Origin of the sequence: Phyllobacterium sp. CCNWLW183, from assembly GCF_037203775.1 — a bacterium.
Lineage (GTDB): Bacteria > Pseudomonadota > Alphaproteobacteria > Rhizobiales > Rhizobiaceae > Phyllobacterium > Phyllobacterium ifriqiyense.
Genome location: NZ_JBBCBN010000002.1, coordinates 339,258 through 396,100 on the forward strand (window position 1 = coordinate 339,258; position 56,843 = coordinate 396,100).

The 56,843-nt window shown below is 52.5% G+C and carries 60 protein-coding genes and 1 tRNA gene (2 of these 61 cut by a window edge); 26 read left to right on the forward strand and 35 right to left on the reverse strand.

Annotated elements, in window-relative coordinates; translation table 11 throughout:
- The 6 genes from V9K95_RS07435 to uxaC all read right to left on the reverse strand — a co-directional run.
- Nucleotides 1–171: the beginning of an ABC transporter permease gene (locus V9K95_RS07435; protein WP_307281657.1), read on the reverse strand. The gene continues 675 nt to the left of window position 1, outside the view; 171 of the gene's 846 nt are visible here — the first part of the coding sequence; it begins with the start codon at nt 169–171; its stop codon lies off the left edge, out of view.
- 2 nt (nt 172–173) lie between these two features.
- A complete protein-coding gene (locus V9K95_RS07440; RefSeq protein ID WP_435530098.1) occupies nt 174–1,079 on the reverse strand; it encodes an ABC transporter permease in 906 nt (301 codons plus the stop codon).
- Between the two features lie 5 nt (nt 1,080–1,084).
- Complete coding sequence (locus V9K95_RS07445) at nt 1,085–2,152, reverse strand: ABC transporter ATP-binding protein (RefSeq protein ID WP_115054564.1); 1,068 nt, start codon at nt 2,150–2,152, stop codon at nt 1,085–1,087.
- Between the two features lie 61 nt (nt 2,153–2,213).
- Nucleotides 2,214–3,392: an ABC transporter substrate-binding protein gene (locus V9K95_RS07450; RefSeq protein WP_336440492.1), complete on the reverse strand. Its 1,179-nt coding sequence runs from the start codon at nt 3,390–3,392 to the stop codon at nt 2,214–2,216.
- 117 nt (nt 3,393–3,509) lie between these two features.
- Complete coding sequence (locus V9K95_RS07455; protein ID WP_336440294.1) at nt 3,510–4,988, reverse strand: mannitol dehydrogenase family protein; 1,479 nt, start codon at nt 4,986–4,988, stop codon at nt 3,510–3,512.
- 16 nt (nt 4,989–5,004) lie between these two features.
- Nucleotides 5,005–6,402, reverse strand: a complete 1,398-nt coding sequence (uxaC, locus tag V9K95_RS07460) for a glucuronate isomerase (protein WP_336440293.1) — start codon at nt 6,400–6,402, stop codon at nt 5,005–5,007.
- A gap of 195 nt (nt 6,403–6,597) precedes the next feature.
- Here uxaC and V9K95_RS07465 point away from each other — a divergent pair, with 195 nt between their 5' ends.
- The 6 genes from V9K95_RS07465 (at nt 6,598) to V9K95_RS07490 (ending at nt 12,621) form a co-directional block, all read left to right on the forward strand.
- Nucleotides 6,598–7,368 carry a GntR family transcriptional regulator gene (locus tag V9K95_RS07465; RefSeq protein ID WP_115054567.1) on the forward strand — a complete coding sequence of 257 codons (771 nt, stop codon included), beginning with the start codon at nt 6,598–6,600 and terminating at the stop codon, nt 7,366–7,368.
- Between the two features lie 36 nt (nt 7,369–7,404).
- On the forward strand, nt 7,405–8,595 hold the full coding sequence (gene uxuA, locus V9K95_RS07470) for a mannonate dehydratase (protein ID WP_336440292.1): 1,191 nt from the start codon (nt 7,405–7,407) through the stop codon (nt 8,593–8,595).
- Between the two features lie 427 nt (nt 8,596–9,022).
- On the forward strand, nt 9,023–9,376 hold the full coding sequence (locus V9K95_RS07475; protein WP_307281671.1) for a septal ring lytic transglycosylase RlpA family protein: 354 nt from the start codon (nt 9,023–9,025) through the stop codon (nt 9,374–9,376).
- A gap of 87 nt (nt 9,377–9,463) precedes the next feature.
- Nucleotides 9,464–10,405, forward strand: a complete 942-nt coding sequence (gene gshB, locus V9K95_RS07480; RefSeq protein ID WP_115054570.1) for a glutathione synthase — start codon at nt 9,464–9,466, stop codon at nt 10,403–10,405.
- A 106-nt stretch (nt 10,406–10,511) separates the two neighbouring features.
- Nucleotides 10,512–12,062, forward strand: a complete 1,551-nt coding sequence (locus V9K95_RS07485; protein ID WP_336440291.1) for a YifB family Mg chelatase-like AAA ATPase — start codon at nt 10,512–10,514, stop codon at nt 12,060–12,062.
- Between the two features lie 262 nt (nt 12,063–12,324).
- On the forward strand, nt 12,325–12,621 hold the full coding sequence (locus V9K95_RS07490; RefSeq protein ID WP_336440290.1) for a hypothetical protein: 297 nt from the start codon (nt 12,325–12,327) through the stop codon (nt 12,619–12,621).
- Nucleotides 12,622–12,670: 49 nt separating this feature from the next.
- Here V9K95_RS07490 and V9K95_RS07495 read toward each other — a convergent pair whose 3' ends face one another.
- Complete coding sequence (locus V9K95_RS07495; RefSeq protein WP_435530097.1) at nt 12,671–13,285, reverse strand: transglutaminase-like cysteine peptidase; 615 nt, start codon at nt 13,283–13,285, stop codon at nt 12,671–12,673.
- On the opposite strand from V9K95_RS07495, the gene V9K95_RS07500 reads away from it, so the two are divergent.
- Complete coding sequence (locus V9K95_RS07500; RefSeq protein WP_336440506.1) at nt 13,185–13,514, forward strand: hypothetical protein; 330 nt, start codon at nt 13,185–13,187, stop codon at nt 13,512–13,514. The two genes, V9K95_RS07495 and V9K95_RS07500, sit on opposite strands and share 101 nt — an antisense overlap.
- Nucleotides 13,515–13,706: 192 nt before the next feature.
- On the opposite strand, the gene V9K95_RS07505 is transcribed toward V9K95_RS07500, so the two are convergent.
- The 3 genes from V9K95_RS07505 to V9K95_RS07515 all read right to left on the reverse strand — a co-directional run bounded on the left by V9K95_RS07505 (nt 13,707) and on the right by V9K95_RS07515 (nt 15,762).
- Nucleotides 13,707–14,036, reverse strand: a complete 330-nt coding sequence (locus tag V9K95_RS07505) for a PepSY domain-containing protein (RefSeq protein WP_115054573.1) — start codon at nt 14,034–14,036, stop codon at nt 13,707–13,709.
- Between the two features lie 115 nt (nt 14,037–14,151).
- Nucleotides 14,152–14,766 (reverse strand): dihydrofolate reductase family protein, encoded by a 615-nt coding sequence (locus tag V9K95_RS07510; RefSeq protein WP_336440289.1) that lies wholly within the window; start codon nt 14,764–14,766, stop codon nt 14,152–14,154.
- A gap of 105 nt (nt 14,767–14,871) precedes the next feature.
- Entirely contained in the window at nt 14,872–15,762 is an 891-nt protein-coding gene (locus V9K95_RS07515; RefSeq protein WP_115054575.1) for a helix-turn-helix domain-containing protein, read from the reverse strand.
- Between the two features lie 86 nt (nt 15,763–15,848).
- Between V9K95_RS07515 and V9K95_RS07520 the strand changes: the two genes are divergently transcribed.
- From V9K95_RS07520 to V9K95_RS07545, 6 genes are all read left to right on the forward strand, one after another.
- Nucleotides 15,849–17,129: an ABC transporter substrate-binding protein gene (locus V9K95_RS07520; RefSeq protein WP_336440288.1), complete on the forward strand. Its 1,281-nt coding sequence runs from the start codon at nt 15,849–15,851 to the stop codon at nt 17,127–17,129.
- A 72-nt stretch (nt 17,130–17,201) separates the two neighbouring features.
- Nucleotides 17,202–18,062 carry a carbohydrate ABC transporter permease gene (locus V9K95_RS07525; RefSeq protein WP_336440287.1) on the forward strand — a complete coding sequence of 287 codons (861 nt, stop codon included), beginning with the start codon at nt 17,202–17,204 and terminating at the stop codon, nt 18,060–18,062.
- Nucleotides 18,059–18,895, forward strand: a complete 837-nt coding sequence (locus V9K95_RS07530; protein ID WP_336440286.1) for a carbohydrate ABC transporter permease — start codon at nt 18,059–18,061, stop codon at nt 18,893–18,895. Before V9K95_RS07525 ends, V9K95_RS07530 begins: the two co-directional genes overlap by 4 nt.
- A gap of 14 nt (nt 18,896–18,909) precedes the next feature.
- Entirely contained in the window at nt 18,910–19,998 is a 1,089-nt protein-coding gene (locus tag V9K95_RS07535; RefSeq protein ID WP_336440285.1) for an ABC transporter ATP-binding protein, read from the forward strand.
- A 145-nt stretch (nt 19,999–20,143) separates the two neighbouring features.
- Nucleotides 20,144–22,150, forward strand: a complete 2,007-nt coding sequence (locus V9K95_RS07540; RefSeq protein ID WP_336440284.1) for an aldo/keto reductase — start codon at nt 20,144–20,146, stop codon at nt 22,148–22,150.
- 385 nt (nt 22,151–22,535) lie between these two features.
- On the forward strand, nt 22,536–23,801 hold the full coding sequence (locus tag V9K95_RS07545) for a hypothetical protein (RefSeq protein WP_336440283.1): 1,266 nt from the start codon (nt 22,536–22,538) through the stop codon (nt 23,799–23,801).
- Here V9K95_RS07545 and V9K95_RS07550 read toward each other — a convergent pair.
- The 5 genes from V9K95_RS07550 to V9K95_RS07570 all read right to left on the reverse strand — a co-directional run bounded on the left by V9K95_RS07550 (nt 23,798) and on the right by V9K95_RS07570 (nt 26,838).
- Complete coding sequence (locus tag V9K95_RS07550; protein ID WP_336440282.1) at nt 23,798–24,532, reverse strand: DNA-methyltransferase; 735 nt, start codon at nt 24,530–24,532, stop codon at nt 23,798–23,800. The two genes, V9K95_RS07545 and V9K95_RS07550, sit on opposite strands and share 4 nt — an antisense overlap.
- A 35-nt stretch (nt 24,533–24,567) precedes the next feature.
- Complete coding sequence (locus V9K95_RS07555; protein ID WP_336440281.1) at nt 24,568–25,503, reverse strand: DNA methyltransferase; 936 nt, start codon at nt 25,501–25,503, stop codon at nt 24,568–24,570.
- Nucleotides 25,504–25,636: 133 nt separating this feature from the next.
- On the reverse strand, nt 25,637–26,203 hold the full coding sequence (locus V9K95_RS07560; RefSeq protein WP_336440280.1) for a hypothetical protein: 567 nt from the start codon (nt 26,201–26,203) through the stop codon (nt 25,637–25,639).
- A gap of 57 nt (nt 26,204–26,260) precedes the next feature.
- The gene (locus V9K95_RS07565) at nt 26,261–26,515 is read right to left on the reverse strand and encodes a hypothetical protein (RefSeq protein ID WP_336440279.1); all 255 of its coding nucleotides are present in this window, start codon (nt 26,513–26,515) and stop codon (nt 26,261–26,263) included.
- Nucleotides 26,516–26,616: 101 nt separating this feature from the next.
- Nucleotides 26,617–26,838, reverse strand: coding sequence for a hypothetical protein (locus tag V9K95_RS07570; protein ID WP_336440278.1), 222 nt, complete (start codon nt 26,836–26,838; stop codon nt 26,617–26,619).
- A 189-nt stretch (nt 26,839–27,027) separates the two neighbouring features.
- Between V9K95_RS07570 and V9K95_RS07575 the strand changes: the two genes are divergently transcribed.
- The gene (locus V9K95_RS07575; protein ID WP_336440277.1) at nt 27,028–27,696 is read left to right on the forward strand and encodes a hypothetical protein; all 669 of its coding nucleotides are present in this window, start codon (nt 27,028–27,030) and stop codon (nt 27,694–27,696) included.
- A 53-nt stretch (nt 27,697–27,749) separates the two neighbouring features.
- On the opposite strand, the gene V9K95_RS07580 is transcribed toward V9K95_RS07575, so the two are convergent.
- Entirely contained in the window at nt 27,750–28,058 is a 309-nt protein-coding gene (locus V9K95_RS07580) for a MarR family transcriptional regulator (protein WP_336440276.1), read from the reverse strand.
- A gap of 500 nt (nt 28,059–28,558) precedes the next feature.
- Here V9K95_RS07580 and V9K95_RS07585 point away from each other — a divergent pair, with 500 nt between their 5' ends.
- From V9K95_RS07585 to V9K95_RS07595, 3 genes are all read left to right on the forward strand, one after another.
- Nucleotides 28,559–29,101: a hypothetical protein gene (locus V9K95_RS07585; RefSeq protein ID WP_336440275.1), complete on the forward strand. Its 543-nt coding sequence runs from the start codon at nt 28,559–28,561 to the stop codon at nt 29,099–29,101.
- Nucleotides 29,102–29,197: 96 nt separating this feature from the next.
- Complete coding sequence (locus tag V9K95_RS07590; RefSeq protein ID WP_336440274.1) at nt 29,198–29,839, forward strand: hypothetical protein; 642 nt, start codon at nt 29,198–29,200, stop codon at nt 29,837–29,839.
- Between the two features lie 754 nt (nt 29,840–30,593).
- Nucleotides 30,594–30,854: a hypothetical protein gene (locus V9K95_RS07595; RefSeq protein WP_336440272.1), complete on the forward strand. Its 261-nt coding sequence runs from the start codon at nt 30,594–30,596 to the stop codon at nt 30,852–30,854.
- A 78-nt stretch (nt 30,855–30,932) separates the two neighbouring features.
- Here the strand turns inward: V9K95_RS07595 and V9K95_RS07600 are convergent, their stop codons facing one another.
- The 16 genes from V9K95_RS07600 to mepA form a co-directional block, all read right to left on the reverse strand.
- The gene (locus V9K95_RS07600; RefSeq protein ID WP_336440271.1) at nt 30,933–31,811 is read right to left on the reverse strand and encodes a hypothetical protein; all 879 of its coding nucleotides are present in this window, start codon (nt 31,809–31,811) and stop codon (nt 30,933–30,935) included.
- Nucleotides 31,812–31,818: 7 nt separating this feature from the next.
- Nucleotides 31,819–32,274 (reverse strand): hypothetical protein, encoded by a 456-nt coding sequence (locus V9K95_RS07605; RefSeq protein ID WP_336440270.1) that lies wholly within the window; start codon nt 32,272–32,274, stop codon nt 31,819–31,821.
- Nucleotides 32,275–32,495: 221 nt separating this feature from the next.
- Nucleotides 32,496–32,669, reverse strand: coding sequence for a hypothetical protein (locus V9K95_RS07610; protein WP_336440269.1), 174 nt, complete (start codon nt 32,667–32,669; stop codon nt 32,496–32,498).
- A gap of 2 nt (nt 32,670–32,671) precedes the next feature.
- Nucleotides 32,672–33,574: a hypothetical protein gene (locus V9K95_RS07615; protein WP_336440268.1), complete on the reverse strand. Its 903-nt coding sequence runs from the start codon at nt 33,572–33,574 to the stop codon at nt 32,672–32,674.
- A gap of 81 nt (nt 33,575–33,655) precedes the next feature.
- Entirely contained in the window at nt 33,656–33,982 is a 327-nt protein-coding gene (locus V9K95_RS07620) for a hypothetical protein (RefSeq protein WP_336440267.1), read from the reverse strand.
- A gap of 123 nt (nt 33,983–34,105) precedes the next feature.
- Nucleotides 34,106–35,257, reverse strand: coding sequence for a hypothetical protein (locus V9K95_RS07625; protein WP_336440266.1), 1,152 nt, complete (start codon nt 35,255–35,257; stop codon nt 34,106–34,108).
- Nucleotides 35,254–35,550, reverse strand: a complete 297-nt coding sequence (locus V9K95_RS07630) for a hypothetical protein (protein WP_336440265.1) — start codon at nt 35,548–35,550, stop codon at nt 35,254–35,256. Before V9K95_RS07630 ends, V9K95_RS07625 begins: the two co-directional genes overlap by 4 nt.
- Nucleotides 35,551–35,793, reverse strand: a complete 243-nt coding sequence (locus V9K95_RS07635) for a helix-turn-helix domain-containing protein (protein ID WP_336440264.1) — start codon at nt 35,791–35,793, stop codon at nt 35,551–35,553.
- A 294-nt stretch (nt 35,794–36,087) separates the two neighbouring features.
- Entirely contained in the window at nt 36,088–37,278 is a 1,191-nt protein-coding gene (locus V9K95_RS07640; protein WP_336440263.1) for a tyrosine-type recombinase/integrase, read from the reverse strand.
- Between the two features lie 191 nt (nt 37,279–37,469).
- A tRNA-Leu gene (locus V9K95_RS07645) sits at nt 37,470–37,554 on the reverse strand.
- A 178-nt stretch (nt 37,555–37,732) separates the two neighbouring features.
- Nucleotides 37,733–38,353: a 2,3-bisphosphoglycerate-dependent phosphoglycerate mutase gene (locus tag V9K95_RS07650; protein WP_115054581.1), complete on the reverse strand. Its 621-nt coding sequence runs from the start codon at nt 38,351–38,353 to the stop codon at nt 37,733–37,735.
- Between the two features lie 26 nt (nt 38,354–38,379).
- The gene (gene dapB, locus V9K95_RS07655) at nt 38,380–39,216 is read right to left on the reverse strand and encodes a 4-hydroxy-tetrahydrodipicolinate reductase (RefSeq protein WP_115054582.1); all 837 of its coding nucleotides are present in this window, start codon (nt 39,214–39,216) and stop codon (nt 38,380–38,382) included.
- Nucleotides 39,213–41,045, reverse strand: coding sequence for an ABC transporter ATP-binding protein (locus tag V9K95_RS07660; protein ID WP_336440262.1), 1,833 nt, complete (start codon nt 41,043–41,045; stop codon nt 39,213–39,215). Before V9K95_RS07660 ends, dapB begins: the two co-directional genes overlap by 4 nt.
- A 178-nt stretch (nt 41,046–41,223) precedes the next feature.
- On the reverse strand, nt 41,224–42,252 hold the full coding sequence (locus V9K95_RS07665; protein ID WP_115054583.1) for a glucokinase: 1,029 nt from the start codon (nt 42,250–42,252) through the stop codon (nt 41,224–41,226).
- 15 nt (nt 42,253–42,267) lie between these two features.
- A complete protein-coding gene (locus V9K95_RS07670; RefSeq protein WP_307281711.1) occupies nt 42,268–42,720 on the reverse strand; it encodes a methylglyoxal synthase in 453 nt (150 codons plus the stop codon).
- 89 nt (nt 42,721–42,809) lie between these two features.
- Nucleotides 42,810–43,802, reverse strand: coding sequence for a penicillin-insensitive murein endopeptidase (gene mepA, locus V9K95_RS07675; RefSeq protein ID WP_336440261.1), 993 nt, complete (start codon nt 43,800–43,802; stop codon nt 42,810–42,812).
- A 121-nt stretch (nt 43,803–43,923) separates the two neighbouring features.
- Here mepA and V9K95_RS07680 point away from each other — a divergent pair, with 121 nt between their 5' ends.
- Nucleotides 43,924–44,967, forward strand: a complete 1,044-nt coding sequence (locus V9K95_RS07680; RefSeq protein WP_336440260.1) for a zinc-dependent alcohol dehydrogenase family protein — start codon at nt 43,924–43,926, stop codon at nt 44,965–44,967.
- A 9-nt stretch (nt 44,968–44,976) separates the two neighbouring features.
- Here V9K95_RS07680 and V9K95_RS07685 read toward each other — a convergent pair whose 3' ends face one another.
- From V9K95_RS07685 to V9K95_RS07695, 3 genes are read right to left on the reverse strand one after another with little or no spacing between them, the layout of a single operon-like run.
- On the reverse strand, nt 44,977–45,846 hold the full coding sequence (locus V9K95_RS07685) for an SDR family NAD(P)-dependent oxidoreductase (RefSeq protein WP_307286307.1): 870 nt from the start codon (nt 45,844–45,846) through the stop codon (nt 44,977–44,979).
- On the reverse strand, nt 45,843–46,994 hold the full coding sequence (gene queG, locus V9K95_RS07690; protein ID WP_336440259.1) for a tRNA epoxyqueuosine(34) reductase QueG: 1,152 nt from the start codon (nt 46,992–46,994) through the stop codon (nt 45,843–45,845). The genes V9K95_RS07685 and queG overlap by 4 nt, the downstream gene beginning before the upstream one ends.
- Nucleotides 46,995–47,030: 36 nt before the next feature.
- The gene (locus V9K95_RS07695) at nt 47,031–47,723 is read right to left on the reverse strand and encodes a glutathione S-transferase family protein (protein ID WP_115054588.1); all 693 of its coding nucleotides are present in this window, start codon (nt 47,721–47,723) and stop codon (nt 47,031–47,033) included.
- A gap of 261 nt (nt 47,724–47,984) precedes the next feature.
- Here V9K95_RS07695 and V9K95_RS07700 point away from each other — a divergent pair, with 261 nt between their 5' ends.
- The 8 genes from V9K95_RS07700 to V9K95_RS07735 all read left to right on the forward strand — a co-directional run.
- Nucleotides 47,985–48,791: an undecaprenyl-diphosphate phosphatase gene (locus tag V9K95_RS07700; RefSeq protein WP_307281727.1), complete on the forward strand. Its 807-nt coding sequence runs from the start codon at nt 47,985–47,987 to the stop codon at nt 48,789–48,791.
- Between the two features lie 241 nt (nt 48,792–49,032).
- The gene (locus tag V9K95_RS07705; RefSeq protein WP_336440258.1) at nt 49,033–50,061 is read left to right on the forward strand and encodes a substrate-binding domain-containing protein; all 1,029 of its coding nucleotides are present in this window, start codon (nt 49,033–49,035) and stop codon (nt 50,059–50,061) included.
- A gap of 72 nt (nt 50,062–50,133) precedes the next feature.
- Entirely contained in the window at nt 50,134–51,672 is a 1,539-nt protein-coding gene (locus tag V9K95_RS07710; RefSeq protein ID WP_336440257.1) for a sugar ABC transporter ATP-binding protein, read from the forward strand.
- A 22-nt stretch (nt 51,673–51,694) separates the two neighbouring features.
- Complete coding sequence (locus V9K95_RS07715; RefSeq protein WP_336440256.1) at nt 51,695–52,684, forward strand: ABC transporter permease; 990 nt, start codon at nt 51,695–51,697, stop codon at nt 52,682–52,684.
- A 1-nt stretch (nt 52,685) separates the two neighbouring features.
- A complete protein-coding gene (locus tag V9K95_RS07720) occupies nt 52,686–53,696 on the forward strand; it encodes a sugar-binding transcriptional regulator (protein WP_336440255.1) in 1,011 nt (336 codons plus the stop codon).
- Nucleotides 53,693–54,688, forward strand: a complete 996-nt coding sequence (locus V9K95_RS07725) for an aldo/keto reductase (protein WP_336440254.1) — start codon at nt 53,693–53,695, stop codon at nt 54,686–54,688. The genes V9K95_RS07720 and V9K95_RS07725 overlap by 4 nt, the downstream gene beginning before the upstream one ends.
- 11 nt (nt 54,689–54,699) lie before the next feature.
- Nucleotides 54,700–56,508, forward strand: coding sequence for a glycerol-3-phosphate dehydrogenase/oxidase (locus V9K95_RS07730; RefSeq protein ID WP_336440253.1), 1,809 nt, complete (start codon nt 54,700–54,702; stop codon nt 56,506–56,508).
- A protein-coding gene (locus V9K95_RS07735; RefSeq protein ID WP_115054595.1) for a class I fructose-bisphosphate aldolase crosses the window boundary here: on the forward strand, nt 56,420–56,843 show its 5' portion. 419 nt of this gene lie beyond the right edge of the window; 424 of the gene's 843 nt are visible here — the first part of the coding sequence; the start codon lies at nt 56,420–56,422; the stop codon falls past the right edge of the window. The genes V9K95_RS07730 and V9K95_RS07735 overlap by 89 nt, the downstream gene beginning before the upstream one ends.

The following is a 56,843-nucleotide window of genomic DNA, read 5'->3' on the forward strand; positions in this document are numbered from 1 at the left end:
ATACCATTTTGTCGTCCATCCGGCGGGTAGCCAAGTGCCAAGCCAACGGGTGCCGAAAGAGGATATGACGACTGTTGCGATCATCGCCAGAAGATTGATGATGAAGAAGGCGACCACCACCCATACGGCAGTGATCCAGAGCTTTGCTCCAATGGTCGTATCGCGGATCATCGTCAGCCCTTTCCGCCAGCGGTCGAGCCGCGATAGAACAAGTTACGAATAGAGAGCAGTGACACCACAATCAGTAACTGGACGGCTGCCATGATCATGGCGATGGCCGATGCCATTGAATAGTCATACTGCTCGAAAGCTGCCTGATAGGCTGCAATGGAAATAACGCGGGTGGGTCCTGCCGGCGCGCCAAGCAGAACGGCTGAAGGAAAGACTGCGAAGGCCTGCACAAAGGACAGACAGAACGCAATGGTGAGGCCGGGCACAAGCAAAGGCCACATCACATAACGAAAACGCTGCCAACTTTTTGCGCCATGCGTGGCGGCAGCCTGCTCCAATGCCGGGTCGATGCCTGAAACATAGGACAGGGTCAGCAGGAAGGTGAATGGAAAGCCGGTAATGATCAGCGATGCGAAAACGCCCCAATAATTATTGGTGAGCTTTACCGGACTGTCGATCATGCCGATCATCATCAATGTACGGCTGAACCAACCTTGCGGACCAAGGTAGTTCAACAATCCTTCTGCTACTAGCACCGTGCCAAGCGTAACTGGCAAAACCAGTATCGTCGTCAACAAACGCTGGTGGGTCATCAGACGAACACGGAAGGCTACCGGCAGGGCTATGGCAATGCTTATCAGGGTAACCGGCACCGCAAGCCAAAGCGTCGTCAGGATCGTGTCATAGAGAAACGGGTCGGAGAAGAACTTCTGATAATTGGCAAACATGCCTCCCTCTTTGGGTTCAAAGGAGAGGATAAGACCGTAAATGAACGGGTAGATAAAAACCGCCAGCAGGAAAATAACCGCTGGCAAGACAAGCAATGTCACACCGTCAATCCCGCGCAGGGCGAGCCGCTGGCGCAAAGATAAATGGTTGACCGAAGGCGTTGAGGTCACACTGGTCATGGCTGTCACGCCGCAAAAGCCAGCGCACGCGCCGGATCGACTGAAAGCCAGATAGCGCTGCCCAGTGCAGCCGTCTGAGGTGCATGAAATACAAGCTCAAGCCCTTCAGCAGTGCGAGCGGTCCCAACGAATTCACGACCGCGATATTCGATGGTTTCGACGACAGCTTCGACAGTCGTTCCGGATTTCGTCCCCGCGACAACATCATCGGCACGAGCTGCCACAACTGCAGTGTCACCAACCTTCAACGTGTCTCGGGCAATTCCGGATAGCGTTGAAGCGCCAACGGCAATGCTGGTCTTATCTCCGTCAACCGCAATGACTTTCCCGGTCAGGCGATTGCGATATCCCATGAATTCAGCCACATCCAAATGGTCGGGACGCTCATAGAGATCGCTCGGCACGCCAACCTGACGGATTTCGCCATCCCGCAGCACGACAACCCGATCAGCAAGCGACAAAGCTTCATCCTGATCATGCGTTACATAGATGGTTGTCGCACCAAGCTGGTTGTGAATACGGCGGATTTCGGCGCGCATTTCAAGGCGCAGCTTCGCATCGAGATTTGAAAGCGGCTCGTCCATCAGCACCAAAGGCGGTTCGATGACAATGGCACGGGCAATGGCGACACGCTGCTGTTGACCGCCGGAAAGCTGGCCTGGCAATTTATGTCCCTGTCCTTGCAACCGCACCAGGTTCAAGGCTTCTTCGATGCGCTTTTCAGCCTCAGCCTTGGGCACGCGGCGCATCTTTAATCCAAAGCCGATATTCTGTCTGACGGTCATATGCGGAAAAAGCGCATAGTTCTGAAACACCATACCAAAGCCGCGATCTTCGGGCTTCAACGTGTCAATGCGCTTGTCGTCAATGAAGATACCTCCACCCGTAGTGGACAGAAGACCGGCGATGCAGTTCAGCGCCGTGGATTTACCACAGCCGGAAGGGCCGAGCAAAGCGATGAATTCTCCTTTTCGGATCGAAAGAGAAACATCTTTAAGCGCATTGTGCGAACCGAAGGCACGGCTCATCCGATCGAGACGGATTTCCTTGAACGGGGATGACGCAAGCAGCATCGATTACCTCATAATTATAAGCCATCCGGTCTCACCGGATGGCTCCATGTTCGTCTAGGGATCAGGACTTTTTGGCTGCGACTTCTTCATCCCAGCGGCGGAAAGCCACGACCATGGATGATGGCTCGAGGGGAATTTCGACCGGGTTATTGGCGATCCAGTCAGCATATTCGGCACGACCGAATTCAGCGATGGCATCCTGACTTTCCTGGGGGGCCATCGTAATGGGAACATCCTTCACCGCAGGACCCGGATAGAAGTAACCTTGATCATAAGTATATGCCTGCTGCTCCGGTGTAAGCAGGAAGCTCATCAGATCAAGCAGAACAGCAAGCTTCTCATCAGCGATACCTTTTGGCACGCACATGTAATGCGCGTCAGCGACCCAATGGAAACCTTTCAACGGTGCAACAGCGGCTTCCTTCGGGACAACGCCCAGCACACGTGGATTGATATCCCAACCGGTGGTGGAAACGGTCATGTCGCGCGTTCCTTCGCCGAGTTCCTTCATCAAGGCGCCCGTGCCGGTCGGGTAGTATTCAATATATTTGTGCAATTCCTTAAGATAGACCCAGGTCTTGTCCCAGCCTTTGACCGGATCTCGCGGGTCGATATCACCCAGCAAATAGGGCAGACCCATCAAAAATGTACGGCCCGGGCCGGAGTTTGCGGGGCGCGCATAGAGGAACTTGTTTGGATTTTCCTTTGCCCACGCAAGCAGTTCCTCGGCGGTCGTTGGAACTTTTTTCACACGCTCCGGCATATATTCGAGGAGCGGCCCAGAGGGATAATAGGTTACGATTACGCCGTGATCCTTGCCCAAGGCAAGCATGCGGTGCGCAGGCTCGAGATAGATTTTAGCAAGATCGGGCAAGGAAGCCGAATGATCAGGCAAAAGCTTGACCCACAAATCCTGGTCAAGACCCGCCGAAAGCGCATCTGTGCCCGTCAATACAAGATCGATATCGAGCCTGTTTGCGGCCTGCTGCGCCTTGATTTTTCCGGGAAGTTCCGGTGCCGGCGCTTTCGTGAAGGTGATCTTAGAAACGAGTTCCGGTTTTGCCTTGGCGTAGTTTTCGATCGCCGTTTGCGTCAGTGCAAGGTTGCCCGCCACGTCAGCAATATTCAATGTGATGGGTGAACTCGGCAAAGCCAGTTTGGATTGAGCAAAAAGACGTGTTGCCGGCAAGGTGGCAACCGCCGCCAATCCGGCAATAGCGTGCCTGCGTGTAATGCGGATCATGACTTCCTCCCTGTTTAATTCTCTCGCCCTATTTTCGGGCACGACCAGCTTCCCGACTGGTCAGTATTGTCTAATATATTAATCTATCAGATGGAGATAGCAAGGGCCTTCATCTTAGACTATCTGTGTAACGGTTCTTGCTGCTCCAAGTCGCATCAACTTCGCAAGTTGGGTCTTTACCAATTGAACGAATGCTTCATTTTCTGGCAAATCCCGTCCAAATATTTGGTCCATTCCGATAAATGCGGTCACCAACTCCTCGGCATTGTTCTTGTTCGCTGCGCGCTTCTTGAGTTCAGCTGCAAGCGGATCGCGAACGTCGATAGCGTCTCCTTTTTCGTCTGCGCCAGTCACGTATCGCATCCAGGCTGCTACTCCGAGCGCCAGACGATCAAACGGCAAGCCGTTGTCGATACATTTGCGGATAGTATTCAAAAGGCGTTGGGGCAGTTTCTGTGAGCCGTCCATGGCAATCTGCCACGTACGATGCCTAAGAGCAGGATTACAGAAGCGTTCACGCAATTGCGCCTTGTAAGCCTCCAGATCGAAACCCGGAAGCGGTGGAAGCGTAGGGGAAATTTCCTCATCCATCATCGCTTTGATGAGTTCGCTGAAACCTGGAGCTTTCATAACGTCCGAGACCGTTTCATGGCCCGCCAGATAGCCAAGATATGCCAATGTGGAGTGGCTGCCATTCAGGAGCCGAAGCTTCATCAGTTCAAAAGCATCAACATCTTCCACGAAGGTTGCGCCGAAATTTTCCCAAGCTGGTCGGCCAGCCGGAAAATGATCTTCTATAACCCACTGCGTGAAGGGTTCGGTCATAATCGGCCAGGCATCAACCAGCCCTGTTGCGCTCAAAGTCGTTGCGCGGTCAGCTTCAGTGGTCGCTGGAACAATTCGATCAACCATCGTTGATGGAAAGGCGATTTTCTCCTTGATGTAATTTGCAAGTTCGGAATCGCGCAGTTCAGCAAAGCGTGTCACGACACGTCGCAACGTCTCGCCATTTGCGGGAAGATTGTCACACGATAGAAGCGTAAAAGGTTCGATCTTATTGGCGCGCCGACGAGAAATAGCTTCAACGATGAAGCCTATCGCCGATTTCGGAGCAGCGGGGTTCGCAAGATCGTGAACAATGTCGGGATGAGCTTCGTCGAGCGCTGCGGAAGCCGGTGAATAGCAATAGCCCTTTTCGGTCACGGTAAGCGAGACAATCCGAACCGCCGCATTCGTCATGGCGTCGAGAACGGCAGCCGGATTTTCCGGGGCGATCATAAGCCCGCCAATGCTTCCGATCACACGGAAGCTGTCTTCATCTCCACTGCGTGTTGCAACGGTATAAAGCCCGTCCTGTGGCTCCAAAGCATCACGTGTATCACCACTGCGCAAAGACACGCCGAGGATACCCCAGCTATTATCGCCGCTGGCCAATACGCTATCCGTATAAACTGCCTGATGCGCGCGATGAAAAGCTCCAATGCCAAGATGAACTATGCCGATTTTTGTCTGGCTTCGATCATATCCAGGGCGCGTCACCTCCTTTGACAGATGTGAAAGCGTAGCGTTGGAAAGACGTGCTGGTTTAGTCATTTTTGTATTCTTTCAGTCAAAGCTTGTAGGCTTGTTTTGCCAGGCGGTAGGCCAAGTCATGGGCGACTTCATGCGCCTCGTCTTCGTCCAGTCGATGATCGGCAACAAGCCGGGCAAGAAATGAACAATCGACACGACGCGCCATATCGTGCCGCGCCGGGATGGAGAGATAAGCTCGCGTGTCATCGTTAAAGCCGACCGTATTGTAGAAACCAGCGGTTTCAGTCGTCAATTCACGAAACCTGCGCATCCCTTCAGGACTATCATGAAACCACCATGCAGGTCCGAGCCGCAGGGCAGGGTAATGACCTGCCAAAGGTGCAAGTTCCCGGCTGTAACTTGTCTCATCCAGCGTAAACAGAATGAGTGTCAGGCGGCTATCATTGCCGAATGCGTCTAATAGCGGCTTCAATTCCTCCACATAGCCTGTTGATCGCGGAATGTCGGCACCCTTATCCATGCCAAAGCGCTCGAACACCGATGCATTATGGTTTCGGAAGGAACCCGGGTGTATCTGCATGACCAGCCCGTCTTCGGTGCTCATGCGCGCCATTTCGGTCAACATTTGAGCTCGGAAAAGATCCGCATCGGCCACTGAGGCGTTCTTCAATACACGCTCAAACAATGCCGAAGCTTCCGAAGCCGAAAGATTGGCGGTACGCGCGTTCGGATGGCCATGATCTGATGATGTAGCGCCACGCTTCTTGAAGTAGGCTCGCCTTATGCGATGAGCTTCAAGATAACCCTGGTAATCAAGCTTCGTGCCAGCCAAAGCGGTGAAGCTCTCAACATTGCTCCGGAAATCCGGACGCGATGCGTCAATCACGGCATCGGGGCGATAGGCTGGCACCACGCGGCCATCCCAGCCGGATTTTAGTATCGCATCATGTGCGGCCAGATCGTCTGTAGCGGCATCCGTGGTGGAGATGGCTTCAATCCCGAACTGATTGTAGAGGGCCCGGGGACGCATGGATGGATCAACCAACCGACCGGCGATTTTGTCATAGAGCGCGTCTGCATTTTTCTCCGTAAGGCGCTCTTCAATCCCAAATACGGTTTCGAGTGCTTGCTCGAACCAAAGTCGTGATGGAGTGCCTCGAAACAGATAAAAATGTTTCGCAAACAAGCGCCATATCTTGCGCCCGTCGGTCTCGACCGGCCCGCCATCCTGTCTTGGCACACCAAGATCCTCAAGCTGGATACCTTGCGAGTAAAGCATGCGGAAAATATAATGGTCGGGCTTTACAAAAAGGCTGGCAGGATCGGGAAAAGCCTCATCCTTGGCATACCATGATGGATCCGTATGGCCGTGTGGTGAGATGATAGGTAGACGCTCCACTGCGTCGAACAAGCGTCTCGCAATCAAACGCGCGTCAGATTCAATTGGGAATAGTCTGTCTGGGTGGAGTGCCATGGATGTTCCTCGCCGCCGTTCAATTGATGTGAACGATGATCTTGGCGAAGAGTAAATAATAATATATTAGTATGTCAACAGCGTGCGATTGCGTTTATATCGCCGGATAACGATGCCATTGGACTATGAATTTATACGGAATTCCATCATTCAATGAGACTGACGGTCTGTGATAGGTGGAAATGGAGTGCTGAAATGACAGCAGAGAATGTCGGGGGGAAGACTGCGGAGCTAGCATCGCCAGCGCCGGAATCCAAGCCTGATCGCGCCGTTCAAGCTGCGCGATCCAGTTCGAGAGGCGCTCCTGCAGGGCGTATGACCACCGCGATGGCTATTTATCGCGAACTTCATGCAGCCATTGTCGCCATGGAGATGACGCCTGGCACAGCACTTAACGAGAAAGTTTTGACGGAGCGTTTCGGTGTGAGCCGCACGCCTGTCCGCGAAGCATTGATCCGCCTCGTTGAAGACGGACTTGTCGACGTGTTTCCGCAATCGGGAACTTTCGTTGCCCGTATTCCTGTAGCATTGATACCGCAAGCGGTGATCATCCGGCAGGCGCTTGAAGGCGCTACGGTCGAACGCGCGGCGGCGGTTGCGACGGCGAAGGATGTTGAATGGCTGGACGAGATACTCGCCCGCCAGCATTTCTTTGCCGATAGGCAGAATATGAGTGCATTCCACGAAGCTGATGAGGCCTTTCATGAGGCCATCGCGGGAATTTCCGGACATCCTGGCATCTGGCACTATTTAAAACCCGTGAAAGTGCAGATTGACCGGGCACGGCGTATGACGCTTCCGGGTCTGGGCCGCATGAACCATGTTCTTTCCGAACACAAGATCATTCGCGACGCGATTGAAAGCCATGACGTTCCCGCCGCTTGCGCGGCAATGAAGCAGCATTTGAATGCCGTCATTCCCGACATTGAAACATTGAGAAAAACCCACCCTGGATCATTTGTCTGATCCGCGGTTGGAATACGAAAATTTGACGGAGGAATAATGCGTCAGGCATGGAGATGGTTTGGACCCAAGGCCGGGGTTTCGCTTGATAATGTGCGTCAGGCAGGCGCGACCGATATTGTATCTGCCCTGCATGAAGTGCCAATCGGCGAGGCTTGGACGACAGATCAGGTTCGCGCTCGTAAATCATTAATTGAATCGACTCCATCGGATCGTACACCGCTCACATGGTCCGTGGTGGAAAGCATTCCAATTCCTGATGCCGTAAAGCGTCTTGGTGGCGCGGCAAAACACGAAATTGCCGCGTGGATCGCCAGCATGGAGGCGCTTAGCGCCAATGACATCAAGGTCATTTGCTACAACTTCATGCCCGTCGTCGATTGGTGCCGTACAGATCTTGATTATGTAACGCCTACGGGCTCGACGGCCATGCGTTTCGACCATAACAGCTTCGCCGTATTCGATCTGCATATCCTGCAGCGTAACGGCGCTGAAAAAGACTATTCTGCTGCCGATCGTGAAATCGCCAGCGATCTTTACGAAGCCATGGGCGCACAGGAGATTGCTGACCTCACCCGCAATATTGCGAGTGCGCTTCCAGGGTCGACTACTGAACCGCTTACTATTCCGGCCTTCCGCGACAAGCTTGAAGCCTATTCCGGCATTGATGCACCGCGTTTGCGCAAGCATCTGATCGAATTTCTTGAAGCTGTGACGCCTGTGGCCGACGATCTTGGCGTGAAGCTTACCTTGCATCCGGATGATCCGCCCCGTTCGCTCTTTGGCTTGCCGCGTATTGCTTCGACAGAAGCCGATTATGCCGCCTTGTTCGACGCTGTGCCATCTGCTGCAAATGGCATGTGTTTCTGTACAGGGAGCCTTGGCGTACGCGCCGATAATGATTTGCCAAAGATTGCGCGGCGCTTTGCCTCGCGCATTCATTTCTCCCATTTGCGTGCAACAACGCGTGAGGGCGATGGGCGCAGTTTCCATGAAGCAGCGCATTTGGAAGGCGATGTTGATATGGTTGCGGTGTTGCGCGAATTGCTCGCCGAAGATAGGAAGCGTGCCAAGTCGGACAGCATTATTTTCCGCTCGGACCACGGTCATCGCATGCTTGATGATCTGAACAAGGAAGTTACCCCCGGCTACCCTGCAATCGGTCGTCTGCGGGGGCTTGCCGAGCTGCGCGGTATTATTCACGCTCTGGACGCGAGCGCACTCGTTTAAATCTGATCACATTTTGGATTTTCTTCAGCCCCGGTTCAAATCGAGCCGGGGTTTTCTACATCTAAAGACTTAATGGTTTTTAATCCTTTTAGCGCCAACCCACATCTTAATGGCATCCTGTTTAATAATTCGATCATAAATCATCACATTATCGCCATAGTTCGAAAGCCCCAGAGGCATATCTAAACCCCAGATAAGCAACCGTGATCACGTTTTGAGTCACAATAAGACAAGTTTTTTTAATAACTTGGCATTTCTATTCAGATAGACTCAACTGTTCTTATCAATCGCGACACCTCGGTGCCACATTTCTACAAAATAGAAGAGGCGCATCATCCGCGCTGCGATCTACTTGCCCAAGATCATTTCCGAGCGTGTTTCTTCATCAGGCGTTTCTGCCGTGGGCCATTTAAAGTGCGATTTATTTATGATCTCTTTTGCAGGTATCCGTTCGGTACTCGTCACCTCCATTGTTCTTTTAATGTTTGGTGCGGCTTCCGCCAATGCCGCATGCGGTGGCGCTTCCTGGTATGCACTTCACTCCAAAACCGCCTCTGGTGAACGCATGAACCCTTCCGCTCTCACAGCTGCGCATCGCACGCTTCCTTTCGGCTCCAAGGTTAAAGTTACCAATCAGCGTAATGGCAAATCCATCGTCGTGCGTATCAATGATCGGGGTCCGTTCATCAAAGGTCGTGTGATCGATCTTTCAAAGGGAGCTGCAAACCGTCTGGGCTTTGTCGGTGCGGGTCACACAAATATCTGCATGGCCCGTCTCTAATAAATACGCCAATAATCTCGGCATTGACCTTGATCGTTGAACGTGACATCGCCATGTGAACATTCGCGTTAAAATCGGGGGCGTTCCATGGCACTGAAAGTCGCGGTCCAGATGGACCATATCAATTCTATCCGGATCGGCGGCGATACGTCCTTCGCGCTTTGTCTTGAAGCGCAAAAGCGCGGTCATGAGCTTTATCACTATACGCCCGACCGGCTGAGCATGCGCGATGGTGTTGTCCATGCGCGGGTTGAAGAGCTGAGTGTTCGCGACATAGAGGGTGACCACTTCACGCTTGGTGAGCAGATATCCCGCGACCTGTCAGAGATGGATGTGGTGTTGCTGCGGCAAGATCCGCCGTTCGACATGAACTACATCACAACAACCCATATGCTGGAGCGCATTCATCCGAAGACGCTTGTCGTCAATGACCCGGCCTGGGTGCGCAATAGTCCGGAAAAGATTTTCGTTACCGAGTTTCCCGATCTCATGCCGGAAACGCTTATCACCAAAGACCCGCAGGAAATCGCTGATTTTCGTAAAGAGTTTGGCGACATTATTCTGAAGCCGCTTTACGGCAATGGCGGCGCAGGCGTATTTCATCTGGCTGATGGTGACCGCAATCTGACATCGCTGCTGGAAATGTTCGGCCAGATGTTCCGCGAACCCTTTATCGCGCAGCGCTATCTCAAGGATGTCCGCGCCGGCGACAAACGCATCATCCTGATTGACGGTGAACCAGTGGGCGCGATCAACCGGGTTCCTTCCGAAACCGATGCACGGTCCAACATGCATGTTGGCGGGCGGGCCGAGAAGACCGAGCTGACAGACCGCGAGCGCGAAATTTGTGCCCGGATCGGCCCGTCATTGCGTGAAAGAGGTTTCATCCTCGTCGGGATCGATGTCATTGGCGACTATATGACCGAAATCAATGTGACTTCTCCGACCGGTGTAAGGGAAGTCAAAAAGTTCGGCGGTGCTGATATTGCGGCTTTGTTCTGGGATTCAGTGGAAGCCAAGCGGCGATAAAATCCGCCTGTTCACTCAATGTTCTTGTCATGCGTGATGAAACGTGCTGATGTGAAAACATTAGCACGTTTTCATTTTGGATTATTGTATTTTCAAGGATCATTGCATGGTTACCCGTGTCCGTACGGTCGCCTTTCAGGGCATTGAGGCCCAGCCCGTCGATGTGCAGGTGATGATCGCTCCCGGGAAAATGGGGATGCATATTGTTGGTCTTCCGGACAAGGCTGTTGCCGAAAGCCGCGAGCGCGTACAGGCAGCTTTGCATGCATCCGGACTTTCGATGCCCGTCAAGAAGGTTACCGTAAATCTTGCTCCCGCAGATTTGCCCAAGGAAGGCAGTCATTATGACTTGCCCATTGCGGTTGGGCTTATGGCTGGCCTTGGAGCTATTCCGGCTGATGCGCTGCAATCCTATGTCGTGCTGGGCGAGCTTTCACTTGATGGCACAATAACGCATGTTGCAGGCGTCCTGCCCGCTGCCATTGCGGCGAACCGGCAGGATCGTGGCCTCATATGTCCTGCGCCTTGTGGACCAGAAGCGGCATGGGCTGGTTCGGAGATCGATATACTCGCGCCGCGCAGCCTGATTGCCCTCGCTAATCACTTTCGTGGCACGCAGGTTTTGTCGCGCCCGGAACCTGCAATGCAGGCCAGTGCGACGGGCTTGCCGGATTTGACCGATATAAGGGGGCAGGAGAGTGCCCGACGTGCTTTGGAGGTCGCAGCTGCCGGCGGACACAATATGCTGATGTCGGGCCCTCCAGGGTCCGGAAAATCCATGCTGGCGCAACGGCTCCCCTCTATCCTGCCGCCATTATTGCCGCGCGAATTGCTGGATGTATCGATGATAGCTTCCATCGCAGGCGAGCTGATGGGTGGTAAGCTGACCGACCGACGTCCCTTCCGTGCGCCCCACCACTCTGCATCCATGGCGGCGATGGTGGGCGGAGGAATACGGGCGAGACCGGGCGAGGTCTCGCTCGCCCATCGCGGCATATTGTTCCTCGATGAGTTTCCTGAATTTACACCGCAAGTTCTGGATTCGCTGCGGCAACCGCTGGAGACTGGAGAGTGCATGATTGCCCGGGCCAACCATCGCATATCCTATCCGGCGCAAATCCAGCTGATTGCTGCCATGAACCCGTGCAAATGCGGCATGGCGAGTGAACCGGGGCACCGTTGTGCAAGAGGCCCAAGATGCCGCGAGGACTATCAGGCGCGGATTTCAGGCCCACTGCTGGATCGTATTGATATCAGGATTGACGTACCTTCCGTGAGCGCGGCTGATCTTATCAAGCCTTCGGCTTCGGAAAGCAGCGCAGTGGTGGCGCAACGCGTTGCGCGCGCCCGCACGATGCAGAAGCTGCGTTTCGAGCAGCTGGGGGTTTCGGCCATTACGACCAATGCGCAATGTTCTGTCGCGATAATCGAGAAAATAGCTCAACCGGACAAAGCAGGCACGGCCCTGCTGCATCAAGCCAGCGAGCAGATGAAGTTTTCGGCCAGGGCCTATCACCGGGTGCTCAAGGTAGCGCGAACTTTGGCGGATCTGGAAGGACAGGAAACAATCGGTCGTATCCATCTCGCCGAAGCTATCTCATACCGAATGGGTGCAGATATGGCGACGACGCAGCATGAAAGTATAAGAGGTTATTGATGGCACATGGATAAACGGCTGATCCCCATTTCGGTCATGAAAACATCCTGCGGTTTTGCCAGCGGCCTTTTCGCTCACCAGCGAAATGACGCGGCGATATTGGCCAATTATACGCAATGCGTGATGCCAGATGATGAATTCTGGATCATTGGAGATTTCAGCCATGGTCGGCAAAAGCATAAGGCAGGTTATCTAAAATCGCTGTTTGAGCGAGTCCCGGGCAACAAGCATCTTATTTGTTAGCAATCACGACAACAGACAGGTGAAAACACTCGGCTGGGCACCCATTTCCCAATTGATTGAAATCAAGGACGGCGAGCAAAGCCTGACCTTGTGTCACTATCCTATGATTAGCTGGAGCCATGCAAGATGTGGAGCAATTCAGCTGTTCGGGCATGTCCACCAACACTGGCAGGGTTCGTGTAACAGCATTAATGTTGGTGTCGATCTTTGGAATTTCATGCCGGTCCGCATTGATACGATCAGGCAACGCGCTAAAGACTTACCGGTGAACCAACATTGGCATCAGGTCGAACGCAATGCGGATATTTTTAGCTAGAGCCTTCTCGTTCAACAGAGCGATTTACTTAAAGATGGGTTGAACGCTGTTACTGAACTGAACCGACCAGAATGTTGCTTGGGGCTTCAATGCTGACCCAACGGCCTGTATTGTTGGAGGCCTGACGCTTCAGATAGGTGTAATCGGTTTCCGACCAGTTCTTCACGCCATCAACGAGATTGTCGAGGATGAAGTCGCCGCGATCGGTGCGTACGGTTAAGACGGCATGACCTTCGCCATCAGGCTTGCGAACGACAGTTATCAAAAGATTGGCTGGCGAAATACCAGCTTCCATCAAATCGCGACGCTTCAAAAGAACGTAATCTTCGCAATCGCCGACCGCATCGGGATAAGCCCAGAATTCTTCAACACCATAGATTTCCATATCGGTCAGTGGCTTGATCTTCTGGTTATCATTGCTGTTGACGCTGACAATGAGCTGCCAGAAATCATGATTCATCGTTTCCGGCATTACATTCCGGCTTTTGATGTTACATTCTGCGGGAAGCCTTTTGCAAAACTCGTAATGACCGATCGGCTGTGATGTCATTCCACCCGTCTGCATGAAAGGCTCCGCGGCGGCGGCAGGATTTGCACAAAATGCAGCAGTGAAAAGCGCAAGGGCAAAGCCCAAGGATTTCATTTTGTTGACTGCTGCAAACATTCTTAACTCCAACCGACTGCCGATCATTAACAAAACGTTAATGTCGGAGTGGACCATGAGTCAATCACAATGGCGCCACGATCCCGCCATTGTTAATATATGGTTAAAATTTGAACTTTCGCACTTCCGCAATAGTGATGATGTAATTTTCGGCGCTTTTTGTCATATCCTGTTGAAGGCAAGCCATCCGGACAACGCTTTGAACGGCGCTGCCTTGCTCCGTAAATAATTGATATGGCGCGCCTTTTAAAAGTGGCCGTTCTGTGCGGATTGGTTCCTGCCGGAAGGTTTTATACTTGGTGCTCAATCTAATGGATTAGCCTGAAAGCCCTGACGACCGCCGTGTCGTGCTAAAGTTGGCCGATCTTGAAAGTTCAGCCAAAGAATGCACGCATCCTTTGGCTGTTCCGATCAAACCTTATCAATCGACAGAAAGAACATCTCCCGTGCGACGGTCAACACTGACTTCGATATCCCGGCCGCGACGATCAAGGCCTTCAATCACATAGCGCGAGCGTGTTCTTTTCACTTCATCGACGGTCCTCACCCCTTCAGCGCGCGCAATACGAACGGCCTGGCGCTCGCTGATCTCGCGGCGATCCCGGTCTCTGCGGTCGCGCCGGTCCATACGATCCGGCTCAACGATACGCACACCATCGGGGCCCAACTGGATACTTTGCGCGAAAGTCTGTGGCACAGCCGTGAGTGCCATAAGGGATGCCGCACCAATAATAATCAATTTCTTCAACATGATTTTCGTCTCCTCCGATAAACAGTCAATTCGCCAGCTTGCTCAAGGGAACGCTTTATAAGCAATAGCGTTCCCTTGGTTGTGTCTTATCAGTGTGGCATCTGCACAGGATTGACTATTCCAGCGCGAAGGAACCAGTCTTGATTTCACCGGCCCTATGATAGGTGTTAATAACCACGCCGGTCGTTGAAGCCTTCGAACCAACCAGTTTCAGTGCGCCGGGCTTGGCCTCCGCGCTGAAAAAGGCTTTGCCTTTGCCCAGCACAATCGGGAAAACCCAAAGGTTCAGCTCATCGATAAGATCATCCGCCAGCAATGCGTGCACGAGCTGGCTGCTGCCTTGAATAAGTATGTCGGCACCATCAGATTGGCCGAGTTTGCGCACTGCTTCGGTTATATTGGGATCAAGTGCGACAGTGTTCTTCCAGGTGAGCGTATCGGGGGAAGAGGTGGCTACATATTTTGTGGCAGCGTTGAATTTGTCACCAATAAGGTCACCCGCTTCGACTCGTGGCCAATGTGCTGCAAAAATATCATAGGTTCTGCGGCCAAGCAGAAGATCGAAAGGTGTAGCCATGGCTTTGTCCATGACCTCACCCATGATTCCGTCCCAGTAATGAAATGTCCAGCCGCCATATTTGAAGCCGCCATCCGTGTCCTCCTCGGGGCCGCCTGGCGCCTGCATTATACCGTCGAGTGACAGGAAGGCTGTTGCGATGATCTTTCTCATGTCTGTGTTCCTCACTTTGGGTTGTATGAAACTAGGACGAACAAGCCTTGTCTTTCCCGACATGGTTTTTGATTTTTTTAGCAATAGGATTCCAGGCTGACGTTGCTATGTTCGGCACTTCACATCGCGGCGGAAGTCCGACGGAGACATGCCGGCAATATTGCGAAATGACTTGTTGAAAGCGCTCAGCGAACCGAACCCGCTCTCCATAGCCACCTGCAAGACATTGACTTCCTGCCGGAGCAGCATTGCCTGTGCATAGGAAAGCCGTAGCAAAGTGACATAATTATTGAGCGTCATGCCTGTCGATTTCTTGAAAACGCTCATCGCATATTTTGGATGCAGATTGGCCGAGACAGCGATATCGACGGAATCGATATCTTCCAGGAAATTGGCGGATATGAAATCGCACATGCGGCTGACTGCACGCGCCGACTGCTGAATGGACGAAGCTTCGAACGCCCCAACCGGCTTTTCAGGAACCATTCGATAGGGCTCGAAGCAGATGCGCTCAATTCGAAGCAATAATTCGCTGACCGCATGCGCTTCTTTGGAGGGATTGCCGGAACGCGCATAATGAAACCATCGTACAAAATTCTCTTTGTCGGCGGCATCAGTCGCCGATGTGACCAATGTTCGGCCCTGCATCAATTGGCTGGGTACTGTTTCGGGCAGATGCATCCGAAAAAAATGCACAAGCGGCAGATGCGCACCTGCATAGATCGCATCGTCGGATGAATCGTCCATTTGATGGGGTTGTCCGCCCCAGAACAGGCACATATCGCCTGCATTGAGGCGAATGGCATGATCATTCATTCGATAGTGAACTGTGCCGCTGATGATATAGTTGACTTCTACCTGCGCATGCCAATGAGGCATAGTCATAGTTGCGGGGTGGTTGTAAAACATCTGCAACGAAGTCGGCATTCCCTCGACGCTGCTTGCTCCGGGATGGTAAACCGGCCTTTCCCGCATCTTACTTTCCGCCCAGTTCATGTGTCCTTTTTAGGAGACAGGTGCTCCCTTGCCGCTACTGTAGCCATGTTTGCAAAGAGCGAGCAATTGAAAAGGGAGGAATTTCAATGCGCTTCAAATCTTTTTGCGTGACAGCGATTGTCACGATACTTGGCTTAAGCACCGCGCCAGCATTGGCGCAATCCGGCAATATAACAATTTGGGCATGGGATGTAGCGGCTTCATCCTTGAAGTTGGTACTTGAGGATTTCAACAAGAAGTTTCCCGATATCAAGGTTGACGTTCAGGATTTGGGCAATCAGCAAGTGTTCGACAAGACGCTGGCCGCCTGTGCTGCCGGTGGCGCGGGACTGCCCGATATTGTGCAAGTCGAAAATTTCGAAGCTGAAATTATATGGAACCGCTTTCCCGATTGCTTCAGCAATTTGAAGGATCTGGGCTATACGGCCGACATACAGGCCAAATTTCCGGAGTTTAAACGTACTGAGCTGGAAGTCGGCGATGTCGCTTATGCTATGCCTTGGGATTCTGGGCCGGTGGCGGTTTTCTATCGGCGGGATTTCTATGAAAAGGGCGGTGTTGATCCGGCATCGATCAAGAGCTGGGATGATTTTATCGAGGCGGGTAAAAAAATCGCTGCCGCCAATTCCGGTGTCAGCATGGCGCAAGCCGATTTCAATGGCGACAGCGAATGGTTCCGGATGCTCGCTAATGAGCAAGGTTGTGGATATTTTTCCACGGATGGTCAGTCTATTACGATCAATAGACCGGCATGCGTGGCGGCGCTGGAAAAGGTGAAGGAGATGAAAAGCGCCGGTACGCTGGCAGCCGGCAATTGGAATGAAAAGATTCAGTCCAGCACGGCGGGTACAGTCGCAAGTCAGCTTTACGGCGGCTGGTACGAAGGCACTATTCGCTCCAATTCTCCCAAGCTGGATGGCAAATGGGGTGTTTATCCCATGCCGAGCCTGACTGCTGATGGTCCGCACGCCGCCAATATAGGCGGTTCAGCACTGGCTATCAGCGGCACTTCGGAAAACAAGGAGGCGGCATGGGCGTATCTCAATCATGCCCTTGGGACCAATGAGGGACAGGTCGCCATGCTCAAAGGATATGGCCTTGTGCCTTCTTTGTTAAGTGCTGCCAGTGATCCTTTCATTTCGCAACCCCAGCCCTATTGGGGCGGGCAGGCCATCTGGTCTGATATTCTGGCTACGCTCCCCAAAATCGTGCCAAGCCGCGGAACGGCGTTCCAGGGGGATGCTGATAATATATTCAAGGCAACCCAGATCAAATACTTCGAAGGTGGGTATCCAGATGCAAAGACAGCTCTGGGCGATGCCGCAGCTCAGATTGCATCGGCGACCGGCCTTCCGGTCGCGGAATAATCCTCATCACCGGGCGGGCAGTATGCCTGTCCGGTTGCCTGTCGATTGGCATTCACACCAAGGGGAGAAACGATGCAGCTGCGAAACCGCGCCGCCTATGGGTTCCTGGCGCCCTATCTCTTGATCTTTGCCATTTTCTGGATATGGCCGATTATCAGTTCGTTCTGGATGTCATTTCAGAACACGCGCGTAAATCCGTGGGTCTTCAACCCCGGCATGAACTGGGGGCGCCTGTTTTCTGATCCGGCGTTTTACAATGCGCTGAAGAATACGATGATCATCCTTGTCATTCAGGTACCCGTGATGATCACGCTTGCAACTGTTATCGCGGTTCTTCTCAATTCACCGCTCTTGAAAGCCAGAGGCATTTTTCGTTTTGCCTTCTTTGCGCCGGTGGTTGTGGGTGAGGTCGCCTATGCAGCGGTTTTCCGGCTTATGTTCAACCTTGACTTCGGCATCATCAACAAGCTGCTGAGCAAGATCGGCATCCCTTCCATATCCTGGTTCGCCGAAGCTCCTTTTGCCATGGCCTTGTTGATTATTGCCGTGACCTGGCGCTGGGCGGGATACAACGCCATCATCATTCTCTCCGGTCTTCAATCGATCCCCGAAGATGTTTATGAGGCAGCAACGCTCGACAGGGTAAGCAAGTTCAAGCAGTTCATTTATATTACCTTGCCCCTGCTCAGACCCGTGATTCTGTTTTGCGTGGTTCTGTCGATTATAGGTTCCATGCAGCTTTTCACTGAACCGTTCCTGATCACCAACAGAGGTGGGCCAGGCGGGGGCACTGAAACGCTTGGCCTGTTCCTGTATAGGCAAGGCTTCGCTTCACTGAACTTTGGTTATGCATCGGCCATTGCCTACACAATGGCAGGGCTGGCGATCGTGATTTCACTTTTAAACCTCTGGCTGGGGCGTGAACCAAAATGAGATCACAATCCAAATCCACCTTTATTCGCTCCGTGTCGCTGCATGCGCTGCTTATTCCATTGGCCATTATCTGGTTATTCCCGCTATGGATGATGTTCATCTTCGCGACGATGCCCGATTACGGCATTTTTAGCCCTGGGATTGAACTTCTGCCTTCAACACATTTTTTCGAGAATGTGAGCAATCTGCAAGCGGACACGAATTTCATCCGTGCCTTGATGATCTCTATCGGCGTCGCGCTTATTTACACGCTCTTGTCGGTTCTACTGACTTCCATGGCCGGTTGGGCGCTTGCCCGATACCATTTTCTGGGAAAATCCGTCGTGGTCGGCATCATTCTGGGCACGATCACATTGCCATATTTTGTCGTGGTCATTCCCCAATTCATCATGGTGGCGCGCGAGTTCAAAATGGCGAACACATGGGCCGCGCTCATCGTGCCGCCACTGTTCAACTCGCTTGGCGTTCTTTTCATGCGGCAGTCCTTTTCGATGATGCCGGCAGAATTATTTGACGCTGCCCGTGTTGAAGGCGTCAAGGAATGGCAGATTTTCCTGCGCATCGCATTGCCTTTGGCACGGCCGACGATGGCCGCCCTTGCGATCATTCTCTTTCTTGCGTCATGGAACAATTATCTCTGGCCTTTGCTGATTAATTCACGGCCGGACATGATGACAGCGCCGGTGGCGCTTGGAACCCTGATTGGTCTTACCAAGGTTTCATGGGGCGGTATCATGGCGGGCGCCGTCCTGCTCACCGCGCCAATTCTCGTCATCTTCGTTTTATTGCAGCGCCACTTCATCGCCGGCATAGCCGCTGGCGCAATCAAATAATCGGAGACCGCCGCATGGCTGAACTTGCTCTCAAAAATGTTGTCAAACGTTTCGGTACTTATGAAATTATCCACAATGCCAGCCTTGACGTGGCCGATGGCGAGTTCGTCGTTTTCGTCGGCCCGTCCGGTTGCGGCAAGTCTACCTTGTTGCGCATGATCGCCGGGCTTGAAACCATATCGGGCGGAGAAATCCACATTGGCGGGACAATCGTCAATGATGTGGGGCCTGCTGATCGCGGCATTGCCATGGTCTTTCAATCCTATGCGCTCTACCCGCACATGACGGTCGAAGAGAATTTGGCCTTCGGATTGCGCATGACGGGAAACCCGAAGAACGATACCGAGCGCCGGGTCCAGCGTGTTGCCGACATTTTGCAGATCAAGGAGTTGTTGAACCGGCGGCCAAGGCAACTTTCCGGCGGTCAGCGTCAGCGTGTTGCCATTGGCCGGGCTATTGTGCGCGAACCGCAAGTGTTTCTGTTCGACGAGCCACTCTCCAACCTCGATGCGGAATTGAGGGTACAAATGCGTGTTGAGATTGCCCGACTCCATAAGGAACTTGGGGCGACAATGATCTATGTTACCCACGATCAAACGGAAGCGATGACGCTGGCTGACAAGATCGTCGTGCTGCGGGGTGGCAATATTGAGCAGATCGGTGCGCCGCTCGATCTTTATGACAATCCCGCCAACCAGTTTGTGGCCGGTTTTGTCGGCTCGCCCAAGATGAATTTCATGAGCGGAGCGGTCATCGAAGCGCAGGGTCAAACAATTACTGTCGCTCTCTCAAATCAGGGAAATGTACCAATCACCCTGCCGGTTGAAAATTTCGAACCCCGTATCGGCGAGAAAGTGACGCTTGGCATCCGTCCTGAACATTTTTTCAAAGCCGGCCAAGGCGATGCAGATCTGACGATCAAGGTCGATGTCGCCGAACATCTTGGCAATACCAGCTACGTCTACGCCAATGTGAGCAGCGGCGAACAAATCATCATCGAACGCGAGGAATCCCGCAATGAAAGCAATCGCGACACTCTCACGATCGCCGTCAGGGCAAGCAACGTCTTCCTGTTCGACAATACCGGCAACAGAATCCGCTAAAAATCGGTCCGTAACCTAGGCACGATTTCGGAAATTCCGTTGCACCAACGATCGCCACTCTGCGTCCGTCAGAATCCGGCGATCTAAGTCCAGCCGCGCCAACTCCCAAGGCAAAACCCGTCAAAAGTCCCAAGGAGGACATATCATGAATGATACAAAGCTGATCCGCTGGGGCATTATCGGCCCAGGCAGCATCGCCAGAACCTTCGCCGATGGCATTGCCCATTCCCACTCCGGTCAACTCATCGCCATAGGTTCGCGTAACCCGGACAACCCTCTGCTTGTGGAGCGTTTCCCAAACGCCCGTATTGTCCACGGCTATGAGGCTCTGTTGAATGAGTCCGACATAGATGCGATCTACATCGCGACGCCCCATACCGGCCATGCGGAGTGGGCGATTAAGGCTCTGCGTGCGGGCAAGCATGTGCTGGTGGAAAAGCCCATAGGCTTGAGCGCCTTCGAGGCGGAAGCCATTTTCCACGAGGCACGAAAGGCAGGCAAGTTTGCCGGCGAAGCGTTTATGTACCGGTTTCATCCACAAACCCGAAGATTGATAGAGCTTATCAAAGAAGGAGCCATTGGCGATCTTCGCATCATCCGGTCAAGTTTCGGGTTCAATATGGGGCGTGTACAACCGGATCATCGCCTCTTTGCAAATGCTACCGCTGGCGGCGGCATACTTGATGTTGGTTGTTATCCGGTCTCTATGGCGCGCCTGATTGCAGGAAGTATGGAAGGGAAGAATTTCCTTGAGCCTGAAGTTCTATTCGGCACAGGCCATCTTGGCGAGACAGGCGTCGATGAATGGGCTTCAGCCATTCTCAAGTTTCCAAATGGCGTGATCGCCGAACTTTCCTGCTCCATTATGGCCGAGCAGGACAATACGCTTCGCATTATCGGTTCGCGCGGCAGGATTGAGGTCAAGGATTTCTGGTATGCCTCTGGTCAAAAGGGTGGTGTTGGCAAGCTGGAATTGTTCAAGTCCGATGGGACGCATGAAACGATTGAGATAAAAGAGGAACGCTGGCTTTATTCGTTCGAAGTTGATGCGGTAAGCGATGCTATCCATGGGGGACATCAACAATTTGCTGCCCCGGGTATGGAATGGGCTGATTCTATCGGCAATTTGCGGGTGCTTGATCAGTGGCGGGCGGCAATTGGTCTCGAATATACGGCCGAAAAAGCCACTTCTCGCACAAAAACTATTTCTGGTGATGTGCTCAGGCCCGGCAACACTGTACCGAACCGGACCATAGCTGGCCTCGAAAAACCTCTATCTGCTGTCGCGCTCGGTTTCGAGTTCTTCCCAAACTTTGCGGCAGGCTCCCTAACCCTTGATGCCTATTACGCAGCCGGGGGAAATCTTTTCGATACGGCCTATATTTATGCCAATGGCAAGACTGAAGAGATTCTGGGTGACTGGCACACCAGTCGAGGCATTCCACGGCAAGAGATTGTCGTGATAGGAAAAGGTGCACATTCTCCACTCTGCTATCCAGACATGATCGGCAAGCAATTATCCCGTTCGCTTGACCGGCTCAAAACAGATCATGTCGACATCTATTTCATGCATCGCGACAATACCGATATCCCGGTTGGAGAATTTGTCGATGCGATGGATGCAGAGGTAAAAGCAGGCCGTATTCGCGGACCTTTTGGCGGTTCGAACTGGACCCGCGAGCGAATGAACGAAGCCATTGCCTATGCCGAAAAGAACGGCAAGACAGCGCCAGCGGCATTGTCCAATAATTTTTCCCTCGCTGAAATGCTTGTGCCGATATGGGATGGTTGTGTAGCAGCATCGGATGATACATGGAAAAATTGGCTTGATGCCACGCAGATTCCCAATTTCGCCTGGTCCAGCCAGGGACGCGGCTTTTTCACAGAGCGGGCAGGGCGCGACAAGCGTGATGACGAAGAGCTTGTGCGGGTGTGGTATTCTGAAAAGAATTTCGACCGACGTGAAAGGGCATATGAGCTAGCCAAAAAGCTTGGTCGCAGCCCTATCCACATCGCGCTCGCCTATGTGCTTGCACAACCCTTTCCAGTTATCCCATTGATCGGACCCCGCAATCTCGATGAACTCGAAGACAGCCTGTCGGCGCTCAATATAGAATTGACGCCGGAAGAGGTTAAATGGCTTGAAGGATAGTGTTTATCGGGTACCTCGGCCGGATGGTAGTTGATTGCCGTCCGGCCGAGCTGACGCATGACAACAAGCAACCCTGTTGCGGATCAATCGTCCAAACTCGGTTAAGACATCAGCAGGTAACAAAAAAGCCCAGAGAAAACCGGGCTTTTTGAGTGTTTCCAACAGGTCATGGGACCTGTGTGAAAAGAGAATTGGTGCCCAGAAGAGGCGTCAAATTTTTTTACCAAGTTATTGTTTTAAATTAGTATTAATGCGGCTTACCTTGACCGATACCAAGAATAATACCTTATTTTCTATGAACAGTCTGCAACGACGCGCGATCGTCCAGAAGTATAATCTTAACAAACGCATGACAGATTGCCATTCCTAATGGGGGCAATGGGTCATGAAAAATTTTCCACATCAATATAGTCAAATCGACAGGCTAACTGATGCGCTTCGCGTCGCTGAAAAGGTTATAAAATCGGGCGGCCAATTAGGAGATGATGCGGTTTTTGGGGAGGCGTTGGTATTTGGCAACGTCCACAATATCGCAGGGGATGGCACATTAGCAGAACGACTAAAGAACGAAAAACTGAAGCCGGTTTCTAATAGGGGCTACCACACCGCCGCTCGTGAAATGCGCAGGTTTCTAGTCTTAGCAAAGTTCTTGGAGCAATCAGCAGCGACTGGAGCTTATCAAATTACTGCTAACGGCGTTGAGCTTTTAAAAAGTGATAATCCACTTGTTTACAAACAGCTCTGGCGTGAGGGCGTTTCTGGGATCGAATTGAACGATGCCGGAAATGTAAGCCATCCGTACCGTATTATGATGAGATTGGTGCAAGATCGACCAGGAATTGCAGTCAAAAAGCTCTTGCTTGCTCTTGAGGCAAGGAACGATGGCAGCGCAGAATATAAGCGAATTCTCGACCTATCAACCAGCCCATTTGAAGATATCCTAGCAAGTTTAAATATATCGTCAGCTTCAGCAGCGAACGCTATCAAAATACTACCCAGCATTGCTCAGCAAGTTGGAGATCTGGAGAAGAGGCAAAATCAAGCTTGGATTTCCGAGCGCGTTGATGTTTCTGAAGATGAAGTCGCGATCGAAACTAATGTCAATGCAGGCGCCACAACTTCAAATTCGTCGAACAGACGATCAAGAGATGTTGATGCAAAAACAATTGCGTCGGAACCTGCATTCCAAAATACGGCAGGAAGCAAGAAGTTTGATTTGGCCGCTGCTATAGCCCTGAGGCAGCGACGGCACGTCATTCACCAACGAGCCGTGAAATCGATGGCCAATAAGTTTGAAGCCCTTGGGTTCACCCTATCAGAGCACCCATTCGATTGCTTTGGGCAACGAAAGAAACACAGCATACTCGTTGAGATGAAAACTCTTGATGGCAGCCCCTCCGATGAACGGAAACAGGCGGAGAGAGCACTTGGCCAGATACAAGCATACAGACATTTTGATTTGCCTGAGGATAAAAAAAAGAACTTAATATTGATCGTAGCGTTCTCTCAGAAGCCCATCACCGAAATTTGCAATTTTTTGAATATTCAGGGGGTTTTTGCGGCTTACCCATCCCATGCTGATGAATGGATACTGGTCGATCCAGCGGGCAAAGAAACGCAACTTTCCGACGGGGCTTGGATGAAGAGTTAATCGGCAAAAGCTTTGATCACTTCGGTGTTCTCTAATCTCGCTTTCGCAATATCAATGTAGTCACTGTTGAGCTCAAAACCGACGTATTGTCGGTTTTCCATTTTTGCAGCTACACATTCACTGCCACTGCCCACAAAAGGAACTAAAACGGCGTCGCCTTCATTGGAGAAATGCCTTACTATCCGTCTCGATATCGATAATGGTTTCTGCGTGGGATGATCCACTTTTTCGTCTCGAAAGCGCCGACCTGCCAACGTCGGAAACGCCCATACGTCCCCCGCTAATCTGCCCTCTGGATTAGGCTCCCAGGTCTTTCCATTCTTCGTGATCTTGTGTTTTAAGCGTTCTTGGCTTTTGTAAGGCTCGCGAATGGGATGGTAAATGTAATCATTTGTTTTTGAGAACCACAAAAGTGGCTCGTAGTGAGCAGCCAACGAGCGTTTGCCATATCCTGCAAAGCCATTTTCATAATTCCAAATAATCTGCCTTCTATAACTGAAGCCGATTTCATACATCATGCATTGCACCCAGCATAAATGATGGTGGATGCCATAAACAAAAATATTTCCCGTCGGCGATAAAAGCCTATAAGCTTCTTGAAGCCAGAGTTTGGTCCAAGAATGCCACTCCTCTCGCCTATCGATTTCTTTCCACTCACCAAAGTCTTTGCTTAGATTGTACGGCGGATCAGCGACTATTAGATTGAACTGCTGCCCATCAAGTCCAGCCATACCCGTTATGCAGTCCATGTTCCGTATAAAAGAATTCACTTCGTCGGGCTCTTCGGTTTTTGGAGTATAAGAATGTATTGGTTATGAATATTCGGGACATAGGAGTAAGGGTACCCGTATGGGAATATCTTTTTGTGCCTCTGAAACAGTACTTTCAGGCCTCTCATCTCCAGATTTCGAGATTGCAAACGGTTAGCCAAGTCGGCATGAAACATTATGTACTTTGATTTATCTCTAAAGTCGCTAACAACAACAGCCATGTATTTCCCTGGCCTAAGAACCCGCTCGCAATCAGAAAGTATATCTGCGAGAACGGCTAGGAAATCATCATAGCTTTCAATATTTGCCAGATCTCTTGGATCTTCGCCATAGTCCTTTGCCAAACCATTTTCTGTCCGACCTTGGCGAACTTTATGGTCCTCTTTTTTTAGAATGGACCAGTAAGGTGGGCTCGTCACGACGAAATCGACGCTCGCATCTCCAATGGTTTTTAGGATGTCTCTCGCGTCGCCCTCATAAATCAATTGCTCTGCGAGCTTAGCTTCACCTACTACCTCCTGCTGGAGCCTTTTTTCCGCAAGGCGAGCAAATTGCGGGTTGAGCTCAATGCCTATTCCCTTACGTCCATCGATTGCGCACGCCTTCAAGGTCGATCCCACACCTACGAATGGGTCCAGTACGGTATTTCCTCTTTTTGTAAAAAACCGCACAAGTCGTCCAACATCCGTGAACGAAAACGGCGCAGGATGCTCACGTTCTATTTTGGCATCTGGGTGTCCTGCTCCCAGCCCGCGCTGGTTCCAAACGGAGACCGTTTCCACAACCCACTCTTTTGAGGTTAGATCGTTCAACTGGTTACGGGGGTCGACACTTCGCAACGGTTCAGTGCTTGCATCTTCAGAAATTGCATCGAGAACAACATTCACATCCAAATCAGCGTATTCGGGTTCAGTTGGGCGTTTTTTGTACATTGTTGAACCGATCTTGCGTTTCTCAGAAGTCAATTTCCAGCTACATGCGTGGTATTCGGTAACTACACTGATTTGCTAGGCATCGGAACCCGCTATATACGGCTATCGGCGATCCTCTCAGTTTATCCGAGGATTATTTCTGCGAAGCAAGTGCCAGGATTGCCAACTCAATGTACTTGGCTATTGCCCTTGGTGATGTAGATGTTGGCTTTATCACAAGCTTCCGCAAAGTTTCTATGTCACGCGCTTCGACTAGCCTGACCACTTCCTCAAGTTTTTTACGAAAGCGGGCGTGAGTGGGGGCCCTGAAATCTGGAACGGGCGGCAAAATGCCCTTTTCAGCATCAGCCAAGATTGCTGCACGCTGCCCGACAGTGTGCTTGGACGCATTGGCAGGGATGATCGGCGTTTGCTTTGCTGACGACGCTGTGCGGTTATCTCTGGCGGCAGCAATCATATCCTTCGGGACAAGAATGGTGAAATTCTCCTGCGTGATCGCATAGATCAGCGGGGTTTTGTTGGCGTGTTCCTTGGACAGGCGATCGGCGATCGTGATCGCTTCGGCAAGGGTCGCGGCAGGCTCATTGATCTTGAAGTCCGGGCCGCGACGAAGATGGACGCTAAAGCTCATTGCGGCTTTGACCTGATTGCGGGCGGCGATGTCGGCGGGGTGATCTCGTTTCAGTTGTTTCTTCGGCATCCGGTTGACCTCCTTTTCGGTGGTCAACCGAGTTAGCGGTTCCTCCCGCCGTTGCAACTAGTCCTTTTCAGGCGTGTTTTTCGGATCAGCGAAAGACCACTTGATGGTCAGTGGGACCTCCTTGCCGCCGCGCCGCTTGGTTTTCTTAGGCAATTGCTCGCTTGGCGGTTCATCGCGCGTTTTCTCGCTTGGAAGCGGCTCACCAAGTTCATCCGCGATGTTATCCCTGCGAGCATCGGCCTGCCCCAATGCGCGCGCAAGGTTCAGTAGTAGCGGGTGCAAACCCGGAGTTGGTTCTTTTTTCTTAGGCATTTCAAACTCCTTTCGATAATGAAACGCCGTGTGTTGGGACGAGCAGCGAAGTGTTGCAAACCTCGAAACACCATACGCCGGGTGAATGCCAGGCGCATGTCCTACAGAACAAGTTCTGCGTTCAGCCAGTCCGCCCGATCGCGAGCGGCCTGCCACAAACGATCGACGATATACTCGCCGAAGTTGGCCGATGCCAGCGCTCCCTTGATTGATCCCTCGCAGGTCAGATCGACAGTTCTCTCATCCAAGATTTCTGCCATCTGGCCGCTAAGGAATGCGGATACCTGCGATCTGACTTCATCGTTCATCGTGAATATTTGCATGGTTGTTGCCTCTGTCGGTTGCCACGGAGCATTATCACTCTCACCAACTGGCAAAGCCGGATCGTCTTATGACCGGCCAATCTCATGCTGCTGCTCCACGTTGCCGGAGCAATCGCGGTGGAGCAACTCAAAACTCGAAAAATTTTAAATAAATTTTCCGGACAGTTTTAATGCTATCCGGACATCGGGTTGGACCAAAAAGTGCCGAGCGATGAGCTTGCTACTGTTACCTTGATGGTAACTCTAATGTGTAATAACGCTTCGACCGGAACCCAACCGAAGTGCGGTATGTTGCTGATGAGCGATCATTCAAAAGTAAAAACGCCGCTTTCCAGATTGGTCGGGGCTGTAATCGGGATTTGGTTTTTGCTCGGTTGCCTTCCGATTTTCGTAACGACGTTCTATAACTTCGTCCCATCGACGAAATGGACTTCGATGAGTGGCTTGGCCGGTGTTTTCGCTGGGCTAGCCTCTGCGGCACTCATGATTTGGATTGTGTTGAAGGCCCCACCCGATGCCTCGACAAGTGGTATGAAGAGAAAGGTGGCCATCTTGGGAGCTCCGATCTTCGGTTACGCCTTGGGAAAGGACCTGGTAGTTGTCGCCATTCCAATGATCTTTGCTATGATCGTGGGCCATCAGGTCGAACTTCCGTTTACCGTAGAACGGGCAAATGATTACGGCTCCAGACGATGTCGCTCACCGGTTGTATTTCAAGGACTACCATTCGTTTTCAACAAAGTTTGCGGTATCTCAGACGACTTCAGGCAGAGGGTCACTCCCGGTAGCCGCATCGTTGTCATCGGGCGTGGCACCAGCTTGGGTGTCTATGCTGAAAGTCTGCGCGCGTTTGATTGATAAGCGCGGTCGCAATGTGCCATCAGCGGCTCAATAGTGGTATCGCACGCGATCTAATGGTTGCTGCTATGCGATTTCGCCGGGCAAGGGACGTAGGGCTGACAGGCGACCATCTCGATTGAGAACGGTTCTGATGCGGAATAGCTGCGGAAGTCGATGTATCGAAGCGCCGCAAGCCTATCCAGCGCCAAGCGGATCGTTGGTTTCGAAATGGCGCAACGAGCGGCAATCTGATCAACTTGAAGGTTCACCACACCATCCCGGCTTGCAGCCGCAGCGATGCCATGAGCGAGCCTGAAAGCTGACGGCGGCATGCGCGGATCGCGCCGAGCGCGCTCAAGCCAGCGGACCTTCCAGTTCAAACTTGCAGCCAATTTCGAGCCTTGTTCAAAAGAGGGGAATGCGATGTGCCAAACGGGCTTCGAAGCCGCCATTGAAAAGCAAAATACTTGATTTCGTTGAACTAAACAATTTCCGAAACACAACCCAACTGAGATTTGCATAAATTGAAATACATTCAAAGATCGGGGGGCAGCGGCTCCGCGCCTTAGAGGGCGCTGGAAAGGTACCTAAACCGTAAGCGTGTCGGTGAAGTAATGGGATTGTTATTCCTCAATTCATAATCTTAAAGTAGATATGAAGAAAGGGGGGGCTAATATGAAGTGCATCGGAACAGTCGTCACCAGTAATCAGCCTCAAAAGACCGCTTCAGGCGAGATGTGCACCAATAGAAATGGCACCACAATCTACGATGATGCCAAGCCGGTGGAGTATGCAGAATGGCGGAAAGCCATCAAAATAAGCCGATCAATATTCCGGAAGTACTGAAAGCGTTCAAGTGAAACGTGCACCTTTTGTCTATATGTTTATCGTGACCAGTGTTGTGTATGTTGCGGTTTTGCTCGCGACCTACCACTTCGTTGCAATCAAGCCGGTCAGCCTGTCGTGGTCGCGCTGGATCGAGCATGGCATCTACAGATACCAGACTATGATTACAGGCTTGATGGCCGCAGGGCTTATTCTGGGGCAAATGGCAATTCAGAGGAAGCAATATGTATCCGATAAAAAGTTCATGCTGCATGAGAAAATGGATGCGCTAAGGGAAATTGCCTTCGCTTCAGAATTGCTCACACTTGAAGTTAAAAAAATGTTCTTTTCCAGTGCACCGAACGTAAGCACCTCACTGCCGGACATTCTATCCCAAAAAGCCGATCATCTTTCAATTCGCGTGCAGCGCTGTGTCAAACTGGTATTGAAGGCGATTGATCTCTACAACGACGCTGGCACCGAAACTGCCGCGGCGTTTTCTCGTAAAAACTATTGGGAAATGATCCAGCAAAATGCGAGCATTCTGCGTGAGCAGGTTAAAAGGGAACTACAGGATTTTGAAGAAATGCTGCGGTAACTACGCAGCAACCCGGATTGAATTACGGGTTGCAAAGAAAGAAATAGACAACGTTTTTGGCATAGCGCTTTTTTAACAGGCGGTTACAAGGGCAGTATGTTGGAAAATACTTGGCTTAGGCCGCGAAGCAGAGGTTTCGTCTACATTGCAGCAGTGATCGTAATAGGCGTATTTGCTGGCGCAGCGCTCACGCATTTAGTTCTCATCAAGCCAGCCGATATATCGTGGGCGCGCTGGACCGAGCATGCGTTCAACAGATATCAAACATTTATCGCAGGTGTCGGCGCAATTGGAATAGCTTGGCTCAGCGTTGAGAAGATCCGAGAGCAAATCTCGCTGCAACGGGATCAAGCTGTTTCTGACAAACGATTTGCAATGCGGAAAGAACTTTCCGCGCTGACAGAATGCATCCGCCTATCTGTTTTTGTTCAGAAGTTAACGGCACAAGATATTTCCTCGATCGGCATATATTCCAATCAGAATAGGCCGTTCATCGATGCAAATCCCATGCAGATTTTGGAATTTCACCGGGCCTCCTTACCAATGGATATATGCGTTCACCTTGAAAGGATGGCGAAGTTGATCCAATCCCACAATAACTTCCACAATGCACCGGCGGCTCAACAAGAGCTATTTGGTACGCCCGAGTTCATGTTTCGCGGCGTCCAGGCCCAAGCGAAGGCTTTGCAGGAAAAGGCCCTGACAGCGGCAGACGAGCTAGACAGCTACTTGAAGTGACGAACGCAACGTGGAGGCGCGATTTCATGGCTTAGACCGCAAGCTACCTATACTCATTTAATCTGTGGTCTGCGGCATTTGTATTTTCGCTAACGAGGGATCAATCAGCCTGCTTGTCCAAAATAGGAACTAATTCAAACACTTTAGCGGTGCTGTAGGGAGGTATGCGGTGGCAAAAGCAGTGGATGTCGTTTCTTGGAGAAAAGCATCGCCTCAAGAGATGCTCTCCTTCCTCAAGGGAGAAAGGGGTAAAGAAGAGCTCCTCTCTCAGTGGCCACCTTGTTGTGAGGACGCAGCTTCGGCCACTGGACGTTTACGCTTATCTCCGCGCTAGGTTCGGCATCCCAAATGGATTTCAGAACTTCCTACGACGTGATGATAGCGACAACTGGATACACTGGGACTTTAACCTGAAGGCAGACGACGTTGACGTTTACATTCAAGGCACGTCTCGCGAAATACATTTTATGATTGCAGAAAGCATAACTGATCAGAATTGGAAGAACATTATCGTCGGACTTAAGAAAGATTTCGGGCGAGTTGGTAGAGCCAAGTCTGACATGACGCGGTCTTTTGAGAAGTTTGTCGTGTTCCAAAATAAATTTATAACGCTCGCTCAACTTTGCGCTGAGATCCATGGTGCGATCACTGATGCGACAGAATCCATGGCAACATCGATCCGATCAGAGAGCAGATCGAAACCGTTTATTTTGAAGGAAAGCGGCCTCTCTTCGTTGATGGTGGCGACAATATTTTGAAGATTTTTGAGCACCTTGAGACCATCAATACACCTAGGGCAGTTGTCGCAGATTATGAAGCCGTGCATTTGTTTTTAGTCGAAATCACCGAATATCTTACTACGCCCCATCGCGGTTTCTTTGAAGAAGTAATCGATGATCCGTTTCCAGGCTATGAGGTACACAAGAAGGGTGTCACGAAAATTCTCCCAAACCACAACATGGCCGCAGCGATGCAAGGCGTCCGATATGATGACGACCTTGCGGTGGTATGGTGACTTTGTTACCTGCGGCACAGACAGCATAAACGCCAAAGCTTTGAGAGTGAGCTTCTAAAAGCTGTCAAATCGTTTGACCTACGAAAATGGGTCGGATGGCTTCACTAAAGATATTTCGGTCCGGTACTTAGCTTCTATGTTAGTAACAAGAGCCCGAATGCTTTGCCTGACTTTATCGACATACTCGGCGTCAACGTGAACGCTGTTGCCGTCGTTATCTTTTCCGTCCCTGTGGACACAATGGTGGCGATTAATCATCGCCTCTTTTAGAAACGCTTTGGTTTCATCATTGGGAAAGGGAGACTGACCTAAGCCACTTTCGTAAAGACCGTCTACTACATCAAGATCATGGTACAGCTGGCTTTTTAAAAATGTCACGGTCCGATCTACAATCAGCGATGGCATACTTGCCAACGCTTGCAAGGGGTAACTTTGTTTTCCCAAGCTAGCATATTTTTGGATGAGAGAAATCCGCACCTGTTCTACGTCTGTTACCAAAGTTATTAAACGGTCGGCTAGATAAGCTTCCATAATCGCGACATACTGCAGAAGCAGCATGCGATGAAACATGGGATACGTTGTAAGCCCGCCTGCCGATCGCAACATTTCATCGATTAACTGCTGAGAGTGAAAGTACCGCTTCTCCGGTTCGGTTGGGACGTAGGATTTCAGGAATTCGGTATAATCAAACTCAGTAGGTTCGTCTGGAACATCAAGGTGCACATCAATATTCAGTGCTTCATCGATTTCAGCACCGTACTGGCCAAGCATGTTAGTTATTTGAACAATGTATATCTTCCTGCAAACGTCACATTCAACTTCGACTTCTTCCAGTCCCTGTCCTTCAGAATGAACTTCTGCCGAGATATCATATCCAGGCAATTCGAAGTCCACGAACTCAATATAGTTTTCGCATCGGCTGCATTCAAAGCTCAGTTTTGGGTAGATATTGCGCATTTTGGTCCTAGGCGTTGTAGTGAGCCATAATGTCGGCAGCGACTTGACGATGAACCGCGCTCGATTTGTAGAAATGTATCTCCGTTTGGAATTCTGGCCACTGTCCTTTTTTTCGAATGAGATACACTACCTCCGCTTCGACGGTTTCAATATCACGAACGTCGCGCTCCAACGCGTCAGTATGGCCCCAGACATGAAGGTCAGCTACTCCGTCGAAGTCGCGCCACTTGTATCCGTGGTAACCACCTTTACCGGCAGCCTTCCAGCCAAATCTGAGACGCTTTTGCAATCGCTGTTTCGTGATGCCAACATACACTGGTTTTCCTGCAATGCTGGCAATGTAAAGCTTTGGCATTGTAGAGATAGCGATGCCTGAGAATTGGGAGGTGCCATTGCTGCACAGTATGGCGAAATCTTTAGGCGTATAAGTCAGCGCGTAACGTTCCGGTCCAATGATTTGCACTTAATCCCCCAATCCCCAAAGGGGAATATGATAGCATTCGACGCCCGGGTCTAACATTAATTTTCATGCAGATCGTTGATTGTGCTTGGCTACTTTCAGCAAAGCTGAGTGATTGTGGGTGCAGCACTTGCCTTTGCCGCCGCTTAATTCCGGCGAAGCGCCGCGATCGTCAAAGGCCCGGCGACTGTTTGACGAGGAATTTCGGTTGTCTTGCTCCTCACTTATTCCTTGGGTGGCGCGGAGGCATTTGCCTCCGCGCCGCTCTCGTCAGTTCCTTGGGAGACGGAAGGAGAAACGGCTCTAGGAACTGCAAGAATAGTTTCAGCTTTCGCCGGGGAAAGCGGAAGCGACTTATTCAGGGCGCGGTCTGTGATCAGGGGAGGAAAACGCAACATTCTCACGCCTCCTCAATCTCAAGGACAGCGCGAGGATCGGCATCCCGTCGGCGATCGATGCGCTGACCAATCGCAGAGGCGGCAACGATTGCCGCCTCCTCAAGTCGCTCAAGCTCAAGTTTTTCAAGGAGGAGTTTTTCCATTTCGTCGGCACGCTGGGCATCCGATTTTGCACCCGAAAAGTCTGCGGTCTTGGCAAGCGAGGTTAAACGTTCGATGATCTCATCGCGCATGATCCACACGAAGAACGAAGCACCGGCATCGCCGAGGAAGTTTTCGCTGCCGTGAAGCTTGATCCTCAGCTTCTCTTCGAGATCAACAGGTGATCCAAAGGCCTTGGTGGTATGGATGCGTGGCGTTCCCACCTCAGCAATACGATCGACAGCTTCTGCGATCCGAGAATTTATTTCCGGTAGTGGGTATGGTGCGTTCTTGACAGCAGAGAAAGCGATATTAACTTCGGAAACTTTCTGTCGAAGCTCATTCACAATGTGAAGCGCATCCCCCTTTATATTAATGGATGGCGGGGTGATATCGCGGAAAACGGTCCGATCGTGAAGCCGATCCTTGAGCCATTCTCCAAGGGCCACCACGTAGGCGGTAGCCTCCCAAATTGCCGTTGCCCTCGCCTCAGGCGCCTCCAGGCCTTTCAGCTCAGCCTCAACCTTCTTTGCAGGAGCCTGCAAGCGATCGATTTCATCCTGGCGCAGCTGCGATCCGAATTCCGCAATTTTTGCTGACGAATGTGCCTGCGCCCTAAGCAGTCGCTGACGGGTCTCCGCTTTCTGATCCAGCAACAAACGCAGCCCGCCGTAGCTCGCTCGGCGTTCTTCCAGCAGAAGAACAAATTTCTCGCGGCTTTTAGCGGGCAGCATTTCAAGCGCACTTTGAGGAAAATCAAACATAGGCAGCCTCCGTTCAGAGAGGGCAGCGTAGCTGGCGCGGTGTGATAAAGCTCTTTGCGAAAAGAGCAAAAAGAGCAGACGCTATCGGTTTCGTTTGGCGAAGCGTTCCCGATGGATTTGCCATCTTCCATCCCCGATCAACACAGCAAACCGCTGGCTCGGCGATTTGCAAAGCCGATAAATGGTCCATACGCTGACGCTTTCCGTGGGGGCAATCTCCTGCGGCGTGGCCCAAACATTCCGATCTGAATAGTCGGCATCCACTATGGGCCAAGTTGTATCCAGCTCTTGCTCGCCTATCGCCGTTTTTAACATTGAGACAAGGTTGGTCGCCGCATCTAATATCGCCACGAGATCGGCGCAGGTATAGGGCGTTGATCCCGCCCTGTGATCGTAATCAGTGTCCATTATTTACGATCCCTTCGCTGCGCTGCGCAATCTCACAGACAAGTACGGTAAATGAAGCGCTCCTTGCATGAAGTTTCGCGTAATCAAAAGATCACTCACAGACCACCTTCTGTTTTTTGAGGTTCATCCATTCGCAGCCCTCCTGCGAGTGTGCGCCCTCCGTATTTCGTCCCCAACTTCCTTGACGCGACTTACCTGACGGGCAGCATCCCGCAAAACCGTCTCAGCTTCCGGAGGTAGAAGCGCAATTTTGCGCAAATTTGCGAGATCGCTTACGGTTATTGGGAAAATATCGAGCATTGCGCGGGGCGGATCGGAGACGGTTCGCCCCGTTTCATTTTCCTCCGCGCGCGCGTTACTTTTAATAACAGGCTCGGCTTCTTTTACTGTTGGCTCCGAGCGCCGGACGCTTGCCCGCTTGGCGCGGGCGCTTCCGGCTACCCGATCCGTTTCGGGCCGGACGGCCCCGGCAAGGCCGAAGGGCTGTCCGGGCGCTTGGCTGATCATCTCTTCAAGTTTTCCATTCTTGCGCCAGCGTCTTATGGTCCTGTCTGTGGTTCGAAAAAACGATGCAATTTGCGTGTCACTATATGAATAACTTGTACTAGATATCTCCTGTTGTACTATAGAGGATACACAAGTGTCGCAGACTGTCGCATTTTTACCGGACATTATGTCCGGTTGCGGATGCTGCGCTTTCATCTTTTCGCGATGTCTACGTCGGTAGAATGTAGCGCGGCTTATGCCCAGACGGTCAGCCTCAGCCTTGGCGCTTGATTTTCGCCTCTCATCAAGAGGCGTAACTTTCCCCTTTCTGTTCTTCGCATTGCGCTCTCGGTTACTGATGCGCTTACGGTCGGCGGCCTGCTTTTCTAAATCTGACTTCGTGTGCTCCATAGCGCCGATCATACGGATGCCGAGATGTAGTCGAGTTTCTACATCCAATTCTGCCATATAGGCAGCCTGTTCATTGGAGAAGGGGCGAAGTGAGTGACAGCAGCCGATCGCGAGCTGTTCAACTAACGTCTTTTCAATGGTGGGAAAGAACTCTCTCCCCCAAGAAACCATTTTCTCGACTTGACCGGTTCCGCGCAACAAGGGATCGTGCAGGATCGCATTGAACGCTAGCGCCAACATCTCGAAATCATCGGCTTCCGGCAGACTGTGTATGCGCCGATGCAAAATCAACGTCTCGATGTTTTTGAGACGGTGGCCAAGACGCGACCCACGTGGCTTGGGCTGTAGACGCTCCTTTGCTTGTGTGCTCACCCTCATGCTCGCCTCCCGGTCGTTTCGGCGTGAATTGCGGCAAAGGGATCAGTTCTAAGCAAGGCCTCAAGCTGGCGAATACGAGCATCAAGAACACCGAGAACTCGTTTTGTTTCCCGCTCGACCACCATGCGCGGAACCCCGCGCATGGCGTAGAAAGTAGAAACCGCCCTTGCGGTATTGTCGCGGGACGCAGTGTGCGTTCCGGCGACGATGCGCATGGCTTCGCGGTCCAGCCAGGCAGATCGCTCGCGAAGGAAGAGTGGAGCGCCGAAGGCACCAACGAATACGTTGTGCATCTATTGAGCCTCCGCAGCCAATGATGAGTAGAAGCGTCGCACTTCGTCGGCTGTCACCACTGTCCGAGTGAGAATTTTCGATCTTTTTATTTGCCCGGTCCGAAATAAATCAAAAACTGCCGACCTGCTTATGCCGAATAGTTCGGCGACCTCTTCGGCGGAATAGGTGAGTTTTTTGAGTTGATCGTGCTGACTGAATTCGATGTCGATTGTTTCAGAAGGCGCGCGGGAGGCATCCGTCATAGCTCGCTCTCTCCTTTCGGTGAGTTTTTTGCTGAACTGCCCTATGTGAATGGGCTCATCGAAATTGAAAATTTCGCCAAGCGAACGGGGTCTTGGTTGCCCGCCGTCGCCAGCTGATCATAATAGTGCGCAAAGTATAAATCAATAAGAATGCACAATATATTCAATAAAAAAATATTCTGAAGTATTTCTTGTAGATCGTTGGAAATAATCCAAGCAAAAGTATTTTTCCGCCCGAAAACTTGGGGCTTAAGCCAATGGTTTTTCACTCAGTAGTGACGGATTGTTGTGCCGTCATAGCGTGATCCGTAGTGTATCAATTTCATCGGCCCACGATTGTGCCATCCGGACGCGCTCATCCCAATAAGCGGCGCGATGATACGCCTTCCGCACTTGATCGGCTCCAATATGTGCCAGCTCTGCTTCAATAGCATCGGGCGACCATTTTCCGCTTTCATTCAACAGCGTTGATGCCGTCGCGCGGAAGCCATGTGATGTGACCTCATCGCCGGTGAAGCCTAGGCGGCGAAGGGCACCGTTCATGGTGTTATCTGAAATCGGGCGAAGCCGCGATTTGATGGAGGGAAAAGCGAGCTTCCCGTCACCATTTAATTTGTGTAGATCGCTTAGTATGACGAGCGCTTGTTTCGGAAGCGGCTTCCGGTGCTCGCGTCGCATCTTGGTTCTGCTTGCAGGAATGGTCCACACGGCTTGCTCTAAGTCAAACTCTCGCCATTCGGCCTGCCTCAATTCACCCGGACGCGGATAGAGGTAGGCCATGAGCATAAGTGCTGCCTTCGTTTCTGCGCTGCCTTCGTAGCCCCATATTGCTCGTAGCAAGCCACCGAATGCCTTGCGTTCAGTGAACGCCGGACGATGGGTCACAATCGGTGTGGTTAGCGCGCCCCGCAATCCGCCGGTAGGATCGTTTTCTGCTCGAGCGGTGGCTATTGCGTATCGGAATACCTGTCCAATCGTGGAGCGAAGCCGCCGGGCAGTCTCGTAGTTTCCTGCCGCTTCAACCTTGCGCAAAGTGATCAAAATTTCGGATGCTGTGATTTCGGCGATGGGGCGCTTCCCTAAATCTTTCCGAGCCATCCCTGTGAGCCATTCTTTTTTGACGAGTGTGGCATCGGCCTTGCCTTCGCGCTTCACTTTGGCGAGGAATTCATCCGCAATGGCATCAAATGTGTCAGCGTTTGCTATTTGGCGCGCGACCTTGTCCATCTTTGCCTGTCGAGCAGGATTTATACCCTTCGCCAATAAACGCTTGGCATCATCACGCCTTTTCCGCGCATCAGCCAGTGAAACGATTGGGTACGCGCCGAACGACAAAACACCCTGCTTGCCGTCGAAAGAAAATGCCATGTTCCATAGCTTTGATCCATTGGGCTTGATCAAAAGGTACAGGCTTCCGCCGTCAGAAACCTTCCGCTGTTTGTCTTGTGGCTTCAAGGATTTAATCATCGTGTCGGTCAGTGGCATAGGTCAATCCATGGTATCGGTTCGTCGCGATTGCGGAAATCTTGCCCGATACCATGTTCAATACCAAGAAAAATCTTGGCTGCCGGGCGACGGCTAAAAACGCTGGCATACGCAAAGCAACAAAAAAGCCCGCTACTGCGGGCTTTTTGCTGACGTATGCGAACGTTAGAGAACGCCTGCATACAAATAACTGGTGCCCAGAAGAGGACTCGAACCTCCACGCCTTGCGGCACACGGACCTGAACCGTGCGCGTCTACCAATTCCGCCATCTGGGCAGCGCGTCTCATCTAAGGGGCGCTCAAGAGTCTGTCAATGCATATATTGGCCAATATCGGGCATTCATTGTTAAATTGAATGCCACGACAAGTGTGGGACAATTGCAGAAACGCAATACATGATTCCCGAGCGCTGTTTGCATGGTGAAGCGGCGGAATCGCTCAGCCGCTTGAACTATTACCCTGCTAGCACTTCCTTCGATGCGATCGTCGAGTCGGCATTGAGCTTGTAGACAATCGGTACGCCTGTGGCGAGTTCCTGCGCTACGATCTCTTCGCCTGTCAGGCCGTCGAGCGCCATGATCAGCGCGCGCAATGAATTGCCATGCGCAGCCACCAGAACTGTTTCGCCGCGCAGGACGTGGGGTTGAATCTCGTGAAGATAATACGGCCAAACGCGAGCGCCGGTATCGCGCAGGCTCTCGCCTCCGGGTGGTGGCACGTCATAGGAACGGCGCCAGATATGCACCTGATCTTCGCCCCATTTGGCGCGCGCGTCATCCTTGTTGAGACCGGAGAGATCGCCATAATCGCGTTCATTCAAAGCCTGATCGCGGATGGTTTGAAGACCGGTCTGACCAACCTCTTCGAGTATGTGCTGTAGGGTGTTTTGCGCGCGCGAAAGGACGGAAGTGTAAGCAATATCGAATTTCAGACCCTTTGCCTTCAAGCGTTTGCCGGCGTCCTTGGCTTCTTCGTGGCCGAGCTCAGTCAGAGCCGGATCACGCCAGCCTGTGAAAAGATTTTTCAAGTTCCATTCGCTCTGGCCATGGCGAACGAGGACGAGGGTTCCGGACATTCTGAAGACTCCTTTTAAGGCAGTATTTAGTTGGAAATGCTTTGATCGCTGAGGCCAAGCACATCGAGCATGGAGTAAAGACCAGGCTTGCGGCCTTTGCCCCAAAGTGCGGCCTTGATTGCGCCGCGTGCAAAGATAGTGCGGTCCTCCGCATGGTGGGACAGCGTGATGCGCTCGCCTTCACCCGCAAGAATGACAGAGTGGTCACCGACCACCGAGCCGCCGCGCAAGGTGGCGAAACCGATCGTCCCAGTCTGTCGGGGGCCGGTATGTCCGTCGCGCACGCGAACACTGTGCTGGCTAAGGCCGATCTCCCGGCCATCAGCAGCCGCTTCTCCAAGCAGCAGGGCTGTGCCTGATGGCGCATCGACCTTATGTTTGTGGTGCATTTCAAGAATCTCGATATCGAATTCTTCACCCAGTGCTTTTGCTGCCTGTTTGACCAGAACGCCAAGCAGATTGACACCAAGACTCATATTGCCTGATTTGACGACCACTGCATGGCGCGCTGCGGCATCAATCTTGGCATTATCCTCAGCGGAGCAGCCCGTCGTGCCAATCACATGAATGATACGCGCTTGTGCAGCCAATTCGGCAAATTCAATGGTCGCGGCAGGGGTGGTAAAATCAAGCACGCCCTCAACGCCGACAAAAACAGAAAGCGCGTCATCGGTAATTGGAATACCGAGGTGACCAACGCCGGCAAGTTCGCCTGCATCCTGACCGATATGCGGCGAGCCAGAGCGCTCTATGGCACCGGCAAGTGTGGCGCCCGGTGTCGCTTGTATGATGCGAATCAAGGTCTGCCCCATGCGCCCGCCAGCACCGGTTACGGCAAGCTTCATCGGATTTTCTATGCTCATTCCGTTGGTCCCATGCGTTCGGCAGTCTCGTCTTCATCCATAAGAATAATGGGTGACTCATCCTTGCCCTGCAATTGATAGAAGCGCGCGTAAACGCCATTTGGCCGGGCAAGCAAGGTTTCATGAACGCCTTCTTCCACAACCCGCCCCGCTTCCATAACGACAATATGATCCGCGTTGACAATAGTCGAAAGACGATGGGCGATGACGATGGTTGTGCGGCCCTGCATGCTGCGTTCAAGAGCCTGTTGTACGCGCTTTTCGGATTCATTATCGAGCGCTGAAGTGGCCTCATCGAGCAGGAGAATGGACGCATTGCGGACAATGGCGCGCGCAATGGAAAGGCGCTGCCGTTGACCGCCTGAAAGCGTTATACCGTTTTCGCCCACTTCGGTGCCGTAGCTTTGCGGCTGCTTGATAATGAACTCATCGGCATTGGCAAGTTTGGCCGCCTCGATAACCTCTTCATCAGTCGCGTCGGGTCGTCCGTAGCGAATATTGTCGGCAATAGTGCCCTCGAATAAATAGGGTTGCTGCGAGACATAAGCGATGGATTGGCGCAGCGACCGCTTGCTGACATGGGCAATATCCTGGCCGTCAACCAGAATACGTCCACCATCAATATTATAGAAGCGCTGAACGAGACCGATCAGTGTTGATTTACCGGCGCCCGATGCACCGACAATTGCGGTGGTCTTGCCTGCATCTGCGGTGAAGCTGACATTGTGGAGAACCTGAATGCCATTGCCATAACCGAAGCTCACATTATCGAATTGAACCTCGCCATTGGGCACCGTAATCGGCACGGCGCCGATGCTATCTGCCTGACGCGGCTCAATGTCGAGAATTTCATAGATCATGCGGGCGTTAACGAGCGAGCGCTCAAGGCCAACCTGCACACGGGCAAGACGGCGAACCGGGTCATAGGCGAGGAGCACAGCGGTGATAAAGCTGAACATGGCGCCGGGAGGCTGTGCATCATAAACGGCGCGGAAGCCCGTATACATGATCATTGATGCAATGGCTGTACCCGCAATGAGCTCTGTCACGGGAGTCAGCCGCTCGGACACGCGTGAAATCTTATTGGCTCGCTCCTCGGCGCGTGTGATCAATTTGCTGATCTTGCCGCGCAACTGGTCTTCCATGGTGAAAGCCTTGACGATGGCTATCCCTTGCGTAGCCTCTTGCATCGCGCCCAAAAGGTGTGAATTCAGGGTCACTGATTCACGATGAATGACCCGCAGGCGCTTGGTGAGGTAACGGACGGTGAGGAGCACTGGTGGGCCGATCAGCAAAGCGAACAGCGATAACAGCGGGTCGAGCAGGATCATTGTGCCGACAAGAGCGATCAGGGTTGGAATATCCTTGCCGATTGTCGTGACCACAATATCAAGAAGCTCACGAACGCCACCAATATTCTGATTGATCCGCGCCGCCAGCTGTGCGGAACGCGTATCGTGATAAAAGTCGAGCCCAAGCTTCATCAGATGGTCAAAAATGCGATGCTGGTAACGCGCCACAATGCTGTTACCGACTTTTGCCATCGTTACTGATTGTACATAGGTCGCGACGCCGCGGATAACGAACGCGGCAAGAATGCCGAGGCTGATCGGTATGATGAGGTCTTCGCGGCGCTCATAATAGATTTTGTTGATTACATCCTTAAAGATATAGGCAACAAAAGCGGTACTTAGCGCCACGGCCAGCATTGCGAAAACTGCAACAGTGTATGAGGAGCGATGCTGCCGGACATTCTCGCCAAGCACCCTGCCGACGACGCGCCTGGCCTCGGTCGGGTCGATTTTGTTCTTCTTGGGTACACCATTCATGACAGGCGGCAACTCGCTGGTACTAAAATGTCAGGCAAACCTCCTTTTGCAGGAAGTTTGCCGCGTGATCTTGTCCCTATAGCGTTATTGCCTCGCCTTGCCTATCGGTTTTGCCCCGTTTGGCGGAATGCGGCGGGCAGTGTTGCCTTGATGCCCCAGAAAGGGTTCAGCGAACAGTTCAGCCTTGGCGCCAGCGACGACCCTCAGTAGCAACGCCGAATCGGGCTGGCGTGCGGGCAAATGCAGACAGACCGCTTAAGGCTGCCAGAGGATGCGTGATAATGTAAACCGGTGTTTCGCGTAATATTTGCTGGTGCGGGGCCTTATCTTCAAAAGCTTCGCGGAAGGCCGGATTTTTTAGCGGCTCCACGATCTTTTGAACGATGCCACCGGCGAGATATACACCACCGCGCGCCATGAAAGTCAGCGCAAAATCGCCCGCCAGACGGCCGAGATAGGTGACGAAAAGAGCCAGGGTTTCCTTCGCTTCCGGAGATTCACCGGAAAGACCAGCGGCAGTTATATCGGCAGGCGTTTCAAGCGCTGGTTCCGTTCCACCAACCTTGCAAATGGCGCGATAGATATTCTGCAGTCCGCGCCCGCAAAGCAGTTGTTCGCCGGAAATGCGGCCATCAATATGCTCGATATGAGGGAAAAGTTCGAGATCGCGTTCAGTACGCGGACCCATATCCACATGACCACCTTCACCAGGGACAGGAACCCAGCTTGCGCGAGAACGAACCATGCCGGCAACCCCAAGACCAGTGCCGGGCCCGAGCACCGCACGGCTGCCATGCGGATCACCCGCGCCACCGCCAAGCTTTTCAAGATGCTTTGGCTCAAGCGAAACAACGGCGAGTGCCTGCGCCTCGAAATCGTTGATGACGGTAATGTCCGAGAGGCCAAGTGTCTCCATCATCTGGCGCGGCTTGACGACCCAGGCGCAATTGGTCAGGTCGATCTCGTCACCTTCGACAGGACCAGCAATGGCAAGCACTGCAGAACGTGGCTGGATCGAGGTGTGGTCAAGGATCGCGTTCTGGATAGCTTCATCAATAGTTGAAAAATCGGCAGTTTGCAGAACCGGAAATTCCTTCGGCTCTGCATAGGCATCGACAAGGATTGCGAAGCGCGCATTGGTACCGCCAATATCCCCGACCAGAATCGGAAATTTCATGATGTGGTCGGTATCTGCCTGTGTAACCATTATCGCTTTCCTGTCTTAAATGCCACGCGTGCCTTTATCCCGATCGGACACATGGCGCATCAATGTATTGTCGGCCGCGTCATCCCGTAGCAAGCCTCTTTTTTGTACCAGAACCTCAGCTGTGGCCCGGTTCAATGCCATGGGAATATCGTAAACGCTGGCAAGCCGCATCAGTGCTTTTACATCAACATCGTGTGGCAAAGGTGACAACGGGTCGACGAAAAATATAAGCCCGTCAATTCGTCCTTCCGCAATCAACGCACCGATCTGCTGATCGCCGCCAAGCGGTCCGCTCTTTACGCGGGCGATTGTCAGTGAGGGACACGCTTCCTGTATCAGGCGGCCGGTCGTGCCGGTCGCGACGATGTCACATGGTGCAAGCAAGGCCTCATAATTGCGCGCAAACGCCACCATGTCGTCCTTCTTCTGGTCATGGGCAATCAACGCAAGGCGGAATGGCTGTGTCATCAAAACTCTTTTTCGGGTGGGGCCCTAAATCGATTGAAACTCTATAAACAATTCACGTCGCCGTGAAAAGGGCAGAGCACAAAAAGACCTCAAGGCTTTTGACCGGGAACCGGAACGTCTTCTGGAAAGTCCTGGCTGGTATCTGTAGATGCCTGTGGAACCTTCGCACCAACGCCAAGCGTAACCTCTTCAACCGATTTTGGCCCGGGTGCATTCAATATCTGGGCGCAAAGCTTCGGTAGGTCCGAGAGCATCATGACCTTGGGCTTGACCGGGTTTTTGGGTGGAGGTGCTTTCTTCCACGGCTCATCGGTGAACCACCAGGCCAAAGGTTTGCCGCAGCCATCATCAGTCCCTGTCGGCTCCTGTGCTTTGCATTCGGGAGATCCGGGCTGGCATTTGATGCGCACATGGAAATGATAATAGTGACCCCAATAGGGACGTACTTTGTTCAGCCAGCTACGGTCGCCCTGCACGCTGTCACACAGCTTTTTCTTGATGCCGGGGTGGACAAAAATCCGCTCAACCTCAGGGTAACTCGCAGCGCGTTTCAAAAGAGCCGTGCGACTTGCACTCCATTTATCAGGGTCAACAAAAAGCGTGTCCCCTTGAAGCATGGACTTCGCCTCCACCGTCTCACGTTCCTGATTGGTGAAGCGGCGTTTCGGCATCGGAGTCAGCCAGATATCGGCATCAAGCCCTACCTGATGCGAAGCATGACCGGTCAACATCGGACCGCCACGTGGCTGCGAAATATCGCCAACCAGTAGGCCGGGCCAGCCGTCCTTGGCGGAAGCATCACGGGCTAGCCGTTCCAGAAGGGCGATCATGCGCGGATGGCCCCAATTGCGATTTCGCGACAGACGCATGACCTGCCAGGCCGGTCCATCCACGGGCAATGCAACGCCGCCTGCAAGGCAACCCTTGGCGTAAAAACCGGTTGATTGCGGTGCTCCGAGACTGGGCAATGATTGCGAGCCGAACAAGCGCTTTGCAGGCCCGTCTTCGGCGACAGCATTGAGTGTGCTTGCTAGCGAAACTAATATGCCAACAGCAAAGGAGAGCAGAGTTTTTGATATCATTTTATTGTCCAATGGATGGGAAGCAAAATTGCTTCGGTCATCCGAGCTTTATGATGGCAAGATTCGCATGAAACCCGCAATATGGAAACAAATTTAGGTTTGATTCGGTGGGGTCCGCATTATGAGAGCAGTCATTTTCGAGCAGTTTGGCCATCCGCCCCGCGTGCAGAACGTTATGGATCCCGAACCTGCCGCAAGCGGCGTTGTGGTGAAAGTTGAAGCGACCGGACTTTGCCGCAGTGATTGGCATGGCTGGATGGGGCATGATGCGGATATTGTTCTGCCGCACGTGCCAGGACATGAGCTTGCGGGAACAATTGAAGCTATTGGCAAACATGTGACAGGATGGAAAATCGGCCAGCGCGTAACAGTGCCTTTTGTTGGCGGTTGCGGACATTGTTTTGAGTGTAATTCGGGCAATCATCAGGTTTGTGAAAGTCAGTTTCAGCCCGGCTTCACCGCATGGGGCTCTTTCGCGGAATATGTCGCGCTCGACTTCGCCGATACCAATCTTGTCGCCCTGCCGGATTCGCTGGATTTTGCCACGGCGGCAAGTCTTGGCTGCCGATTTGTGACCTCTTTCCGCGCCATTGTCGACCAGGCGAAAGTGAAGCCAGGCGAATGGGTGGCAGTGCATGGATGCGGCGGGGTGGGCCTCTCCGCAATTATGATTGCCACTGCGATGGGCGCGAATGTTGTTGCGGTCGACTTGTCCGAAGAGAAGCTTGCTTTTGCCCGAGAATTAGGGGCTGTCGCTTCTGTCAATGGACGGGAGAAACAAGATGTTATTGGCGCAATCCGAGAGATTACCAAGGGTGGTGCCCATGTTTCCATAGACGCACTGGGGCACCCCACAACATGCTTTAATTCAATCGCGAATCTGCGTCGCCGTGGCCGTCATGTGCAGGTGGGACTAATGCTTGGTGGTCACGCACACTCTCCCATTCCCATGGATAAGGTCATTGCGCATGAGCTTGAAATATATGGCAGCCATGGCATGCAGGCCTTTCGGTATAATGCCCTGATGGACATGCTGGAGACTGGCAAGCTCAAACCTCAAAGATTGATTGGCAAGGAAATCACCTTGGATGACGCGCCAGCGGCCCTGATGGCGATGGACCGCTTTGAAGGCATCGGAATCAATGTAATTACGAGTTTTCGCTAAATGCAGGCGTTAACGCCAGCTGCCGTCTCGCCACATGGCCGCGAAGGCAGTGCCATAGTCGGGATAGCGGAATGTGAAACCCAAAGACTTGATGCGCTTGTTGGAAACACGCTTGTTCTCGCCATAAAATGAACGGGCCATCGGCGTCAGTTGCGCTGATTCAAAGTCAGACTCTTCCGGTGGCTCGACACCCATTAACTCGGCGGCATAGGCGACAACATCCTGGGGCGGAGCCGGTTCGTCATCGGTAATATTGAATATGCCACCCTGGTGGTGCATGCTGAGGAACTGAAGGGCACCGGCAATGTCATCCACATGAATGCGGTTGAAAACCTGACCGGTTTTGTTGAGACGCCGCGCTGTTCCATTGGTGAGATTGACAAAAGCATTACGCCCCGGTCCGTAAATTCCCGAAAGCCGCAATATTGCCAGCGGAACGCCGCGAGCATCTGCCAAAGCCTGCCAGCTATGCTCCGCATCGACACGCTCAACCGAACGCGTCGAAACCGGGCTGCAGGGCGTTGTTTCGTCCACCCAGGCACCGGCATGATTGCCATAGACGCCTACTGTCGATAGATAGCCGATCCATTGCAGCTTTGGCATGGCGCGACGGATCGTCTCTCCGAACAGCGCGATCACGGGATCGCCGGTTTTTGCTGGAGATGTTGAAATAACCAGATGAGTGATGGTTTCCAGCGCGTCTGCAATCTCCTGCGACGCGTGGGTGCCATGGAAAAGGAAAGGCGTGATACCTTCCTTGGTGAGTGCCGCCAACTTCGTTCCGTCACGCGTCGTCCCGCCAATAAACTCGGCTGTGGGAGCAATTGCTCTGGCAAAGGCGCGCGCTGAATAACCGGCACCAAACAGGAAAATCTTCATAGCTGATTGTTCGCGCCATTGTGCCATTCGGTCAAGACGCCAACGTCATTTTCCTTCACTGCGTGGATCAATCTGAGGTTTGAAAAGCTTTCTGCGTTCAGGAGCTGGCTCAAAGCCCACACTGCTGAACCGCGTACGAGCGGCGAAGGATCGGACAGATGCCGCTTAACCGGTTCTATCAAATCCGGATCATCGGAATTGCCACAGGCGTTCAATACATTTCGCAGGAAGCGATCGCGACCAATGCGCTTGATAGGTGAGCCTGAGAACAGGGTTCGGAATGTAGGGTCATCCAAGGTCAGCAGGTAAGCAAGAGAGGGCGAGCGAAGATCGTCGCGGGCACGCAGCTTGGACTCGCGTGCAGTTTCAGCAAATTTATTCCACGGACATACGGCAAGACAATCATCGCAACCATAGATACGGTTGCCCATCGCCTTGCGGAACTCGAGTGCGATCGGTTCTTTATGCTCGATAGTGAGATAGGAAATGCACCGGCGTGCGTCGAGCTGATAGGGAGCAGGAAAAGCCGAGGTCGGACAGGCGTCGAGACAGGCACGACATGAGCCGCAGTGATCGTGCTCTTTGGTGTCCGAAGGCAGCGCGGCTGTTGTGAAAATGGTGCCGAGAAAGAGCCAGGACCCATGCCTCCGGCTGACCAGATTGGTGTGCTTGCCTTGCCAGCCAAGCCCTGCGGCTTCTGCCAGTGGCTTCTCCATGACAGGTGCCGTATCAACGAACACTTTAAGATCTTCGCCAGTGGCCCGCGAGGCAAACCGGCTGGCTACGCCTTTCAACTTGCCCTTTATAATGTCGTGATAATCACGGTTCTGCGCGTAGACGGAAATCGCTGCCTTGTCTTTTTGCTCAAGGATAGTGAGTGGATTGCTGTCGGGGCCGTAATTCATGGCCAGAACAATGATCGAGCGAACTTCCGGCCAAAGAGCTTGCGGACTGCTTCGACGCTCCTCGGTTTCCCGCATCCATTCCATGCTTGCGTGACGCCCAAGCGACAAATATTCGCGCAGCCGCTCTTCAGCTTGTGGGATTGAGTCCGGACTAGTGATCGCGATGACATCGAAGCCAGCAGCCCGCGATTCTTCGATAATGAATTGTTTAAGCCGCTCTTGCTGATTTAGGTTCATTTGCATGACAACCGTGCATGAGAACTTAAATACCCTATAAGATCAAAAATCCAGATCACCATAGTGCGATGCAGGGGGCAAGCCGCGCACGCGGTCCGAAAGAAGCGGGCGGAAGGAGGGTCGGGACTTCATCCGGGTATACCAATCGCGTGCCGCACGATACTCGGCCCATTTTATCTCTCCAAGATAGTCTAGAATGGAGATGGAGGCCGCAGCAGCCATGTCTGCATAGGTCGGTGCAGGTCCAGCCAGCCAATTGCGTGTGGCGGTCAACCAGTCAATATATCTCATATGCTGGGTAATATTTGCCCGGGCGGCGCGGATGGCAGCGCTGTCAGGTGCGCCTCCACCCTGCTCGGCTGTCATATGCAACTTGAAGATGCGTTCACGCGCCATATGCCGTGTCACTTCATTTTCAAACTTGCTCAAGAACCAGTCAACAAGCCGGCGTACCTCTGCGCGATTGAGCGAGTCTTCCGGAAACAAACGACGGCTGCGTTTTAATGCGCCACGTGTTTCGTCAATATATTCGGCAATCACCGATGCCCCGGCCACAGGCACGTCACCTTCTGCAAGCAATACGGGCAATGTACCTGCGGGATTGAGCGACAGAAATTCCTTGCGGCGTGCCCAACTGTTTTCCTCGATCAACTGCACTTCAATGTCATATTCATTGAGGATCAGTCGCACATATCGCGAGCCGGTGGACATGGGATGATGAAAAAGCGTCAACATGGCAGATATTCTAAATCTTTCGAACTGGCATTTTGCGGGTCGGCATCGTATTGCGAACATGGCAGACACCGGGCCAATGCTATAGGCGCAACGGCGGCATGAGACAAGTAAACACGATTTAACAGGCGGGTTCTTATCGCTGAATAATTTCTTAAACGAGAATCGGTTAAGACAAAAATTGTGCAGTGTATTCAATTGTAGCGGTGCCCTTTTGGCGGGGCGGGAACCGCAATACGGATTAAGAAAGCGGTAAGCATAAACATGGAAACTCAGACAATTGTCGAAGCGCTTTTCTTGGGATTGCTGGAGGGGCTTACCGAATTCATCCCTGTTTCTTCGACAGGACACCTGCTGCTTGCAGGCCATTTTCTCGGTTTCGAGTCAAATGGTAAGACCTTCGAAGTGCTGATCCAGCTCGGTGCGATCCTTGCTATTCTGACTGTTTACTCCGCACGCCTTCTGAAAATAGCACGTGATTTGCCCAATGATCCGAAGGCCCGGCGTTTTGTAATCGGTGTGCTGATTGCATTTCTGCCCGCCGTTTTCATTGGCGTTCTTGCCCATGGGCTCATCAAGGCAATCCTGTTTGAATCGCCAATGCTGATTTGTACGATGCTGATACTGGGTGGGCTTATCCTTCTATGGGTGGATAGGCTCGACCTGAAGCCACGTTATACGGATGCGATGGATTTTCCATTGCCGCTCTATTTGAAAATCGGCCTTTTCCAGTGCTTTGCCATGATCCCCGGCACGTCGCGTTCTGGCTCGACCATTGTCGGAGCTTTGCTTTTGGGCGCTGATAAGCGTTCGGCGGCTGAGTTCTCGTTCTTTCTTGCTATGCCCACCATGGCAGGCGCTTTTGCCCTCGACCTTTTCAAGAACCGCAATATCCTGACATTTGATGATGTGACGTTGATCGGCGTCGGCTTCCTTGCGGCCTTCATCTCCGCCGTGCTCGTAGTGCGTTATCTGTTGGGTTACGTATCTCGCCACGGTTATGGTCTTTTTGCCTGGTGGCGGCTTGTTGTCGGTACGGTGGGCCTGGTCGCTTTGATATTGATGCGCTAAGTCGCTGCTTTTCCATAGACTGAAGACAGCCAATGGGCGGAATATTTCCGCCCGCCAGAGGTTTTTTGCAAAGTATAGATGAATTATTATTCACGTGATGAATTTTATTGACAGTCTCTTTTCTTTGAGATTAGTTACCCATGCTGGCATTCGAGGAGGAGTGCCGGTTTTCGCAAAGTAAAGTGGCTGCATTCGAAGCGCCGCGGACAAATGGGAGGGGCTTCGGCCTCGAGGAGGACACTTGCGTACTTTTTTGGGCACGACCGCGATGGCGGTCCTTGCAGCAACATTATTTGCATCGCCAGCCAAGGCTGAAACGGAATCGCCGTTTCGCTGCAAGCCGGGTGAAAAATATGTCATGAACGTCATGGTGTCGGGTGTCGAATACTGGTTCCCGGTTTACGAGATGTTCAAGCAGGCAGGCAAGCAGCTTGGCTGCGAGACGGCCTATACCGGAACACCGGAATATGACGTCAACAAGCAGATCGCCAGTTTTGATCAGGCATTGGCACAGAACCCGGCAGGCATTCTGGTTCACCCAATGAACTCGGATCCCTTCATCGAGCCAATCAACCGCGCTATCGGTCAGGGAACGGCAGTCGTGACATTTGCGGCGGACTCGCCATTGTCAAAACGCATATCGTTCATCACTTCGGATAATATTCGTGAAGGCACCTATGCGGCTGATGCCCTTGCCAACAAGCTTGGTGGCAAGGGCGAATATGCGGTGCTGGAAAATCCAGGTCAGGATAATCACGACAAGCGTGTAACGGCATTTGTTGACCGCATGAAGGAAAAGTGGCCGGATATGAAATTGGTTGGCCGCGCTGCCTCCAATCAGGACCCGACAAAAGCCTATCAAGGCTTGATGAGTATCGTGCAGGCCAATCCTAATCTTGGTGCAGTGTTCATGCCGGAGGCCAACTCGGCAATCGGAGCGGCTCAGGCAAATAAGGAAAGCGGCGGTAAAATCCTCGTCATGTGTGCGGACGTCAACGCCAATATTCTCGACATGATCAAAGCCGGTGAAGTCTTTGGCTCTATCAACCCCAATCAGGGCATGCAGGGCTATATGGGTTTCATGCTGCTCTGGTTGGCCAAGCATCCGGAACTGATCGATCCTATGAACGATGCCAAGCGGGCAGGGTTCAACCCGATGAGCATTCCATTCGTTGACAATGGTCTGTCCATCGTCACAGCGGAAAATGCGGATGATTTCTTCTGGGACAAGTACCTGAAGCGTCGCGGTACCAAAGGGATCGAGGAGTAGACTTCGCAATCCGCTATCCGGATTTGCAAAGTCCGGGTAGCGTCTTGTGAAGTATTGGGGAGGAGCGTCATCATGCCGAAGCCGGTTCTGGACATCCACAACGTCACAAAGCACTTCGGTGCGGTAAAGGCGTTGACGAATGTAAGTTTCAGCCTCCATCGCGGGGAAATTCACGCGATCTGCGGCGAAAACGGAGCCGGCAAATCGACGCTGATGAATATCATTGCCGGTGTGCTGCAACCGGATGAGGGTGAAATCCTCGTGGAAGGCGAGGCGGTGAAAATCGCCTCTCCTTCAATAGCCCAATCATTTGGTCTGGGGCTTGTGCACCAGGAAATCGCGCTTTGTCCTGATGCGAGCGTGGCGGAAAATATCTTCATGGCTGCGACGAGCCGCCAGCGATCGTTCCTGATGGACTATCGTAAATTGGAACGTAAGGCGCAGGAAGTCATGAACCGGCTTGCACCGATCGACGTGCGCCGAAAGGTTGCGGATCTGTCCATTTCCAGCCAACAGCTGGTGGAGATCGCCAAGGCTCTGACACTGGATTGCCGGGTACTGATCTTTGACGAACCAACAGCTGCATTGACCGAAGCCGAAACCCGCATATTGTTCGATATTATTCGGGATCTGAAAGCGAACGGCATTTCCATTATTTACATCAGTCATCGAATGGCTGAGATTTTCTCGCTCTGCGACCGTGTCACAGTTCTGCGCGACGGCCGATATGTGTCCACGGAGAGGGTGGCAGATGTGACGCCCGATGATGTTGTCCGCCGTATGGTGGGCCGTGAAATAACCCAGCTCTATCCGCCTAAACAGCAAAGCGCTGAGGTGTCAGGCGAGACAATCCTTTCGGTTCATGGCCTTGGTGACAGAAGCCGCTTCCTTGATATCAATATCGAGTTGAACAAAGGCGAGATACTAGGCATTGGCGGTCTGATCGGCTCTGGCCGCACGGAGATTGCCGAGGGCATTTGCGGTCTGCGGGCGATCACGGATGGCGAAATCCGCTTGCACTGTCAGGTACAGGCAATCAAGACTTACACGGATGCCGTAGAGGCTGGCATCGTCTATCTTTCCGAGGATCGCAAAGGTTCTGGCGTTTTCCTCGACATGTCGATCGCCCAGAATATTTCCGTTCTCAATCTCAAGGCGCTGACGGGACATCTGGGGCTGATTAATGCGCGGGGCGAAGCACAGCTTGCCCACGCATTCGCGCAGCGGCTGAATATTCGTATGGCCAACATTGACACGCCTGTATCAGCGCTCAGTGGCGGCAATCAGCAAAAGGTCGCGATTGCCAAACAGCTCGCGGTGCAACCGAAGGTCATCCTGATGGATGAGCCGACGCGCGGCATTGATGTCGGCGCAAAATCCGAAATTCACCTGTTGCTTCGCGATCTGGCAAGGTCCGGCATCGGAATCATTGTCATCTCGTCAGAGCTGCCGGAATTGCTTGGATTATGTGACCGGGTGCTGGTTATCCGGGAGGGAAAGATCGCGGGTGAACTCGGCGCAGATGAGATGACGGAGGAGGCGGTGATACGGCTGGCTTCCGGTGTCAATCAAAGCGAACAAACACGGTTGGCGACAGATCATGCTGCCTGAAAAGTCTATGGGAGAAAACAACATGGTGGCTGAAACAATCGGAGTAAGTGCTACGCGGACACCGTCCTGGAAAAGGCTGGGTTCAATGCGGGAAGCTGGGCTGATCGCGATCATTCTGGCGCTGTGCATTGCCATGAGCTTTGCTTCGCCGCATTTTCTGACGCTCGGCAATTTCCGCGCCATGCTGATGAGCTTTTCCGTTGAAGGCATTGTTGTGGTTGGCATGACAATTCTGCTCATCGTCGGCGGTATCGATCTGGCGGTGGGTTCCGTAGTCTGCTTCGCAATGGTGCTTTCAGGTTCGCTTTTCCTTGCGGGACTGGACCCGTGGAGCGCCTCTCTTATCGGTATTCTGGCAAGCAGTCTGATTGGCTGCGTGATGGGCTTCTTTGTTACCGTTGTCGGACTTAATCACTTCATCACTTCGCTCGCCGGAATGGTGATTGTACGTGGCCTTTGCCTTATAATCACCAAAGGAACGCCGCTCTCGCTCTTCACCCTACCCCCCGCGTTCAAGGCAATCGGGCAGGGCAGTTTTCACGGTGTGCCCTATGTCATCATTATTTTCGTGGCGGTGGTGGTGCTCTTCGATTTCCTCTTGCGTCGTTCGACTGCATTGCGAAAAGTTTTCTACACGGGAAGCAATGAAAAGGCCGCTCTTTACTCAGGCATCAGGACCAATCAGGTCAAGTTCTGGGTGACTGTTCTCTGTTCCACGCTCGCCGGGGTGGCAGGCGTCATCTATATGTCACGCTTCGGTGCGGCGACCCCTACATTCGGCGTCGGCATGGAGCTGAACATCATCGCAGCGGCTGTTATTGGCGGCGCGTCATTGAATGGCGGATCGGGAACAATTCTTGGTGCGATCCTCGGCATTGCCCTGCTTTCGGTGGTCACAAGCTCGCTGGTTCTGCTTAATGTATCGGTTTACTGGCAGGACATGATCAAGGGTTGCATTCTACTCGGCGCAGTATCCATTGACCACTTTTTGCACAAGCGTAAGGCTTCCTGATATGACTGTCGTCAGACTCAACGCAAAACTATCTCCAGCACCACGCGAGGAGATCGTCATTGCCAGGCAAATGCATCAGGCATTGGTGTTGCACTTCGTGGAAGGCCTGACACAAGCGCAGATCGCCGATCAGCTCGGCGTATCACAGCCGACAGTCAATCGCCTCATTAAGCGCGGGCGTCAGCTCGGACTGGTCGAAATCAAGATAAAGTCACCTGTTGAACCGCTCATCGATCTGGAAGAACGGTTGCTTGCGCTGGGGGGTATCAATCGGGCTGCCGTGGTGCCCACAGTGTCGGACAATCCGCAAACAGCATTGCAGGCGGTTGGTGAAGCGGCGGCTAGGTTGCTCCTGCAGCAGATTTCCGATGGCGATACAATCTGTATCACAGGCGGCAAGGGCGTCAGTGCCGTTGTTGCCGGGCTGCAGGTGCCGCGGCCGTTCAATATCGAGGTTGTGCCCGCAACTGGGTGTGTCCAGGGCAAGCATTACACTGATGTCAATCACGTTTCGACATTGTTGGCCGACAAGCTCGGCGGACGGGCTTATCAAATTCATGCGCCACTCTTTGCAGATACGGCGGCAGAACGATCGATGCTTATCAATATGCGGTCGGTCGCGGATGTTTTTAAGCGTGCGCGGGAAGCCAAAGTCGCAGTTGTCGGTATTGGCTCCATCCTGACCGATGATTCGAGCTATTATGACTTGCACCCATCGTCGAGTACCGACCGGGAAGCGATTGAGCGCTCCGGTGCAAGCTGCGAACTGCTGGCCCATCTGCTGGACGACCGGGGGCAGGTTTGCGGCTACAGCTTAAACGACTCCCTCGTTTCACTCACATTGAGTGAATTCGCCTCGATTCCAACAAAGATTGGCGTGGCGAGTGGGCCGAACAAGGCAAAGCCAATTCTCAGCATTATGCGCGGCAACCATCTGGATACGCTGGTGACGGATGAAGCAACGGGTATGCGTATTTTAGAAATTGCAGAGGCAGAAGGAAGCTGGGCATGAATAATGGGCAATTGATACGTGCCATTGGCAAGTCCGGTGTAAATGCCTCGGCTGTTGGCTTGGGGACATGGGCCATCGGCGGCTGGATGTGGGGTGGCACTGATGAAAATCAGTCCATAGCCGCAATACAGGCCTCCCTTGATGCCGGTGTCAGTTTAATCGACACAGCTCCCGCCTATGGCCTTGGGCGCTCGGAAGAGATCGTTGGCAGGGCGTTGAAGGGAAGGCGTGACAAGGCAATCATTGCCACCAAATGTGGGCTGGTCTGGCACACGCAGAAGGGACAGCATTTTTTCGATCAGGATGGAAAACCGGTTCATCGCTATCTCGGGCGCGATGCGATTTTCCACGAGATCGATGAGAGTCTCAAAAGGCTGGGTACCGATTATATAGATCTGTATATCACGCATTGGCAGGACCCGACGACACCCATCGAGGAGACCGTACAGGCACTGGAAGATTTGCGCAGTGCCGGCAAAATCCGCGCAATCGGCGCAAGTAATCTTAGCCAGAACGAACTCAAAGCCTATGTCGCAACCGGCTCGCTGGATGCCATACAGGAACGGTTCAGTATGATCGATCGCGAAATCGAGACGAATCTACTTCCGGTCACTCGAGAGCAAGGCGTATCTACACTGAGCTATTCTTCTCTGGCGCTTGGGCTCCTTGCCGGGACGATTGATCCGCATCGCGTGTTTTCGGGTGATGATCAACGTAAGGATAATCCCCGCTTTTCTACCAGTAATCGTTTGAAGGCCAAACAGTTTGCCGAGGCAATCCAGCCCGTAGCAGAAAAGCATCAGGCGAGTGTCGCCCAAGCGGTGATTGCATGGACGCTGGCACAACCCGGCGTGACATTTGCCCTGTGCGGTGCACGAAATCCGGAACAGGCTTTGGAAAATTCCAGAGCCGGAACAATAAGACTTGATGAGCAAGACCTTGCGGCCCTTGACGCGGCCATCGCAGTGAAACTGACAAATATGGACAGGTAACGGGCTGCATCATGAAGCGTGAAGAAGTATTTGACGGGCTTCGTCGGAGCCTGAAGGTGGACGTGTGTGTCATCGGCGGCGGAATAAATGGTCTCAGCGTGTTCCGCGAACTGGCGCTGCAGGGCATCAATGTTCTGCTTGTCGAGAGGAATGATTATTGTTCGGGCGCCAGCTCAGCTCTTTCGCGCATGGTTCATGGCGGTCTTCGCTATCTCGAAAACGGTGAATTCAATCTGGTGAAGGAATCACTGGTTGAACGCGACCGCCTGCTTCGCAACGCCCCACATATGGTCGCGCCCTTGCCTACGACCGTGCCGGTTTTCAGTTTATTCTCTGGCCTTGCCAACGGTGCTGTGCGTTTTCTTGGCCTGACCCGCAAACCAAGCAGGCGCGGCGCTCTCGCCATAAAGGCAGGCTTAAGCATTTATGATTTTCTGACACGCAAGCGCGCTTTGATGCCCAAACATCAATTTCGCGGGCGGCAAGCCAGTCTTGGCAAATGGCCAGCGCTCAACCCAGCCATCAAAAGTTCGGCGACCTATCACGATGCTTGGGTCAGCCATCCAGAGCGAATAGGAATTGAACTGCTCCAGGACGGCATGTCAGCCAATGCTTCGGCCCGTGCGGTCAATTATGCCGAACTTCGCCGGGATGCGTCGGGCGTTTTTGCTGTCCATGACCATATCAGCGGAGCCGCCATAACCATAAAGCCAGACCTGATTGTCAATGCGACGGGCGGCTGGATAGATATGGCCAACGCCACATTGTTTCCAAAAAATGCCTTGTCTGCGCCGCTCATGGGCGGCACCAAGGGATCTCACCTCATCATCGACAATGCCGAGCTTCTGAAAGCCCTTGATGGCCATATGATCTATTACGAGAATGAGGATGGCCGCGTCTGCATTCTCTTTCCCTATCTTGGTAAGGTGCTGGTTGGCTCTACGGATATTCGGGTTGATAACCCGGAGAATGTCACCTGCACCCCGGAGGAACGAGACTACATTCTGCAATCCTTGGCCTTCGTGCTGCCGGCAATCAAGATAAGGCCGGAAGAAATCGTCTATCAGTTTTCCGGCGTGCGTCCGCTGCCTGCGAGCAAGGATCAGTTTACGGGGCGCATCCCGCGAGATCATTTTTGCACTTTTGTCGAGCACGACAACAGCGGCCCGCCTGTCCTTTGCATGATCGGCGGCAAGTGGACAACGTTCCGTTCCTTTGGCGAACTGGCTGCCAATATGGCTCTGTCCAAACTTGGCCGTGAGCGACGAGTGGCTACAGAGGATCGCGCCATTGGCGGAGGCCGGGCTTTCCCGGCGAATAGTGATGAATGGATATCGCGTGTCGCTGCCCTGACCGGCCTTGAGGAACAGCGTATTGATCAATTGTTCCAACGATATGGAACAGATGCTGAAGGGCTCGCACAATTCATTGCTGCGGGGAACGATGAAGCAATGCCGCATCCAGGCTACTCAAGGCGCGAGATTCTGTTCCTGATCAGAAACGAAGCGGTTGAGCATTTGGACGACATCCTGCTGCGGCGCACCACCTTGGCGATCAGCGGAGAGCTTTCACTATCGATGACAGACGCGGTTCTGGGCCTGCTCGCCGCTGAAAAGGAATGGTCTGTTGCACGCCGCAATGATGAGCGAGCGAAGTTTTTATGCCTGCTCTCAGAGCGGCATGGCGCTGATATCGCCGCACAAAGCGCACGAAATGAAGAAGGAGACTATCATGAGAAACAACAGCAAGGTTCGGATGAACCGTCTTTTCGGCAAGGGGCGCTGCCTCGACGTGGCGATCGATCACGGAGTGTGCAATGAGCCGACCTTCCTGAATGGTCTGGAGGATATGGAATCTGTCGTGAAGGCATTGGTTGCTGCAGCTCCAGACGCCATACAGATGAATTACGGCCAAGCCGATCTTTTGCAAAACGTGGACGGGAAAGATAAGCCCGCATTGGTCATGCGTATCGACATGGGCAATCCTTACAACCCGTTTCGTCACCGCAATATGTGGGCGGTTTTGCAGAATGAAGCCGAGCCACTGATTGGCGCGATCGAAATGGATGCAGCCTGCGTCGTCGTCAATCTGTTCATGCTGCCCGATGAGCCGGACCTGTTTCGGCAATGTGTTCAAAACATTTCACGTGTGCGCG

Coding starts and splice junctions, on each gene's coding strand:
- uxaC (WP_336440293.1), bottom strand. CDS start 6,402: ATGGCACTCCACCCAGACAGACTATTCCCAATTGAATCTGACGCGCGT.
- gshB (WP_115054570.1), top strand. CDS start 9,464: ATGGCACTGAAAGTCGCGGTCCAGATGGACCATATCAATTCTATCCGG.
- V9K95_RS07495 (WP_435530097.1), bottom strand. CDS start 13,285: ATGTTTGCAGCAGTCAACAAAATGAAATCCTTGGGCTTTGCCCTTGCG.
- V9K95_RS07640 (WP_336440263.1), bottom strand. CDS start 37,278: ATGCCACTGACCGACACGATGATTAAATCCTTGAAGCCACAAGACAAA.
- V9K95_RS07545 (WP_336440283.1), top strand. CDS start 22,536: ATGAAAAATTTTCCACATCAATATAGTCAAATCGACAGGCTAACTGAT.
- V9K95_RS07465 (WP_115054567.1), top strand. CDS start 6,598: ATGACAGCAGAGAATGTCGGGGGGAAGACTGCGGAGCTAGCATCGCCA.
- V9K95_RS07560 (WP_336440280.1), bottom strand. CDS start 26,203: ATGCCGAAGAAACAACTGAAACGAGATCACCCCGCCGACATCGCCGCC.
- V9K95_RS07710 (WP_336440257.1), top strand. CDS start 50,134: ATGCCGAAGCCGGTTCTGGACATCCACAACGTCACAAAGCACTTCGGT.
- V9K95_RS07680 (WP_336440260.1), top strand. CDS start 43,924: ATGAGAGCAGTCATTTTCGAGCAGTTTGGCCATCCGCCCCGCGTGCAG.
- V9K95_RS07600 (WP_336440271.1), bottom strand. CDS start 31,811: ATGCGCAATATCTACCCAAAACTGAGCTTTGAATGCAGCCGATGCGAA.
- V9K95_RS07685 (WP_307286307.1), bottom strand. CDS start 45,846: ATGAAGATTTTCCTGTTTGGTGCCGGTTATTCAGCGCGCGCCTTTGCC.
- V9K95_RS07615 (WP_336440268.1), bottom strand. CDS start 33,574: ATGTTTGATTTTCCTCAAAGTGCGCTTGAAATGCTGCCCGCTAAAAGC.
- V9K95_RS07715 (WP_336440256.1), top strand. CDS start 51,695: ATGGTGGCTGAAACAATCGGAGTAAGTGCTACGCGGACACCGTCCTGG.
- V9K95_RS07455 (WP_336440294.1), bottom strand. CDS start 4,988: ATGACTAAACCAGCACGTCTTTCCAACGCTACGCTTTCACATCTGTCA.
- V9K95_RS07730 (WP_336440253.1), top strand. CDS start 54,700: ATGAAGCGTGAAGAAGTATTTGACGGGCTTCGTCGGAGCCTGAAGGTG.
- V9K95_RS07500 (WP_336440506.1), top strand. CDS start 13,185: ATGAAAGGCTCCGCGGCGGCGGCAGGATTTGCACAAAATGCAGCAGTG.
- V9K95_RS07570 (WP_336440278.1), bottom strand. CDS start 26,838: ATGCAAATATTCACGATGAACGATGAAGTCAGATCGCAGGTATCCGCA.
- queG (WP_336440259.1), bottom strand. CDS start 46,994: ATGCAAATGAACCTAAATCAGCAAGAGCGGCTTAAACAATTCATTATC.
- V9K95_RS07475 (WP_307281671.1), top strand. CDS start 9,023: ATGATCTCTTTTGCAGGTATCCGTTCGGTACTCGTCACCTCCATTGTT.
- V9K95_RS07610 (WP_336440269.1), bottom strand. CDS start 32,669: ATGTTGCGTTTTCCTCCCCTGATCACAGACCGCGCCCTGAATAAGTCG.
- V9K95_RS07700 (WP_307281727.1), top strand. CDS start 47,985: ATGGAAACTCAGACAATTGTCGAAGCGCTTTTCTTGGGATTGCTGGAG.
- V9K95_RS07650 (WP_115054581.1), bottom strand. CDS start 38,353: ATGTCCGGAACCCTCGTCCTCGTTCGCCATGGCCAGAGCGAATGGAAC.
- V9K95_RS07520 (WP_336440288.1), top strand. CDS start 15,849: ATGCGCTTCAAATCTTTTTGCGTGACAGCGATTGTCACGATACTTGGC.
- V9K95_RS07530 (WP_336440286.1), top strand. CDS start 18,059: ATGAGATCACAATCCAAATCCACCTTTATTCGCTCCGTGTCGCTGCAT.
- V9K95_RS07725 (WP_336440254.1), top strand. CDS start 53,693: ATGAATAATGGGCAATTGATACGTGCCATTGGCAAGTCCGGTGTAAAT.
- dapB (WP_115054582.1), bottom strand. CDS start 39,216: ATGAGCATAGAAAATCCGATGAAGCTTGCCGTAACCGGTGCTGGCGGG.
- V9K95_RS07590 (WP_336440274.1), top strand. CDS start 29,198: ATGTTGGAAAATACTTGGCTTAGGCCGCGAAGCAGAGGTTTCGTCTAC.
- V9K95_RS07665 (WP_115054583.1), bottom strand. CDS start 42,252: ATGGTTACACAGGCAGATACCGACCACATCATGAAATTTCCGATTCTG.
- V9K95_RS07510 (WP_336440289.1), bottom strand. CDS start 14,766: ATGAGAAAGATCATCGCAACAGCCTTCCTGTCACTCGACGGTATAATG.
- V9K95_RS07535 (WP_336440285.1), top strand. CDS start 18,910: ATGGCTGAACTTGCTCTCAAAAATGTTGTCAAACGTTTCGGTACTTAT.
- uxuA (WP_336440292.1), top strand. CDS start 7,405: ATGCGTCAGGCATGGAGATGGTTTGGACCCAAGGCCGGGGTTTCGCTT.
- V9K95_RS07505 (WP_115054573.1), bottom strand. CDS start 14,036: ATGTTGAAGAAATTGATTATTATTGGTGCGGCATCCCTTATGGCACTC.
- V9K95_RS07525 (WP_336440287.1), top strand. CDS start 17,202: ATGCAGCTGCGAAACCGCGCCGCCTATGGGTTCCTGGCGCCCTATCTC.
- V9K95_RS07550 (WP_336440282.1), bottom strand. CDS start 24,532: ATGGCTGGACTTGATGGGCAGCAGTTCAATCTAATAGTCGCTGATCCG.
- V9K95_RS07440 (WP_435530098.1), bottom strand. CDS start 1,079: ATGACCAGTGTGACCTCAACGCCTTCGGTCAACCATTTATCTTTGCGC.
- V9K95_RS07515 (WP_115054575.1), bottom strand. CDS start 15,762: ATGAACTGGGCGGAAAGTAAGATGCGGGAAAGGCCGGTTTACCATCCC.
- V9K95_RS07445 (WP_115054564.1), bottom strand. CDS start 2,152: ATGCTGCTTGCGTCATCCCCGTTCAAGGAAATCCGTCTCGATCGGATG.
- V9K95_RS07620 (WP_336440267.1), bottom strand. CDS start 33,982: ATGGACACTGATTACGATCACAGGGCGGGATCAACGCCCTATACCTGC.
- V9K95_RS07635 (WP_336440264.1), bottom strand. CDS start 35,793: ATGACGGATGCCTCCCGCGCGCCTTCTGAAACAATCGACATCGAATTC.
- V9K95_RS07660 (WP_336440262.1), bottom strand. CDS start 41,045: ATGAATGGTGTACCCAAGAAGAACAAAATCGACCCGACCGAGGCCAGG.
- V9K95_RS07565 (WP_336440279.1), bottom strand. CDS start 26,515: ATGCCTAAGAAAAAAGAACCAACTCCGGGTTTGCACCCGCTACTACTG.
- V9K95_RS07585 (WP_336440275.1), top strand. CDS start 28,559: ATGTTTATCGTGACCAGTGTTGTGTATGTTGCGGTTTTGCTCGCGACC.
- V9K95_RS07555 (WP_336440281.1), bottom strand. CDS start 25,503: ATGTACAAAAAACGCCCAACTGAACCCGAATACGCTGATTTGGATGTG.
- V9K95_RS07720 (WP_336440255.1), top strand. CDS start 52,686: ATGACTGTCGTCAGACTCAACGCAAAACTATCTCCAGCACCACGCGAG.
- V9K95_RS07485 (WP_336440291.1), top strand. CDS start 10,512: ATGGTTACCCGTGTCCGTACGGTCGCCTTTCAGGGCATTGAGGCCCAG.
- V9K95_RS07540 (WP_336440284.1), top strand. CDS start 20,144: ATGAATGATACAAAGCTGATCCGCTGGGGCATTATCGGCCCAGGCAGC.
- V9K95_RS07695 (WP_115054588.1), bottom strand. CDS start 47,723: ATGTTGACGCTTTTTCATCATCCCATGTCCACCGGCTCGCGATATGTG.
- V9K95_RS07670 (WP_307281711.1), bottom strand. CDS start 42,720: ATGACACAGCCATTCCGCCTTGCGTTGATTGCCCATGACCAGAAGAAG.
- mepA (WP_336440261.1), bottom strand. CDS start 43,802: ATGATATCAAAAACTCTGCTCTCCTTTGCTGTTGGCATATTAGTTTCG.
- V9K95_RS07630 (WP_336440265.1), bottom strand. CDS start 35,550: ATGCACAACGTATTCGTTGGTGCCTTCGGCGCTCCACTCTTCCTTCGC.
- V9K95_RS07625 (WP_336440266.1), bottom strand. CDS start 35,257: ATGAGGGTGAGCACACAAGCAAAGGAGCGTCTACAGCCCAAGCCACGT.